Source organism: Streptosporangium sp. CA-115845 (assembly GCF_050943795.1).
Classification (GTDB): domain Bacteria; phylum Actinomycetota; class Actinomycetes; order Streptosporangiales; family Streptosporangiaceae; genus Streptosporangium.
Genome location: NZ_CP191987.1, coordinates 57672 through 113756, shown reverse-complemented (window position 1 = coordinate 113756; position 56085 = coordinate 57672). Strand labels below are relative to the sequence as shown.

Genomic DNA, 56085 nt, shown 5'->3' with positions numbered 1-56085 from the left:
GACGCGTGATCTCCGCCTTGGCCGCGCAGGACGACGTGTGCCTGCGCACCGGACACCCGGTCGTGGAGACGTTGGCCCTGCTCGCGCTGAAGATCCGCGAAATCGAACGCCTCGCCGCCTACCCGACTACGCGCGAGGTGGTCATCGAAGACCGCGGCGTCGACACCGTCGCCGTCTACCAGGCCGCGATCCTCTGCGCGCACGTGCCAGAAGCCGATCCCGCGCACGTCGCCCGGCACGTGCTCTCCTCGGTGTCGCGGTGGCTACCCCCGCCCGACGCCACCATCTTGCTGACCGGCGACCGGGAGGTGTGCATGCGGCGCTTCGCCGACCGGATCGGACGGACGCTGGCGCCGCAGGACCTGCGTGTGATCGAGCAGGCCGACGCGCTCTACACCGGGCTGGCCGCCGCTGAGCCCCACCGCTACAGCGTGATCGACACCGCCGGGCGATCGGCTGAGGCCGTCGCCGACGCGGTGGGCGCGCTCGTGCAGGACCTCGTGAAGCAACGGGAGGCTGACCATGCCGCGTGATGCAACTCTGCTCTGGGGCCTGCGCTCGCCCTGCGGGTTCGCCTGCCCGCACTGCTACTTCGGCACGATCGAGGAGCACAAACAGGCTCCGCCCAACGAGGTCGGCGTCTTGTCGCACCTGTCTCGTACCGACCTGCCGCCCCGGGCGCTCAAAGCGTTCGCACAAACCCTGGCCGGCTCGCCGATCGAGCGGGTGGTCATCGCCGGCGGCGAACCGCTGGACTGGCCCCCCACGCTGGAGGTGATCGAACTCATCAAGGAGGCAGGCTGTCAGGTCGTGATCGCCACCAACGGGATCCCGCTCACCCGCCCGCCGGTGGCCGAACGGCTCATCGCGCTCGGCGTCGACGGCGTTTCGGTCTCCCTGGACAGTGCGGACGCGCAGACCAACGACCGGCTGCGGCCCTCGCGGTCGGGCCGCTTCGGCTACGACGATGTCCTGGCTGGTATCGGCGCCCTGCTGGCCGCCCGAGGCGACCGGCACGCGCCGCGGGTGGGGATCTACACCGTGGTGATACGGGAACGCCCGCAGGAGATCACCGACATGGCCCATCTGGCCGGCCGGCTGGGCGTGGACTACTACGTCCCCCAGCCAATCTCCCTGACGCCCGACCACAAGCTCTTCGAGGAGCTGACCCACCGCCGCGAAGACGTGCGGGCCGTGGCCGAGCAGCTCGATCGTCTCTACGACGAACCGGGCAGAGTGGCGCTGCCGGACCTCTCCTACGCACGGCGCTTTGTCACCGCGATCTCTACTCAGGAAGGCGGGCATGTGCCCGACTGCTTCGGCGGCGCCCGCCTGTTCTTCATCCAGCCCGACGGCTCGCTCTGGGACTGCCCGTCCGACCGCCGGATCGCCGCCACCCCGCCTGAGCAGCGACGCACCATCCGCGACGGCGACGCGCGCACGCTTTTCGCGACGAGGCCCGCGTGCACGAACTGCTCGCTGTTCAGCCGAGACTGCGTGAACATGTGGCCGCTCGTGCTGGACATGCCGCGGCTACTGAACGCCGAGGCCACCCAATGACACTGCCTGCGCTCCCCGGCGGTGCACAGCTGCTCGCAGATCAGCTCGCCGCCGCGCTCGAGCAGATGCCCGACCCGAGCGGCGGCCCGGCCGCCGGGCAACTGGAGCGCGACCTGGCCGAGGCGTTCGGTGTCCCGTACGCCGTCGCGGTCGCCTCCGGCACCGCGGCCCTGCACGCCGCGCTGTCGGCCTGCGGCATCGGCCCCGGCGACGAAGTTCTCGTGCCGGCGCTGAGCGTCGTCATGACCGTGGCGCCCCTGGGCGCCCTCGGAGCAACGCCGGTGTTCATCGACAGCGACCCGGCCACCTTGGACCTGGACTACGACGACGCGGCCCGCAAGGTCACCTCACAGACCCGGGCGATCATCCCGGTGCACCTGTGGGGCCGGATGGGAGATGCGGCGGCCCTGGCGGCGTTCGCATCCGAGCACGGGCTCGCCGTCGTCGAGGACGCCGCGCAGGCCGCCGGCACCGCGCGCGACGGGCAGCGAGCCGGCACGGTCGGCACCGTCGGCTGCATCAGCATGAAGGACGGCAAGATCCTGTGGAGCGGCGAGGGCGGCTTCCTGCTCACCGCCCGCCGCGAGATAGCAGAGCACGCGACCGCGTTTCGCAGCCACTGGCAGCCGGCTCCTTCGGGCGAGGCCCCGCTGAGCCGCCTGGCAACCAACTCCCGCCTCGCTGCCCCCCTCGCCGCGATCGCCCTGGCCAACCTCCGCCGCCTGGCAAGCCTGGTGGAACTGCGCCGCGCACAGACCTGCCACCTACTGCACGCCCTGGAGCAGACACCCGGCCTCCTCGCCCTCGCACCAGCTACGCGCGAGGAATGGAACGGCTTCGCCCCGCTCCTTCACATCGCCCTGCCGAACCCCCGGGCGTTCGCCGAACACCTCGCGCAGCAGGCAGTGCCGAACTCCACCGGCAGTTTCCGGCTCATCCCCTGCGACGCCCGGCCCATGTTCACCGGCCGCGACCGGCCATGCCGCGGCGCCGCCCAGATCCTCGACCACATGCTCGCCGTCATCCTCACCGAACGCGACACCGAGACCACACTCGACCGCTACGCCGCTGTCATCGCCACAGAGGCCACCGCATGGGCCACGTGAGCGACGCCCCGGAACCAGCACCGACGAACCCCGCCGAAACGACCTTTCCGGCGGGGCCCTGTCCTCGCCCCTGAACGGATCCTGCCGCATGACGATCACACCGGTACATTCCTGCACCCGCGGCCCGCTGATCTCCGTCGAAGGCATCACCGGAGTCGGCAAGACGTATCTGACCAACCGCGCCGTCGAAGCCCTCGACGACAAGCCGCTGAGGCTCGACGGGTTCTCCCAGCGAGCGAACGGGCGCCCGGGACTGGGCGAAGCCCTGCTCCGCTCCCTGCGCGAAGCCAGCGCAGGGGACCCGTTCCTGCGCGGGGGCACCCCCATGGCCGAGGCTTTGATCCTGCTGGCCATCAAGCGCTATGACCTGGACACCGTCATTGCCGAGCTGTCCAGCGGGCGTGCCGTCATCGAGGGCCGCAGCGTCGACACCACGGCGGTGTGCCAGGCTTTGTTGCTGCACCCCGACGACCCGGACGCTGCTCTTGAGACGGCAACCGCCCTGCGGGAATTCGCGTCCTCCTACCGGCCCCTTCCTGGCCTCACGATCCTCGTCACCGACGACGCCTGCGAGGCCGTCGTGCGCGCGCAGCGGCGCGACCGGTGCGTCTTCACAACCGAGCAGGCCACGTTCATGCGTGAGGCATGCACGCTCTACGAGCGGCTCGCCGCCACCGATCCGGCACGCTACCGGGTCGTGGACCGGCGCAGCGTCGGTGAGCACGAGGCGGCCGAGCTGATCCGGGCGTGGATCCGCGGTGCCGGGACCGGCCTGGGCTGCGTGCGCGAGCCGTGGCAGGGCCCGGGTGCCCGGTGCATGTGCTGCGGCCGCCGCGCGGAATCGGCGCCGGCATGAACGAGACGGCCCGTCCCTCGATCTGCCCGGGCCCGGCTTCAGCAAGGAACTGCGCGCCTACGGTCCCCGACGGCATCGAGGCTGTGGTCTTCGACTTCGACGCAACCCTCGCCGACACGACGCCCGGCCACGAGCAGGCGCTGCGAGCGGCGCTGCAGCCGCACGGCCTCGACCTGGACCACGACTGGTATCGCCGACACGTCGGCCTGTCCATCCACGACCTGCTGGCCGCGCTACCGCACGGCCGGCAGCTACCCCACGCCGAGATCATCCGACAGAGCCGAACCCACCTGCTGGCAGGCATGCACAACATCACCCCCATCGCGTGCGTCGTCTCGCTCTTGCACGCCGCACGCCGTGCTGGACTGCCCTGCGCCGTGGCATCAGGCGCCAGCCGACTTCTCGTCCATCCCGGCCTCGACGCTCTGGGCCTGAGGCGGGAGTTCGCAGCCGTCGTCACACGAGAAGACGTCACGCACGGCAAGCCGGCCCCGGACCTGTACCTCGCGGCTGCCCACTGCCTCGACCTCTCGCCAGAGGGCTGCCTGGCCGTCGACGACGCTCCCGACGGCGTCACCGCCGCCCGCGCAGCCGGCATGCACGTGATCACAGTGGTCGACGGCCACCTGGCCCCCACCGACGAAGACGCAGAGGGAGCCGCACGCCGCTTCGCTTCAGAGGTCAGGGCGCCGATGCCGCATCCGACACCGCGGCGGGCTCAGGCCAGCCGCCGCCCGCGAGACGGAGGCCGCACCGCATGACGCTGCGCCGGACGCCACGCCGCCACGATCAGTGAATCCCGCCGGATGACGGCGTGAGGCCGTCGCACTAGGAGAGCATGATGCCCATCCTCCACTCGACCAAGAACCTGCAGATCATCGAACCTCCCACGACTACGAGGGAGGGGGTCGGAACCTTCGAGTACACGGACAATTACACGGTGTTTCACTACGGCAGGATGCCGGACCTGATCCTCGGGAAAGGTGAGGCGATCTGCCGCATGGCCGTCTTCAACTTCACGATGTTGGAGGCGGCGGGCGTGCGGACCCATTTCCGCCGGTTCATCGCCCCGAATCGGATCGAGTTCGATCTCGCGCGTGTCCCAGACCCAGACGCCGAGCCGCTCACCCAGGACGCGGGAAACTACCTCATTCCCGTGCAGGTCCTCTTCCGCAACGAACTCCCTCAAGGAAGCTCCGTTCACCGCCGGCTCGCAGCCGGCACGCTGACACCGGCCGAGGTCGGGCTCCGAGCCATTCCCGCGGTCGGCGAGAAGCTGCCCCATCCGCTCATCGAGTACGCGACGATGCTGGAAGACGTCAACCGGTTCATCGGCGGGCCCGAGGCCCAGCGCCTCGCCAATCTGAGCGACGAGCAGTTCCAGGCGATGCGCGACATCACCGTCAAGGTCAACGAGGTGCTGACCGGGCACGCATGCAAGCTCGGGCTGAGCCACTGCGACGGCAAGGTCGAGTTCCTGGTGTCGAGCGACGCGGGCATCGTGCTCGCCGACAGTCCCGGTACACCTGACGAAAGCCGCCTGAGGTTCAACGCAGTGCACTGCGGCAAGCAGCTCCTTCGGAACTGGTACGTCGACAACGGGCTCGAGGTGCCGGTCAGCACGCTGATCGCCGATGGCGTGCCCAGGAGCCGGTGGCCGCAGCCGGCACCCCTGCCGCCCGAGTTCCTGCCGGTGATGTCGGACCTGTACCGGTCCCTGAGCCAGACCTGGACGGGAGAGCGCCTCTGGAACGCGCCGGACCTACAGGCCGCCACGCAGGCCGTTGCCCGCCTCATTAGTCAATGACGGCACACTGCGGCCAGCACTCAGGCATGCTCTCCTCGATGTGACGGGCGTGGGCCGGCAACACCACGAAACCTACGAGAACGGTGGATCATGGGCGGATTGACACAAGACCCCGCCTTCCTGGCGACGACGTTCGTGGTCATCGACTTCGAGGCGACGACCCCCAAGGGCTACCCGGCCCAGCCCATCGAGGTCGCCGCTCTCGCACTCCGCTACGAAAAAGGCGCATGGAGAGCAGCCGGCAGGAGCGCCTCTCTCATCCGGCCGCCCGCATTTGCTCCGGTGACGCCAGCCGTTACGGCCCAAAACGGCTTGACCCCCGAGCAGCTGAGCCAGGCCCCTGGTCCAGCCGAAGCGCTGGGCGCACTGGATCGGCGATTCACGGCCAACAAACCGTACCTGCTGGTTGCTCAACACGCCGCCACCGAGGCCAACATCATCCACAACCAGCGCGAGCACTGCCCAACGCTGGCCCGCATTGACCTTCTTGACACGATCCCGCTTGCCAAACACCTCGTCCCAGGTCTGCCGAACTACAAACTCGACACGCTGCTGGCGCATTTCGCCATCACGCAGCCGACGGACCGCCACAGGGCCTACGCCGACGTCGATGTCACCGCGCAGGTGTTCTTCCGGCTCGTCAGCGCCGCGGACGAGGATACTCAGCTCAGCGATCTCGCAGCCCTGGTGAAAATCGCGGGGCGCACGGCCAAGTGCAACATGCCCGACCAAGGCGGATTGTTCGACATCCAACCTCCCGGCGGGAGCAGGCACATGCAAACCGGTCTGAGATAGGACGGCGCTCATTTTGATGACCACGAAACAGCTGGACCGCGACGAGGTCCCGTTCTGGTTCGATCCGCTGTGCCCCTGGGCGTGGATCACCTCACGCTGGCTCCTGGAAGTCGAGCAGGTTCGGCCGGTGCGCGCCGATTGGCGAATCATGTCGCTGGCCTACCTAAACCTCCTCCAGCGCGAGGGCAAGGGACTCAGTCAGGACTACCGGGACCTGATGACGAAGGCATGGGGTCCGGTACGGGTCTGCGCGGCGGCCGCTGAGCACGCTGGCCGCGGCGTCCTCGGACCGCTGTACACCGCCATCGGCACCCGGCTTCACCCCCAAAGACGTCGCGACGATCCCACCGTTATCACCGAAGCTCTCGCGGAGGCGCACCTGCCCGCTTCGCTGACCGCAGCCGCCACAAGCACGGAGTTCGATCAGCTCATCAAAACCTCGCACGACGAGGCGTTCAACGAGGTCGGCCTTGATGTCGGGACGCCCGTTCTCCGCATCGGCGGCACGGCCCTGTTCGGCCCCGTGCTCAGGCGGGCCCCCTGCGGTGAAGCCGCCGGACGACTCTGGGACGGCCTGGTCATGGTCGCCGGGACGGATGGCTTCTTCGAGCTCAAGCGGAGCCGGGACCGGAGCGTCAAACCGTCCTTTGAGTGAGTGGACACCACAGCTCAGCTGACATCGGCTGAGGTTGCGACCGTCGAGGCCCTCGCGTTCGGTTCGACAAGGAGGCGAACACCGACTGCGGAGCCTCGACCGGTGCGCACCGTGATCCGGTGCCGCTGCCGACCGGAAGCGTTCGACGAGGTCCGGTCAACCGGCCCGGGCCGGTGCGCTGACCGCTCGCGCCATGCGGTGCCCGACAAGGCGCTCGGCCTCGGCGAGCAGGTACCAGGCGGCACCCCTCACCTCGGACTCTTGGATGCGCCCCACGTCCGCATCTGTCACGAAGGAGTATCCGATGTCGAGATGGTGGTGCTCCGGTTCGTCCTTCTCCGGTCGTGCCGGAACCCTGCCGTACTCGATGTAGACGGGGGTTTGCGACGCTGGGAAGATCTTTCCGGGATCAACACCGGTCTCCTCCGTCAGCTCCCGCACTGCCGCGTCGATCAGTGTGGCATCCGTCGGCTCAAGGTGACCTCCAGGCTGCAACGTGATCCCGTACGCGAGGTGCTCGACAAGCAGGATCTCATCACCGCGGACCAGCAGTGCGCCAACAGTCACATGCATCCGAAAATTCCGCCGCGAGGCGAAACCCCCTCCCCGAGACAGCAGTTGCACCGGCTCAGACAGCAGCGCGGCCTCGTCCGGGTAGCGCTCGATGTAGGCGGAAAGCACGCTCGAGATGTCTGAGTCACTGATCGCCACGGGGCACTCCTGCACCAGGCCGAGAGACCGCCGATTCCTTGATCATCACGTTTCCTCCCTGGCGGGGCACGCGACCACGCGCGGATGCGGGCGTGCACGCTCGCCGCCGGAAACCAGCAGCTTGACACAGTCATCACTCCCTCCGCTGGGTAACCAGAAAGCGCACGCGCCCCAACTCTGCCTCACCGAACAGGCGATCGGCCCGGTAGCCAGGTGCTGGGTCATGGGAAGGACTTGACCTGGTTGTGGACCGGGAAAAGCGGCTTTCCGCAGGGGCAGTGAATTTCCATTGCACAACCCGCGACATCGCATACTTCATGCCAAACACCCGAACCAACATCACGGCGAGGCCACACCGTCACCATGGCAGTGGCGCCGATCTGCGTGGCGGGCTTCACGATCTGGGTGCTCAAAGCTCGGGGAAATCGGGGAACAAGGCCTTCAGCACATCAGGGGCTGCCCGCAGGCCCTGGTACCAGGTATCTGCTTGGGTGCGGAACTCCTCGTGCGGCTGGGTGATGTCACTGGCCGCGTTCGAGCTGTCCAGGAGAAGCGACAGCGACCAGGCCGACAGGTACCGGCCCAGGTCGTCGAGTGCGGCGATGGCCTCGCTGGTGATGGGGCCGCCGTGGGCGATGGCGTTACGGGAGCGACGCAGCCGGGCTCGGGCGACCTCCCAGCGGCCTTCGATCTGCTCACACCAGGTGGCGAGTGCGGCGGGGGAGTCGAGCCGGGAGGCGAGCTGGCGGAGGTTGCGGCCTATTCGGGTGTGGAGAGGATGAATCTGGATAAGCCGAGGCAGTGCCTGGACGGCCGCCACCCCGTCGAAGTTGACGATGACGGCTGCCTTGGAGGTTTCGATTGTCCGCCGCAACGACCGCAGCTCGGCATGGTGGTCGGCCGCGGCGCCTTCAGCGTCCGCGAGCGCCTCGAGGACGACGCGAAACAGGCTGGCGTTGACGGTCGCTCGGATCCAGGCCGACTTCAGGTAGGTATCGAGGTAACCGGTCCAGGTGAGGGGGGACACGCGGGTAGCGGTGAGTTCCAGGACACGCACGTTGAGGATGAGCGCTGAGAGCGAGGGGTGTTCCTGGGCGTGTTCCCACCAGTGGATAGCGCCGACTGTCTCCTTGAGTTCCTTGTCGGCGTGGGCCAGTTTCTCCCACAGCTTCGGCGTGAGGTCGACCAGTTCGCGTCCCACCGGATTGAACAGCAGGCGGCCGCGGTCGGCTTCTGGGGAACGGAACCGGCCGACAGAGCCGATCAGTCCGTTGATCGCGTGGAGGTATCCCTCCAGGGGCCGCCAGGTGGCGCTGCTGGTCCGGAAGCGGGCCAGGCCCACCAGGGCGTGGATGCGTTCTCGAGCGACATGGACGGCATCGGCGAAGACTTCCTCGCCGAGGTCGACGCGGACCAGTACCGTGTCGCCTCCTTCAGGCAGATCTTGGAAACGGAACTGACTGTGACCAGCGGTCAGCTCTGCCGGCAGACCGTGCAGGAGTTGAGGGAAGCCGTCCTTCAGCCGCGCTCGTAGCCATTCGCCTTCATACAGCGTGACCGGGCCTATGTCCTGCACGACCAATGGCGGGACGGCATTGGTGAAGGCCAGCCAGACCACGTGGCGGGCTTTTTCGGGGGGCTGGAGCAACAGCCGGCGACACAACTCGAGGATCTCCCCCTCCGACAGCTCCGAGACCTGTTCGCCCTCACCCCAATCGTCGTCTGCCGGCGCGGGGGCGATATCGCCGAGCGTCACCTTGGCGCAGGTGACGTCGAAGGCGGAACCGTCCAGCACCATGCACAGCTCGCTGCTCAGCTCGCGGGGGTGGCGGCCGGTGAACTGGGCCAGGCGCCAAAACAGGTCGCGGCGGCCGGCGATGAGGTCATAGGTGGCGTGCTCATCGCGGCAGGCGGCTAAGAGGTCTCGCCAGGCGGCCTCCAGCACGAGCGGATCGGCCCACCGCTGCTGCAGAGCGTGCAGGGCGGTGCGAGGTGGCTGGCGATCAGGAGCGTTGCTCGCACCGGGGAACCCGGCCAGGCAATCGTGCGCCGTTTGGAGCTCGGGCTGAAGTGCGGCCTGTAGGTCGGGGCCGAGCCTGGTCACCGCGTCGGTGAAGTCCTTGATCGCGCTCGTCCAGGCAGGCTTGTGGTGCTTCCTGTCATACGGCCGCCGGTCGGCGAGCCAACCAGCGACCTCCTCGGCTGCCACGACGGCGTCGACGACATCGCGCTCACTCCACCATCGTCGGCCTTCCCACCACCCCAAGGCTTCGCGGAACTCGTCGAAGGGCGTGTGGGAGTGGAACCGTGGCGAGAGGGGGTTACGCATCGACCTAGTGTGATGGTCTACCTCGCTAAAGAGCTGATATTTCGTGATTGTCCCTGGTGAGGTGGCGAGTTGCCCAGCGAGCGACGCGTGCGGCCCGGTGTACAGTCACCTGCTGCGGCTTAGCTGCTGGCCGACCTGCACGCGGCGGGCCTGGCCACGGTGGAGAAGATCCGCTACTACCAGGCGCCGCTGGTGCCGCACACCGAAGGAGAATTCTCGTGACGACCTCGGCCTCTGTCTCTCTTCCGCAGTGCACTCTTGGCTGCTGGGGCATCGGCGGACCGGCCGAAAACCTCGGCTTGCCGATGGGGACTGTTACCGATGACCGTCGGCAGAGCGTTCACCCGCAGAGCGTCTCGCGTGATCCGGCGTTCACCGACACGCATGGGGCTGCTGAGCGACCGGTCCTGCCTGAAGGTGCGCAAGCCTGGCAGCAGGGTCCGGGTTGGTCGACTGCGGCCGACCTGGATCGGGCTCTCCGTAGTCGTTCGATTCCCCGGAAACCGTCGCGCGCAAGCATTACAGTCGGCCGGTGACCACCGACACCCTGCCTTCCGCCACCCCTGATCTACTGCGCGCCGACATGGTCGCAACGCTCAAGGAACGGGGCTCGATCCGCTCCTCGCAGGTCGAAGCGGCCTTCGCCGTGGTTCCGCGTGAGAGGTTCGCGCCCGAGGCGCCGCTGGAGGCCGCCTACTCCGCTCAGGACGTGGTCGTCACCAAACGCGGCCCGGACGGCAGGGCGACGAGTTCGATCAGCGCGCCCTGGCTCCAAGCCGAGATGCTCGAAGCCGCACAGCTCACCCCTGGCGCGAAAGTGCTCGAGGTTGGCGGCGGCGGTTGCAACGCGGCGCTCATCGCCGAGATCGTGGGCCCGGACGGGCTGGTGGTCACCGTGGACATCGACCCGTTCGTCACCGGGCGAGCGGCCCGGTTCCTCGCCGCGACCGGCTACCCGCATGTGCAGGTCGTGCTGGGTGATGCCGAGCATGCCGCCGCCGAGCACGCGCCCGAGGGCGGTTTTGACGCCATCATCGTCACTGTCGGGGTCTGGGACATCCCGTGGGGGCCTCTGCTTGCCCCGGCCGGCCGGATGGTGGTGCCGCTGCGGTTCTCCACGGTCAGCCGGTCCTTCACCTTTGTCCGGGACGGTGACCACTTCGTCGGCTTGAACCCCACGGTGTGTGGATTCGTTCCGGCTCAGGGAGTCGGGGCGCTCCCGGATCAAGAGGTGGTCTTGGCCGACGGTGCGGTGAGGCTGACGCTCGAAGAGGGGCCCGCCCTTGACGTCGCCGCGCTCGACCAGGCCCTGACCGGCGCCCGTAGCGAGCTGTGGACCGGCGTCACGGTCGGCCGGGGTGAGTCGTTCGACTCGATGCACCTGTGGATCGCGACCACAGATGATCGGTTCGGCATGATCTGGCAGGACCCAGACCGCGACTGCGGCATGGTCAAGGTGGCGACGCGCTGGTATTGCCCCGTGCTCATCACTGCGGACAGTTTCGCCTACCTCACGATCCGCGAACTGCCCCGGGCAGAGGAGACGGCGGAGCCCCGGTGGGAGTTCGGCGTCTGCGGGTACGGGCCCGCCGGCGCCGACCTCGCCCACCACCTCCATGACCACATTCAGACGTGGGACCGCGACTGGCGAACCCACCCCGCCCCGACGTTCACCCTCTACCCCGCTGATGCTTTCCCGCCTGCCCCGGCGGTCGGCCAGATCTTCCGCAAGCGGCACACCCAACTGATCATGATCTGGAAGTAGCCCTGAGAGTAGCCGTCGAGCAGACACGATGCTGGACGAGCAGGTCGAGGTGCTCCGGGGCCGCATGGACGCCACCGTGCCCGGAGTCGCCGCGGCGCTGCCACCACAGGCCGCCGACCGGATCCGTCACGAGCACAGCCGGTGAGCGGCCACGACAGGCTGGACACCGATCAACGCGGCTGATCCGTATGGCACCTGACCAGGCGTGGGTCAGGCAGACTCAGAAATCGGCACCCAGTTGAACTCCGGGCAGTAGCGGGAGTACGTGGCCAGCTTCCAAGCTGCGTACTCTCGCGTCCGGTCGGTGGCGCGCAGCAGATGCTTGACCCAGGTATGGGCGATCCGCTCATCCCGGCTCATGCCAGTGTCGATCTCGTCGAGCATGCGGCATGCGACCACGAAGTCCTCCTCGGTCAGCGCTGACAGGTCGATCTCGACGCCGTCGACCTCGAAGGAGAACACCAGCCGGGTGGTGGTGAACCGGGTGAAGCGCTCGCCCTTGAACGCCGTGTGCGGGGTGAGTGCCGCTATCAGCTCCTCTCGGCCGGCGACCGGGTAGCCGATTCCCAGATCCAGATCGCTGGTCTCCAGGTTGAGCTGGATCCCGAAGGAGCCGACGTCGCGCGGCGTGTGTCCCGTCCAGGACTCGACAAGGTGAGCCGCCGTGGCGCGAACCTGCAGAAGCCGCGTATCTTCTGTTCGGCGTGCCTGCCAGAACGCCTCAGCTAGACGGAGCTCCTCAGCGGTGAAGGACTCCGGAACAGCCCACCCCGTCACCATGAGGGCATCCAGGTCGAGGCTCGTCGTCGGCTCACCCGCAAAGATCGCTTGATCGGTCATCGAGCCAGCGTAGTAACACCAGCATCGTGAACCTCGGAAGTTCCCGAATTTCCCAGAGCTCCATCTGCGAATATCCGGTACTCGACGGGGGCTTCCCCCACGCAGGCTGGTTGCTGGCTTGGCGCCTTTTTTGGGTCTATCGCGGAACCGCTGCACTCCGGAAGGCCGAGCCGCTACGCGGTCGCCTACGGCGAGCCTTCCTCCGTTCCGCGAACCCGCGATCGAGACGACCCAGGCGCCAAGACAGCAACCACCCACACGCTTGTGGCAACTTTCCTGCCACAGTATTGTGGCAGGAAAGTTGCCACAGATTGAGGAGTTGCAGGTGCGCGTCACCCACTACACCGTCACCCACAACAACGGCCGGCCGCTCGCTGACGCCAGCCGTGCTCTCGCTGCAGCGTCGCCAACGCTGCGGGCGAGCGCAGTCAGCATCGACGAGGCTGACCACAGCGTCGTCATCGACGACGACATGGCTGTGGCGCTCGCCGCAAGCCTGGCCGCCTACACCCTCATCGGGCAGCACACCCCGGACCCCGCCGAGCGCAGGGCAACGCTCTACACGGGTGATGAGGCCGTTGCCAGCGCGACCGCGCTGGAGCACCCTCCCACCGCCGTGAATTACCTGAAACGGCTCAGTGGGCAGATCCAAGCACTGGAACGGCTACGCCACGCTGTCCTGCAGATCACCGACCCGCCGATCAGTCGCGTGCCCAGCATGCGCACTAGAGCCTGTCTGACAAATAATCAGAGCCGGTGCGGTTAGATGATCGTTCATGGTGAGACGTGGTGAACTGACCGATAAGGCCTGGCAGCGGATCGAGCCGTTGCTGCCCGCCACGGACGGACGAGGCCGCCCGTGGCGGGGCCACCGGCAGGTCATCAACGGGATCTTGTGGCGGCTTCGGACCGGGGCACCCTGGCGCGACATCCCCGAACGGTACGGGCCCTGGCAGACCTGCTACGAGCGGTTCAAACGCTGGGACGAGGACGGCACCTGGGTGCGCCTGCTGGAGGAGATGCAGGTCAAAGACGACTCCATTGGCAACGTCGAATGGACCTTCAGTATCGACTCCACGATCTCCAGAGCCCATCAGCACGCGGCGGGTGCCCGAAAAAGGGGGACGGAGCAGGGACGATCGATACGAAGGAATCACAAAAGCGGCAGGCCCTCGGCAGGTCCCGGGGAGGATTCACCACCAAGCTCCACCTGATCACCGAAGGCCGGGGCCTGCCGATGATCCCGCATCTGACCGGCGGGAACGTGGCCGACTGCACCGCCTTCGAAGCGGTCATGGCCAAGCTGAGAGTGCGTCGCGTCGCTGGTGGCCGTCCCCGCACCCGCCCGGACGCGCTCTTGGGCGACAAGGGCTACTCCTCCAAGAAGATCCGCGCCTACCTGCGTAGGCGCGGCATCAAGGCGGTCATTCCCGAGCGTAAGGACCAGATCGCCAACCGTAAGCGCAAGGGCGGCAGGGGAGGCCGCCCCCACGCTTTCGACCGGCAGACCTACAAGCAGCGCAACCTGGTGGAACGCTGCTTCGGCAAGCTCAAGCAGTGGCGGGCCATCGCCACCCGCTTCGACAAGCTCGCCAGCCGATACCTCACAGGCGTCACCATCGGATGCCTCATGCTCTGGATCCGCCACGCCGAATTGTCAGACAGGCTCTAAGGGCGTGTCGGACCGGGCCGCAGCAGTCGCGACCGGCTACAGCCACACCCAGATCGCCGAGCATCGAAACCTGCCGCTGGCGCCGGAGGCCGCGCGCTGGCGCGCCCTGCACCTGCTCACCGAAGTGGGCATCCCGCTCGGTGCGGCGACGCTCTCAACGCGCGCCGCCTTGAACATCTCCCTATGGGAGAGGGAAACCCGGGCACCTCGCGCATACCTGACTACGGCGCAGCACGATGGCCTGGCCGGAGCACAAGAGGCGGCAGAGCTGATCACCAGGGCGGTCACGGTGCTGGAGGAGGCGGGCCTCACCACAAGCCTGCGCCGCACCAACCCCGTCACCTACTCCGGCACCGGCGGTGGCACAGTGGACCTGCCGGAGTACTGGATCGACTGATTCGCCGCAGCTGCACAAAACCCTAGGTCAGGGGGGATGAAGTAGTTTCGTCCATCTGTGTAGTAGGAGAGAACGGAAATTCTTATTGCCCCTCCGAGGGGTCCACGGCCTGCCCCGCTCCGGGACAGGCTGACCGACGACCCCCAGAAGGGGAACACTCATGAGCAACCCTCAAAAGGATCGCACTCCGCTGGACATGCTCCTCGACGGAGAGGAGCCCACGGCCGCCGACCGTGCCCGCTGGGCGCAGCAGGCCGAGGAACTTCAGCGCTACGAGGCCAACCGTGGCCCCGCCGCCCTGGCGGCCCTGGCGCAGGTCACCGACGGTGGCACCATCGCCCTCGACGACGTCTGGCTGATGCTGCCCCAGGCGAAGGGGATGGCCGCAGTCGAGGAACTGGCCCAGCTGTCGGGCAGCCAGGCTGCGCACCGCCTGCGTGCGGGCTGCGCCGACCTGCACCAGCGCAGTGACCACGCCATCTCGGTGTGGACTCAGCGCGAGGGCGAGGATGCGGTGTACCTCAACGCCTGGTCCTGGCGCGAACCGGAGGCCGGCGGGGTGCGCTGGTGGCTGGATGCCCACCTGCACCTTCGCACCACCCGCAACGGCTATCTTGTCATCACCGCCACCCAGCCGGTCCGTCTCGCCGTGCGCGACGCAGACGAGGTGGTGACCATCTACACCGGTACCGGCCCTCTGCAGGAGGTGGTCACCTCGTGGTGGAATCACCGCGAGGGCCGCTCCAGCCAGCGACACCGCGCCGGGCAAGCCCCGCTGGGGCACACCGACCACGCCCTGTCCCTGGAGGAATGGCTGATCGTCCTCACAAAGGACGAGCGCCTGGCTCCTCACCCTGATGACATGGACGACGTCATGGCAGGCGTCATCTACTACGTCGGGACCGGCGAGTTTGGCCCTTATGACGGGCCTGCCAGCCCGGCAGGCGACAGCGCCCCGCCGGGAAATCGCCGCATCGCCGCGATGGTGCCGCTCAGCCTGCACGGACACGCCGCTCCGGCGTTCACCGCGGTCGTACCTCTTGAGGTTGCCGAGCGGCTGACCACTCACAGGCTTCCGCACTGGCTCAGCCTCAAGGGCATCACCCACCTGGGCAACGGCGTCTTGATGGTGACCGCCTCGCGGGTCAACTATCTGATGGACGACCACGGCGAACCCTCCGAGGGCAGTGTGGTCTTCGTCGACGGGCAACTGTCCCTGCTCGGAAAGAATGGCGCCCGCTACCCTCTGAGCCCGATCGAGTTGTGAAACCCCCATAGATCCCGCCTGCGAAAACGCCCGTTTTCCCGTCGCCTCACCGATCACGGGAGAGAGCCGCGTTCGCTCAGTGTCTGCTACCCCCGATGATGTGAAAATCTCATCGCCCCTCCGAGGGGTCTCACCGGCCGCTCACCCCCGGGCGGCCGTCCACCACCACCTCCGATGAGAGAACATGACCGCCCAGTGATCGAACATATGTGCGGTAGGGCAGTAGAGTCGGCGAGTGCATGTCTCCGCCTCGCTGCCCGTACCGCCCCTGATGCTTCACGGTGTCCGGCCGGTGTTCGTCTGCGGGCGCTGGCACGATGAAGGACGGCTCTGGGGGCACATCTGCTGGATCGTCCCGGGCGAGCCGGTGACAGATCCTCCATCCACCCCTGAGCGGCGCCTGCCGTACGCCGACCTCGGCGAGCTGGACGGCCAGTCTTACGACCGTCTCCCCAACCGTCCGGACAGGCTGTTGGCGCTGCCGCCGCTGATCGCCTACGGCGGGCAGGTGGCCTTGCTGCGCCGATGGCGATACGGGGGGAACTCCTGGTGGGCGCATCTGGCCCGACTGAGCATGGGCGAGAGCGCCGGTGCGCGCCGTGCGTTCCTCATCGATCAGCAGGTCGCCGCCGCCGATGTCATCCCACTGCCCGGTCAGGACTACCGGCATGTACCTCGAGATCGTCTTGGGCGCCCGTAACGCACGCTGCTGCCTGCGGGGTGCTGCCTCGGTCGCTATGGTCGCTGTTCGTCGGCGGCCGCGGTCAGTGCCGCCAGGCCTGCGCTGACCCGGGCGACAGCCGCGTCGACCTGCTCGATGTCGCCGGCATCGAGGCGTAATTCCCGCAGCTGCCCGGCCAGGATGTCGAGGTGGACGGTGAAGCGCTCGCAGGCGTCGACGGTGGCGGCCACCGCGGCAGGGGCGGCGTCGGGCAGGCCGGGGAACGGATCGTGCTGAGTCACGGCGGTCACGCTACGCCGAACCGCGCGCCTCGGCGTGCCGCCCGGTCGGCCTGGCCGGTCATGGCCACCACTGTCACCATCGTCAGGTGCCAGGCCCGTGACCTGCACCCATCTTCATCCGGTCTCGGCTGGCGCGTACGGGATGACCCGCACGCCCTCGTGTTGGTGAGCGTGCTGCTCGGTGTCGGTCCTGGCGGTGTCCTGCGTGGTGTGGTAGCCGTCGGCCGCCGGGCAGCACCCGCACTCCCACGCGTAGTGCGGGCTCTCCTTGACCTGCTCGATCATGAGCTCAACCACCGCGTTCGCCGTCACCTCCTTCCTGCTGTACCTCCAACGGGTGCCGGTCCTGCGATTGATGCCCAGCTCGCGACACGCGGCTGAGTTGTTCATTCCCTGCGCCATGAGGCGAAGGTATTGATCACGTTTGTCCGTCTGCGGCGCGGGTCCACGCTTCTTAGGCCGGCGAAACGGCTTGGTCATGGCAACACCCCTTGGGGTCAGGTGTTGCGACCACCTTTAGAATCCAAGCCGTCAACTGGGGCCAGATGAAGCCGCCCTAGCCAAGCGCGCCCGCCTCGAGCGCGCCCATGCTGACAGATGAGGGGCATAGCATGATGGCTGTAGCTCCCGCCCTCGCGCGGGCCAGCGGCTCTTCGGGCCGAGGATCCCAACAACAGATGCCCCTCGCGGTCGCGCCGCCCTGGTGCGACCGGCCCTGTGATCCCAAGGAGCGACATGGAAAATCCCCGCTACGACCTCGTGGAGCTGGTGCTCACCAACCGGCCTTACACCGGCGGTGAGCAGAACGCGATCGGGGCCTTCGTCACCCGGCAGCTCGCCGAGGCCGAAGCCGTCCGCGAATACGTCAGGCGTAACCCGGTCCCCTTCGAGCTGGTGGAGCTACGGCAGCGCCAGTACCGCCCCGGCTGCTCTCCTGCTCCGGAGGTCATGGTGTATCAGGTGGTGCCCCTGCCTCTCGGGGGTCGGGCCGGTCAGGTACAGCAAGACGAGAACGGCAAATGGCTGGGCTACCACTTCAACGACGCGCCAGGGGAATTCAGCTTCGGCCGCGGTAATGGCCAGCGTCAGCGCAGGGAGACTCAGGAGGAGGCGGTGGTCGATGTCATCGCCAGGCACCTTGTCTATTCCGGTGCGGTGCGCTTCGTCGAGGACACCGGCGAGTAAGGAACATTGCGAATCCACAGAGTAAAGGAGCGTGCACCGCACACCCCGAAGGAAGTAAGAGTCGGGTCGCCCGAGGCTGAGATGCCCCGGGCGACCCGACAGTTAATTCGGTGAGCAAAGGTGCCCAGGCAGGGGCGGCGCCTGCCGTCCCGCTCAGCCAGCCCGACCTGGCCGCCTGGATCATGGCAAGCCCGGCGTCGGTGACGCGGGCCCTCAAGACTTGGCGGCAGGACGGGGTATGCGTCACTGTCCATCCCCGACTTGAAGCGTCTCAGGGGCGAGGCCACGACCGCGGCGACCCCATTGTGAAAGCCACCCCTGTGGGGCTAGGGGAAGAAGGCGGCACAATCGGCCGAACAGCGCCGGCCTCGGCGCTACCGCCCGAGGCGGCCGTCGTCGGCGACGCCGCCGATCAGCCCAGCAAGGCCAGGAGCCGATCGGCCTGAAGCTGCACGGTGGCGGCCGGATTGCGGGCATGAGCAGCGCCGCCGTTGGGCAGTAGCGCCAGCAGCCACCAAATGGCCAGCAAACGGCGAAACTCGCACAACAGGACTGCTTCGCCGCCGGTCAGGTCGAAATGCTCCAGCAGCGCGCGGGGATCGACGGCGCCGCCAGACCACATCGAGATGTGCTCGGCGATCTCCGCGAGCTCAAACGCGCGGGGGGCCAGGCCGCTGTATTCGAAATCCACCAGCTGGACCCGGCCCCGACCGGCATCCCACAGAAAGTTGCCCAGGTTGCCGTCCCCTGAGGCCAGAACCATCGTTGCCGGGGCGCTCGCCGCCGCATCACGGCCGGGGTCGAACAACCAGTCGGCGCCGGCGTCGAACGCTCTGGTCACCAGCGGGTCAACCCCTTGCAGGCAAGCGGCGGTATGCCGGGTCCGGACCGCGGTGAGCATCTCGGCGGGATGTCCCAGCCGCGGTGGCAACTCGGTCAGTGCCGAGGCCGGGATGGCACTCTGCAGGGTGGTGATGGCCGAGGCCATCGCGGCAAGCTGCGCGGTTGTCACCGGTGCCGCCCCCAGCGGTGCACCGGGCAGGCGGGACATCACCACCATCGGCGCCGGGTCCAAAACCGCGTGCACGGGGACGGGCGCCAGATCGGGGGCGTGGACGGCGAGTAGCCGCAGAGCCCGCCACTCACGTTCGGGCTGACCGTCGTCCCACCGCCGGTAGTGCTTGGTCACCGTGTCGGCTCCCATGGTGAGCGTGTGCGTCGTTGACGGGCTGGCCATTGTGTTTTCCTTCCCGCCTCCCCGCGTCGCGTTGATCTGGGAGGGGCTCGGGTGAGCGTTGATGCTACAGCGGCCTTGCCCCCGTTGAGATGAAGGCGCCACCGGGCTGTGTTCAGACCAGGAACGCGCGGACGGCGGTGCCGCGACGATCAACCTGTGCTCGGGCGATCGAATGGAGCCCAGGGACGCCGAGGCGTTCGCGGTGACCACAGGCGTGCCGGCCGGTGGCTGGGCCTTTCGTCGTATCGGCGGACAGTACTGGCCCTGGTCGCGAAGGGCGGCGCGGGTTAGAGCCTGTCTGACAATTCGGCGTGGCGGATCCAGAGCATGAGGCATCCGATGGTGACGCCTGTGAGGTATCGGCTGGCGAGCTTGTCGAAGCGGGTGGCGATGGCCCGCCACTGCTTGAGCTTGCCGAAGCAGCGTTCCACCAGGTTGCGCTGCTTGTAGGTCTGCCGGTCGAAAGCGTGGGGGCGGCCTCCCCTGCCGCCCTTGCGCTTACGGTTGGCGATCTGGTCCTTACGCTCGGGAATGACCGCCTTGATGCCGCGCCTACGCAGGTAGGCGCGGATCTTCTTGGAGGAGTAGCCCTTGTCGCCCAAGAGCGCGTCCGGGCGGGTGCGGGGACGGCCACCAGCGACGCGACGCACTCTCAGCTTGGCCATGACCGCTTCGAAGGCGGTGCAGTCGGCCACGTTCCCGCCGGTCAGATGCGGGATCATCGGCAGGCCCCGGCCTTCGGTGATCAGGTGGAGCTTGGTGGTGAATCCTCCCCGGGACCTGCCGAGGGCCTGCCGCTTTTGTGATTCCTTCGTATCGATCGTCCCTGCTCCGTCCCCCTTTTTCGGGCACCCGCCGCGTGCTGATGGGCTCTGGAGATCGTGGAGTCGATACTGAAGGTCCATTCGACGTTGCCAATGGAGTCGTCTTTGACCTGCATCTCCTCCAGCAGGCGCACCCAGGTGCTGTCCTCGTCCCAGCGTTTGAACCGCTCGTAGCAGGTCTGCCAGGGCCCGTACCGTTCGGGGATGTCGCGCCAGGGTGCCCCGGTCCGAAGCCGCCACAAGATCCCGTTGATGACCTGCCGGTGGCCCCGCCACGGGCGGCCTCGTCCGTCCGTGGCGGGCAGCAACGGCTCGATCCGCTGCCAGGCCTTATCGGTCAGTTCACCACGTCTCACCATGAACGATCATCTAACCGCACCGGCTCTGATTATTTGTCAGACAGGCTCTAGGGCCGGCCGAAGAACCGTGGCGAAGGGCGGCGATCGGGGTCCGTTCATCGGCCTGGCCGGAGGCGAACGCGGCAGCTCGCAGCGAGCACGAGGCGCCGGTCGGCACCTCCTCCGTCAGGGGCACGCAGTGGGGCGTGCGGGCGTCTTGTCGTGGCGAGGCTGTGGAGCGGATGCTTCGGGATCTGCGATCACAATGCGTCCAGCAGCGCGTTCAGGCGCGCTTCGCGCTGCTGGTCGGCTTCGATGGGTGGGTGCCGGTGGCAGCCCAGGCGCACGCGGGCGGGGTCGGCCGGATCAGCGTGCAGCCACCAGTTGGCCACATATCCGCTGTCGAGGATGATTTCCAGCTGCGGGCCGGGCGTCAGGACGTGCTCGGTGATCGCGGTGGTCACCAGGTCGGCGGTGGCCGGCTCGCGCAGGTCGGGAAACTCCTTGGCCAGGGCTGCGACGACCGCCGCGGCGTAGGCGGTGGCCCGCTTGGCGCGGCCGATCAGGGGGCGGGGCATTCCAGGCTCCAGGTGCGGGCGAGGTGGGCGTTGATGTCGGCGATCAGAACATCGGCGCGCGGGCCACAGCCCGGGGACAAGCGGCCGCCGGTGCCGGGCCGGGCGTGCACGCCCGCGTCCCGCGGGTCGGCACGGGTCAGCAGGATCCGCCCGGCGCGCCCATCCAGGACATCGTCGGGGGTGACCTGGGTGATGCGGCGCCGGGCGGTGTCCAGCAGCAGCGCGGCCACGTGGTGGCGCAGACGGGGCGGGGAACGCATCGCGAGCGGACGGTACGGGTCCGCAGCGGGACGTCAAGGAAATCTACCCGCGGCATCAGCGCGCAGGCCAGCCCGGGCGCCGCAACGGGAAGACCTCTGCTGGGACGGTCAGGCCCCCGTGCGGGTTGCCGCCGGGGCGTCTGCCAGCATCTGCGTGTAGGCCACGTCCGCGGTGAGCAGCGTGACGCGGTTGCCGTCGTCGTCCTTGGCGAGCAGCACACCCCAGCCGTCGCCGTGGGCGTCGAATTCATCCACGCCACCTCGGCGCCGCTGCCGTTCAAGGTCAATCAGGCGTTGCTGGAGCAGGTGGTCACCATCACCGACGCCGAGATTGTCGAGGCGATGGCGGCCTGCTACACCCACCTGAAGGCCATCGTCGAGCCGAGCGGCGCGTGTGCGCCGGCGGCGGCGATGTGCGGGCGGATCGAGATCTTTTCCGGCACAATCGGCGTGATCCTGTCCGGGGGGAACATCACCTGGACCACGTTCCGGTCGCCGGTCGGCCGCGCCGAGACTGCTGGGGGAGATCGTGCGGTGCCTGGCCTGCACACCGGGGGCGTGCAGCAGCGAGCAGGCACTGCATGACGGCGTCGCCCTGTTCACCCAGTACATGAGCCCAGAGCAGATTGCGGCCATCGCCTACCACGGCGCCGACGCGGCCGATGATCCGCTCTGGCACCTCTCCGGAGCCGCCAGCCAGGCCGAGTACGGCCGCTGGTGCCGGCACTGCTGCGGCATGGCCTGCCTGCAGATGGTCCTCGACCACCGAGACGGGCACACCCCGCCGTTGCTGGAACTCCTGCGCGGCTGCCGCGCCTACGGCGGCTACGTCGAAGACGACGCGGGTCAGATCAAGGGCCTGTAATACGCGCCGTTCGCCGACTACGTGCGCGCCGAGCACGGCCTGCACGCCGATGTGCACCCGCACCTGACCGCCGCCGACCTGCCCGGCCTGCTCGCCGACGGGAACTTGGTGATCGCCTCGGTCCACAAGGAGATTCGTCGCCCCGCCCTGCCCGCGCCTGGCCGGGGCGGGCACCTGGTCCTGCTCACCGGCCACGACCACGGCCTGATCCACCTGCACAACCCCTCCGGCCACACCTGTGACGCCCGCCGGGCCAGCCTGCCCATCGACGTGTTCGAGATGTTCTTCGGCGGCCGCGGCATCGCCCTGCGCACGTGCTAGAACAAGCCATGGGAATCAAGGTATTGATCTCGGTGGACATGGAGGGGATTGCCGGCATCGTTCATCCGGCGGAGACCACCCCGGAGCGGCACGACTACGAGCGCGGCCGCAGGTTGATGACGGCGGAGGCCAACGCAGTGGTGGAAGGCGTGATCGATGCCGAGCCGGCGGCGGAGGTGCTGGTGGCCGATGCCCACGGCTCGTACCGCAATATCCTGCCCGAAGAACTCGACCGACGCGTCCGGCTGATCCGTGGCAAACCCCGCGAACTGGGCATGCTGGCGGGCCTGCAGGCGGGTGCCCAGGTAGCGATGTTCGTGGGGTACCACGCCCGCGCGGGCACCGGCGGCGCCGTGCTCGCCCACACCATCGCCGACGCCATCCTCGACGTCCGTATCAACGGCGCCTCACATGGCGAGATCGGAATCAACACCCTGCTGGCCGGCGGAGACGCCGCGGCCTGCGAGGAGTTCAGCGCGCTGGTGCCCCGTGGCGTCACCGTGCCGGTCAAACGAGGCCTTGGCCAAGACGCTATCGAAAAGGGGCAGCGGCGCATGATCTACGCTTAATCGTTTACGTGCCGCCTTACAGCGCGACGTCGAGAGCCTCGGGTGTGCCATCCGGCAGCGGGATCTGGCTCACATCTACCCATCGGTGCCGGCCGCTGGGCTCGGCCAGTACGAACCGCACTTCTCCTTGAGGGGTGACTGTGTTCGGCAGGTTACGCGCCGCGGTGACGAGGGCGGCCGCCCGCGGCAGCGGCATGTCCGCGTCGGCTTCCGGCGGCAGATTGCGGGCGAGCAGATGCACGGCTGCGGTGGCGATGTTGAGGCCTCGCCGGCGGTAATCGGCGGCCTGACCGCGGACGATGGGATGGTCGAGCAGAATGCTGGTGATCTTCGCATCAGCCAGTGCGTACTCCACGCTCAGCGGACGGAGGTCGACGGAGATCCGTTGCAGCACAGCGTGCTCGGCGTTCTGCGACGGGGACTCGCTGACGACGATGACCGGGCCGTTCTCCGCCGCAGCGATGAGGGGGAACTGCTCAGCGGTTACGTCGATGAGGTGTCCATGGGCAGGAAGCCAGACGACAGCGTGCCCATGAACTCTGTCGTCTTCCCATTCTGGTAGGAGCGCACCGTATGTGCCGGCTGCGCCGGTGCGCACGTTCAAAACAGCCACCGCGGCAGAGCGTACATGCGCGGGTACGCCCAGCTGGGCGTAGGCATGGACGAGCGCGGCGCAGTCATCGATGCAGCTTTCGACGGGCGCTCCGAAGACCGCGGCGATCGCGGACAGGAACAGTGCGGGCGTACCGGTCACCAGTAGCGGGTCAGAGGCCGGTACGCGCGTAAGGTGCTCCCCTAGGCGTGCGCGCGCCCGCTGCTCGACGTGCTCAGGGCCACTCATCGCCCGGCGGGCAGGATTACCCGATACCCCGGACCGTTCCCTCGTGCGACGAGCGGCACGACGTTGCGATTTCGGCACACGCCTACGTTACGCCGCCGCGCCAACACGGACTGGAGAATCGGCGAGCTCTGCGACGGCGCCGAGCAGCGCGAAGCCCTCACCCAGCAGGCGATCAATCGCCTCTTCACGCGACAACCGGTTTGGAGAACGCAGAAGGCGCCCGTCGTGGCGGGCGCCCTGGATAAGCGTGAAGAAAATCATCATTCGATCTTGGATGTGGTGCGGGGGCCTGGCGGCCAGGCGCGCATCCGGCAGCCGCCGACCGGGCACAGCAAAGCAGGGTCGGCCTGGTCGACGGGCACGGCGCGGGCGGGGTCAAGGCGTCCGCTGTGGCGGGCGGTCGTCAGGCAGCAGGCCGCTTCCGGGGCCGCGGGATCGCCCCGGGTGACCGCGCGATGCAGCCGGTCCAACCGCGTCATCGGACCGGCTGCGCCGGCCAGCGCAGGAGCCACTACCGGCCCCCCGACATCGGGGAGCCGATAGGGGGTCATTGAGCCGCGTTTCAGGTCGCTCATCGGGCGTGGCTACCGATGCTGCGCAGTACCTGGTAGGCGGCCTGGGCGTCGGCCAGCGCGCGGTGACAACCGCCCAGGGGAGACCAGCGATTGACGCGGGCCCAGGTGGAGCGCGCCTTCATCAAGCACTCCCACCGGCTGCTGGCGGGCAGAACGGCGGGATCCAGCCCGGTGTGGGCGTGGGTGGCCTTGACCGCCGCCTCGTCGAAGGATGAGTTGTAGGCCAAAAGCCTGCGATTGCCGATGGCGGCCAGGACGGCGGGGAGCACCTGCTCCCATGAAGGCGCGCTGGCCAGCTCCGCGTCGGTGATGCCGTGCACCGCGCGTGCCCCGGCCTCGACGGGTACCCCGCCCGGGTCGACCAAGGTGTCCACCAAGACCCTGCCGTCGAACGCATCCAAAATCGCGATTTCGACGATGACGCCGCTCAAGCCGGTGGTCTCGGTGTCGATGATCACCGCCTCGCCGCGCTGCTGGCAGGTCCACGCCCAGCGAACCACTTCCCCCACCGCGGTGGACAAGGTGATCTCCTCTGCGTACGGGCTGGCGCCGCGGTGCTTGGCGAGCGCCGTGGCGACCTCTTTCTCGGTAGGGCGACCGTCCGCGCGCTGCTCCCAATCGATGGTCCACCGTTGACGCAGTCGCTGCCAGGACGGCCACACCTCCACCGTGTACGTGTGGCCGAGGTCGCCGCAGAAGGCGCGGATCGCCGCCGCACGGGTGGCCGGCAGCCGGGTGTGCTCACGCAGCGGAGAAGGCTCCCCGGGCCGGGCCGCGCGCACGGCCTCCCAGTCCACGCCGGGCACTTCGGCCAGGACGTCCTCCAGGTCGCCCACGGCATACAGCGGGACTTCCACCGTGCTGCGCCTGCCCACCTCGCGGGTGACGTACCTGGTGGGCTCCACCCACCCGGCGGCGACGACATGATCGAAGTCGACCCGTCTCATCTCCAGGTGGACGGCCGACTCGTTGGGGCCGAGCAGGCGCTCGCGGCGGACCTGCTCGACGAACTCCTCATCCCCCGACAGGATCGCGATGTCGGACCTGCTGTAGCGGTCGAACCGGCCCAGCGCGATGCCGCGCTCACGCGCCACCCGGGCCAGGTCCTCTTCTCGCCAGCGCAGCCAGGCGGCGGCGTCCGCGGGGAGGATGGAGTCGGCCAGCCACGCGGTGCGGGCGCTGATCACCTCGGTGAGCACGGCCAGCCGCTCGGGCTCGGTCGCGACCTTCCGCAACTCGGCCACGTCGTACAGGTCCCACCCCTTGTACTCGTCGACCGCCGTGGCCAAGCCGCGCTTGACCAGGTCGGTGATGTCGTCGTAGGTGACCTCCAGGCCGGTCAGCTCGCCCAGCAGCTCGGCGCAGCGGCGAGCGCCCATCGGTGGCGGCGGGATCGCCTGGCGGATCTCTTGGGCCCGGCCGGCCACCTCCTCGGCCAGGGCGCGCGTCCAGTACGGGGTGCGGTCGGGGTCGGGGATGAGCCCGGCCTCGCGGCCGCGACGCCAGTCCCCGTAGGCGACCCCGAGCAACGCCATGAACTCCGAGTCGGACAGATCGTCGGGGATCTGGGCCAAGAGCTCGGCGCGGCGGGCCACGAGGTCGTCGACGACCGGGCCAGACCATCTCGGTGTCTTCATGTCAGGTGCGGGCACGAGGGCTGCGGCGCGGGCCCGGTTCAGCTGGTCCTCGGTCCATCCCAGCGCGAGGACCAGCTGAGTGGCGCTGTGGGCGGTGGTACGGCGGCGGGCCACAGCGGGCTTCGGATTGGTGGTCACCGAATATCTCCAGCGTGGAGGCCTTGTCCTTCAGGATGGGGAGGAAACGCGGAACGGTCGGGCACAGTGATCTCCGGGTTTTGTCGGTGGTTTTCGGTAGATTGACCGACATGTCCCGGTACCGGCTTCAGCCTTCGCGCGCCCAGGAGGCGGCGTTGCTGGAGCATTGCAGGCACGCCCGTTTCGTATGGAATTTGGCTGTTGAGCAGCACTCCCACTGGCGACCGGGCACAAAGTCGGCGCCGGGGTTCGCGGAGCAGTGCCGCCAACTCACCGAAGCGCGGGCAGAGTTCGAGTGGCTGCGCGCCGGGTCGATCATCGTTCAGCAGCAGGCGCTCAAAGACTTCGCCCAAGCCATGGCGAACTTTTTCGGGACAACGCACCGCAAGCCGACCTGGCGTAAGCGCGAGCAGAGCGAAGGGTTTCGCGTTGTTGGGGTGAAGTCTGGCGATGTGCGCCGCGTCTCCCGCAACGTCGGCGAGGCCAAGATTCCCAAGGTGGGTTGGGTCCGGTTCCGCTGGTCGCGCACCGTCGCGGAAGCGAAGTCCTACCGGGTGACCCGCGACCGTGCGGGCCGTTGGCATGTCGCATTCGCCGCGATCCCTGAGCCGATTCCCATGCCGGGTACGGGTGAGGTTGTTGGTGTGGACCGGGGCGTTACCGTGTCGGCCGCGCTGTCCACGGGTGAACTGCTGACCGCACCTACCCTGCGTGAGACAGAGCGGAAGCGGCTGCTGAGGTTGCAGCGGAAGCTCGCCAAGGCCAAGCGGGGTTCGAATCGGCGTAGCAAGGTCAAGTCCGCTATCGCCCACCTCAAGGCCCGTGAGACCGATCGGCGTAAGGACTGGATCGAGAAGACCTCGACTGATCTCGCACGCCGTTTCGACGTTATCGCCGTTGAAGACCTCAAGATCGGCACCATGACCCGTTCGGCGAAGGGCACTCTCGCCGAGCCTGGCCGGAACGTCCGCCAGAAGGCGGGTCTCAATCGGGGTATTCTCGCCAACGGGTGGGGCCAGCTCGTCACCCGGTTGGAGCAAAAAGCTCCGGGCCGGGTTCAGAGGATCAGTCCGCGTTTCACGTCGCAGATCTGCAACGCCTGCGGACACCGCGCAGCTGAGTCGAGAGAGAGTCAATCTCGATTCGTCTGTGTTGCTTGCGGGCACCGGGCCAACGCCGATGTGAACGCCGCAAAGAACATTCGTGACACCGTCCCAGGGCATGGGATGGCTGCGCGGGGAGGCCAGCCATTGGGCGAGCCTGTGAACCGTGAACTTCAACGCGACCTCCTCCTCGTGGGGTAGTTGCTGTTGGAATCCCCCGCCTTCAGGCGGGCGGAGGAAGTCAACAGAAACTCACCCGGGCGAGCACAGCCATCACGGGGCCGGCGGCCACGGCCGCCGTCAGCGCTTCAGCCGGAGAGGCATGCCCGTCCGCGGAGACCGGGCCGCACAGCAGCACATGCTGGACGCGGTCGACGAGGTTCCACCAGTCCTCAGACATCGGCACCAGGTCGAGCGCCTGCCCCACGATGATGTCGTCCCGCCCCTCGTCGTCGACATGGGCGATCTGTTCGACAGCCCGGTGGGCGATGCTCATCCGGACCCGCCATTGGGGGTCGGGGTCGGGCAAGGCGGGGTCTGCGCCAGGAAGGGGGGGAACGTCCCAGCGCGGCCAGCCGCAGCGGGTGAGCAGGTCATCGGCGCCGGCGGGGCCGGTCTCTGGTTCCAGGTACAGCAGCGGCAGCGGGGTGCGCGGGGTCTTTGCCATGCCGGGGATGAGCGCGTACACCGGCCCCTGCTCATCCTCGTCGGGGTCGTCCAACTCCAGGTCGAGCATGATCGGCTTGATGTCGGCGCCGCCGGCGGCCCAGTGGGCGAGGGCGTCGTCCAGGAGTTGTGCGAGCTCGTCGGCGCTCATCGCCTCGAGCGCCGTGAACGCTTGGGCGCCGTCGCCGGACTCATGCGCTTGCCGCACGAGCGGATGCCACGCCCGGGTCGGCGAGGAGGCGAACGGGCCCGCGGTGGGCCACAGCCCGTAGACGGCGCCCGCGAGCACCGCGACGGTGGCCCGATCAGCCAGCAGCGCCGGGATCAGCGTCTCCTGGCACGGCCGACATCCGGCGCGGCATGCCCCCACCACGGCGACGGCCAGCGGCGCATCCACCGGGCGGCCGTCCGCGTACGGCAGGTCGGCCAGGATCGACAGGTCCGGGGCGGGGTGGCGGTGGGCGGGGTCATCCCCGGCCAGCAGGCGCCGTCGCGCTTCGCGATAGGAGACGTCGTCACGGTCGACGCGGCGACGGGCGGCCTTCTTGCGAGCCCGGTTGGCAGTCATGATGATCCTTGTCAGCGGCGGCCCTACGCGCCTCCGCAGCAAGATGATCGCAACCATGCGGGGGCTCACCGCGATTCTGGGGACCGGGCCGGTCCTGAACCTTGTCCTCGTCGCTGCGGTGCGCGGCGTAGGCGCGCGGTACAGCTCGGGCAGGGCAGGCGTGACTGCCACCGCTGACACTACCCGGCGGCGCCGACGTTTTCACCCCCGCCACAGCAGCCGATCCAACTCGCGCAGGCCCACGCGGTGCGCCCAGGACGCGCCGCGGTGACGAAACGCTCGATCGGCCGCCGGATCACCGCTGAGGCGAGCACCACCTACCCGGCGGCGAAGGCCGATCTTCTTCGGCGAGCTGCCCGGGCGAGGCACCCCTTTCTGTGGAAAGTCCCTGCGTCCGGGCCCTCGTCAACGCTCTTGGCGCCGGCCACCATGTCATGCCCGATCCTGAGGCGGGTGCTCGTCGCGGCGAGCGTGAGCCGATGCGCGGGGCACCACGATCTGCAGGTCACGCGGCCTGTGCGCGACGCGAACGGCGCCCAGATCGCGCCCGACGTGGCAGGTCGGTGGGATGTGCCGGACATCGCACCAGCACCGTGCAGGCAGTCGCTGCCTGCACGGTGAACGTGTAGCGCGAGCGTGGAACGCCTCCCAGGAGCATGGCCGCCATGGGCCAGCCTCACGGCAGGGGTTGACCGGCATCCAGTGGGGGCGGATCCTCGCGGCTGAACCCGTACGATTCGCCCGCGCTCGAAGGAAGGCAGCGAGTGTGACTGCGCTCCAGCTCGACGCTCACCCTGGCGGCTCAGCTCCGCTCCGGTTCCTTTGGCTGGAGGTGTCCGGTAAGTGCCAATTGACTTGTTTGCACTGTTATGCGAACGCGTCGCCGCAGGGCACAGACGGGGTCATGACCCCGCAGGACTGGACGCGCGTCATCGACGAGGCTGCGGCCTTGGGAGTGCGGCTCGTGCAGTTCATCGGAGGCGAGCCCACGCTGTACAGGCCGCTGCCCGACCTGATCGGTCACGCCCTCGCCGCGGGGGTCCAGGTCGAGGTGTACTCGAACCTGGGTGCGCCACGAGGCGCTCCGTCGTATCCCCGGCTCAGCCGGGAGGAACTGAAGGGAGGTTCCTGGGCCTGATGGCTTACCTGGATCCGAAAGGTGAAGGGGACAATAGCATGCCAGAAAAACAGCGGTCGTGTTCAGGTGTAGAAGCGATGCGCTGAGGGGCCCGCGCGATATGGCGAAAGCTACACTGCCTGAATCCCAATCTCCAGACGATGCAAGGAATCATCCACCGGAAATATACGCCTGAGACCGGTGTCGCACCCTGTGGCGGAGTAACTAGATATCCACCGCAACCTTCGGGTCGCGAAACGATTCCCAATGAGGGAATTCAAGGAGATGAATGGGACGCCTAAGTCGCGCTAGATACGTACGACGGAGACGAACGTGGGATCGCCTAAGGGGCGCGAGCCCTATGGCGACGGAGGCCTCGTAGTAGTCGCAGGAGTAACGACCTGCCAGGGAGGGCGGGAAAGCCGCCCACAGGGCGAAGGGGGCCAGGTGATCGGATGTCCGAAGCTGGGAGGTATGCGTAATGCAGAGCGCCGAAACAGTGCTGGATGTCCTGCGTGAAAGAGGCAGACGTGACTTGCCGTGCGAGGAGCTGTATCGACAACTGTTCAACCCACATCTGTATCTTCTGGCCTACCAGCGGATCTACTCCAACCAGGGAGCGATGACGCCGGGGGTCTGCGGAGAGACCGCTGACGGCATGTCCGAGAGCAAGATCGAGCGCATCATCGATGCGTTGCGCCACGAGCGCTACCGATTCATGCCCGCGCGTAGGGTCTACATCCCGAAAGCAAACGGGAAGAAACGCCCACTCGGATTGCCCTCCTGGTCGGACAAGCTCGTAGGCGAAGTGATTCGACTCCTCCTGGAAGCGTATTACGAGCCGCGATTCTCCGACCGGTCGCATGGTTTCCGTCCCCGCCGAGGATGCCACACGGCTCTGACCGAGGTGACAAACGTATGGGCGGGAACGACCTGGTTCATCGAAGGAGACATTTCCGATTGCTTTGGATCACTCGACCACCAGGTCATGATCAGAACGCTTTCGGAAAGAATCCATGATAACAGGTTCCTTTGTTTGATAAAACAGATGTTGCGGGCGGGATATCTAGAAGAATGGGTATGGAACGCCACGCTCTCCGGAGCCCCGCAAGGGGGTGTTGTGTCCCCTATCCTCTCCAACATCTACCTGGATCGGTTGGACAAATACATCGAGACAGTGCTCATTCCGGAATACACCCGAGGAAAGGTCAGAAAAAGAAATCCGGCCTACTACGAGGTCGAGAAGGCCTTGAAGCGGGCTCGTGCCAGGCTCAGACGACGAAAGGAGGATGTAGAGAAGGACCCCGAGGTCCGAGAGCTGCGCGAGCAACTACGCCGCCTGCCGTCCGGGGACCCCAAGGACCCCGGCTACCGGCGGCTGCGATATATCCGCTACGCCGACGATCATCTACTCGGGTTCATCGGACCAAAAGCCGAAGCGGAAGAGATCAAACAGCGTCTCGCCACGTTCCTGCGTGATGACCTCATGCTAGAACTCAACGAGGACAAGACGCTCATCACTCACGCCCGAACGGGCGCGGCCCGCTTCCTTGGCTACGAAATCACCATTCAGCACCGCAACGACAAAATCTCCCGAGGCGGGAGAGTCCGACGAGGTGCGCGCGACACCAACGGCAAGGTTGCCCTACGGGTGCCGCGATCGGTGATCAAAGCCAAGTGTGCCCCCTACCTCAAGCGTGGCGACCCCACGCATCTGCCTCACTTAACAACCCTGACCGACCACAACATCATCAGGCTCTATGGGATGCAGTATCAGGGGATCGTTCAGTACTACCTGCCTGCCGGTGATGTCTGGAGACTTGACCGGCTCAAAGGGGTCATGCTGACCTCAATGCTCAAGACGCTGGCGGCCAAGCACCGCTCGTCGGTGACGAAGATGGCCAAGAAGTATAAGGCTGTCATCAACACACCGCACGGGCGCAGACGGTGCTTTGAAGCCCGTGTCGAAAGGCCAGGCAGAAAACCACTGATCGCAAGGTTCGGTGGAATCCCACTCAAGCGGCACCGGAAAGCGGTTATCCACGACCGTATTCCCGACACATCCGCCCGAACACGGGGCAGTGAGCTGATCACTCGGCTCAAACGGAGGAGATGCGAACTCTGCGAGAACACGGCCGATGTACATGTGCATCAGGTCAAATCCCTCGCCGATCTGATGAGTACGAACTCCCCCCGACCCGCGTGGGTCGAACTCATGACCAGGATGCGACGCAAGACATTGATGGTCTGCCCGCCCTGCCATGAGTCCATCCATGAGGGAATGACCCCAGTTCTCACGCAGCAGTCACTGGAGAGCCCGCGGCAATGAAAGTTGCACACCGGGTTCGGGCCGGGGGCCACGGGAAAAGGACCTGCACCAGCAGGCACCTCGCCAGTGGCCTACCGGTACTGCACGTCACTGCCGCCATGTGGGAGGTGTTCTCCCAGCCGGGCGTCCGACTGGCCACCAGCTTCTACTCCGACGACCCGGTCGAGCACATGCGGATCACCGGACGCAACACGTTGCCCCGCACCCAGGCCAACATCGCCGAGGCCCTGAGCCGGGGCATCCGGTTGCGAGCCGGCTTGGTCCACATCAACACCGGCCAGCGGATCGCCCCGGCGAAGGAACTGCTGGCTGGGCTTGGCGTGAGCGAGATCGGCACGGACCGGCTGCGGGTGCTGGGCCGGCCGCAGCGAGGCGCCCCCGACATCACCGAGTTGTGCGGCAACTGCGGCCGCGGGTCAGCGGCCGTCCTGCCGGACGGATCGCTCACCCCGTGTCCGATGTCGCGGTGGATGCTCTGCGGTGATGTCCGCGCCGTAGGGCTGGCGCGAGCGCTGGAGACGATGCGTGACCACGCCGAGCTGATCGCGGCCACCGTGCAGCCGCACGCGCTGTGCGGGCCCGACAACGACGGCCAGTGCGCCCCGTGCGAGCCGTCCTGCAACCCGGGGTGTGACCCGGGTGTCGACACCAGCGACGATTAGAAGGAGCCAGCATGCCCGCGTGGGAGTCGGCGTGGTTTCGAGAGCGCGCCGCGGTCTTGGCCGCTCATCTGGCCGAGCACGGTGTCTTAGACGTCCGCGACTACACCAGCCGCCTGTGGGCCAGCATGGTGCAGGAGGTCCCCCGCCACCTGTTCGTTCCCTCCCGGGCCTATGCCGCCGCTTACCATCCCAGGACAGCGTCGCGAGTCATCGACCGCAAGGACGCCTCCACCGACTGGTGGAACGCCATCTACACCGACTGCTCCATCATCACCCAGCGCGATGAGGGCGCCACCGACGTAACGGATCTTTCCGGAACCCCGACGTGCTCGCTGTCGGCTCCCTCGATCTCTCTGGCGTTTTTGAACCTGCTGGACCTGGCCGACCACCACCGGGTCCTGGAGATCGGCACCGGCACCGGGTGGACGGCCGCCGCGCTGGCCTGGCGCCTGGGCGATGGCCAGGTCACCTCGATCGAGGTCGACGAGATGCTCGCCGAGAGCGCCGCGCGCAACCTCCGCAAAGCCGGGTTCGCGCCCCGTCTCCTCACCGGCGACGGCGCCGCCGCCCCTGCGGCCGGGGGCTCCTATGACCGGGTGCACGTCACCTGCGGGGTGCGTGACATCCCCTACACGTGGGTGGAGCAGACCCGGCCGGGCGGGGTGATCGTCGCCCCGTTCATGCCGGCCCCCACCGCCGACCAAGGCGGGCAGCAGCTCGTCTTGGACGTCGCAGCAGACGGGAGCGCGATCGGCCGCTTCACCGGCCCGGCCGGGTTCATGATGCTGCGCTCCCAGCGCCGCCCGGCCACGACGCACCCCAGGGAGGACACCGCGCACTCCACGACACGATTCGATCCGCGGACCCTCGCCGACTTACGCGGGGAGCGCGGCGGCGGCCTCATGCTGATGCTCGCCGCCTTACTGGCCGACGTCGTCGTCGACAGCCGGCGGACGCGATGTGGCGACGGCTGGGGGCACACGACCGTGCTGGAGACCTTGGACGGGCTGTCGTGGGCGGCGTGTGAGGTGGCTGCTGGAGCTGATGCCTTCGAAGTCACCCAGAGCGGGCCGCGCCGCCTGTGGGACGAGCTCTACGGCGCCTACACCGAATGGCTCTACGCCGGGAAACCACAGCGCAGCCGGTTCGGCATCACGGTCTTTCCCGGCGGCCAGAACCTATGGCTCGACCACCCCGACCACACCATCACCTGGGGCGGGCCACGCGAGAGCAACCCCCGAAAAAGGCACGCTCCACCGGCAAACGCCTAAGGCGTAGAGCCGCCGCACCCGATGTGGCGGGCGCTTCGGGCCGCGCCGCCGATCCGACGCGACCACGCGCGGAGCGCCGCAGGGCCGCTGCGGAACCTGGGCCCGTTGCCGCTCACCGGCCCAGATCGAAACGGCCCGCACCGCCTGAGCGGCCACGCCCGGCGACGGCCGCCACGCTGACCGCGTTCGAGCGCTCACCGGCAGCGGATGCAGCCTCCCTTGGGCCGTCGTATCGTCTCAGAGCGTGACAATGATCCGCGTAGCGCGGCCGGGCGACGGGCTTGGCGCTGAAGCTCTCGCCAAGATCGCGCTCGGCATGAACAACGACACGCTGACCGAGCCGGGGCCGTTCGCCGCAGGGATCGACGAGCACGGCGGCCTCGTACCGCTGCCCTACGGCTCAGGGTGTGCGCTGGTGGCCTGCGACGGCGATGACGCACTGATCGGGCTGGCCTACACCTGCCCGCCGGTGCTGCTCATCGAGGCGTACGCCGAGCTGGGCCCCGCCGGGCAGCGGCATCTGACTCACGCGCTCGCCGAACTTGAGATGCTCGCGGTGGCTGAGCACGCCCGCGGGGCCGGCGTCGGCTCCGCGCTGCTCGCCGCCACCGAAGAGCGGCTCCGCGCAGGCGGCGCCCGGCTCCTGTTCGCCAAGGTGGCTCGCGACGACCGGAAGGTATTGCGCTGGTACAGACGGCGTTACTACACGCTCGCCACCCCACGCGAGCCCGTCGTCATCACCATCGCCGGACACGAGATCGTCTTCGACGACGGTGGCGACGGCTACCTGCTCGCGGTCAAGGCGCTGGATCCGGCCGAGCAGGTCGGCCGGGTCACCGCGCGGACCGGCAGCTACCTCACCGTCCAGCCGGCCCACCCGCCCACACCGCCACGGTCATCTCCTTCGGGGCGGGCGCCGTTGGGTGCTGCCCGGAAGGCCTCGCTGCCCGACCACGGCTGAGGTGAAGGCCATCTCCACCGTGCGCCCCGGGCGTCGATAGCAGCGCGAAAGGGGCCGATCCAGCCGAGTCGGCAGCGGCGCCTGGCGATTTTCGCCAGGTGAAGTCAGGCCGGGAAACGAAGGCAGACACTACCCCTGCCCGCCTGGCATCGTCCGCCGCGAAGCGGACAACAGGCGATCCACCAGCGAGGGAAGACCTAAGCGAGCGTCTGTGCTACCTATCCGCCTCACCTATGACATGGAGGGGCACATGAGTGCTTATGGGACCGGCGGCGGCATCAGCATCAAGATCGTCCTTGAGGCGACCGCCAGCAACACCGGGTGGGACATCGACCTGGAGCAGGCCAAGGACCACCTCGGCCATCTGACGGCGCGCCTGCGCCGCTCCGCCGACTGGGTGGCCCTGGCCGGGTATGACACTCCCTTCGTCACCGAGACGTTCGGGCGGCCGGAATGTGATCCCGGCGCTCACATCTGCGTGACGCTGGCTCACGAGGACGGCACCGAGGTACGGGCGCTGTGGCAGATCGAGATCGACACCGCCCGCGCCTATCTGCGGATGTTGTCCCTGTTGCACGGCGACCTGCCGCACTGGTCGACCTTCGACCTCAACGGCCGCCAGATCGCCAAGTTCAAGATCGATGACGGCAAAGAGCCGCTCGACATCGGCTGACAACCCCCTCATGCACCGCCTGTCCGCCGCCGGTTGACGGTGGCCTACAGGCGGTACCTCATCTCATGAGGGGGAGCGGAATGTTCCTGCGATGCCCCCGCGCTCCGCGGTTCAGCTGCGTGCTCGCCGAGGTGCGCGGGATCCACACCCGAAGTGGGAGCGTCCTCCTCCTGCGATCTCGGCGTCACCTGTTCGGCTGGCGGCGAGGAGAGCCGATCGCCGTCTCCTTCACGGTGCCGCGCTGCGGCGGCAGCTCCCACCTCGACGCCCACAGAGTGATCACCGATCCGGCCGGGGACTCGGCCGCCGACCGGCCGGGAGTCCTCACCGGCGCTCACCTCCGATGCGCCGCTGTCAGCCGGGAGTGCGGCTGCCGGTTCCTCATCCGCCGCGGGCGCGTCATGTTCACCGTCCTGGCGCACTCCCGGACGCAGCACAGCAGGCAGGTCGAACACCGAGTCAACCGTTCACCGAGGTATCAATGATCCTCAGTGATTCGCCCGTTACCGGGCGAAAGTCCCCGTCTGACCCGGGCGGGGACCGCCCGGTGCGGGGTAGACGTTTCACAGCCACCTGCCGGGCCACGCCCGGTCTTACGGTCGGCTCCACGTCCGTTTCACGTCTCCGGGCCACTCCCGGCGACGTGCCGCTTCACCAAAGCGGCGAGGTTGAGCGCTGCGTTGACGTCCCGGTCGATGACCAGGCCGCACGGTTCACACATGTAGGTACGTACTCGAAGCGGCAGTTTGGGTTTCACCGCACCGCATCCGGAACACGTTTTGGAGGAGGGGAACCAGCGGTCGGCGACTTCGAGCCGCCCACCGTTCCAGGCGGTTTTGTAGGCGAGTTGCCGCCGGATTTCGCCGAATCCGGCGTCGGCGATGACGCGGGCGAGTTTGCGATTCTTGAGCATGCCCGACACGTTGAGGTCTTCGACCACGACGGTGCCGTACTCGCGGGCGAGGCTCGTGGTGAGCTTGTGGATCGCGTCCCCGCGCAGGCGGGCGGTGCGGTGGTGGGTCCGGTTGCGGGCGGCGTTGGCGCGCTGCCACCGTTTCGACGGCTGCCCTCCGGTGCGCCGGTCCGGCCCTTGCCTGCGCGACACCGTACGAGACAACCGCCGCAGCTTGCGGCGGCTGGTGTCGTAGTGCTTGGGGTTGTCAACCGGCGGGCGTCCATCGGAGAACACCGCCAGGGTTTTGACGCCGAGGTCAACGCCGATCACCGCGTCCGGTCGGGCCGGGGTCGACTCGGTGCGCCGCACTTCGACGGTGAACGACACGAACCAGCGTCCGGCCTCGCGGCGTACGGTCGCGGACTTCACCACGGCGGTGCCGCCGGTGAGGCGGCGGTGTAGCTTGCGGGTGGACTCATGCGTCTTGATCGTGCCCAGAACGGGCAGCGTGACATGGTGACGGTCGGCCTCCACCCGGATGGTTCCGGTGGTGAACCGGCACGACGGGTTCGTCTTCCGCTTCGGCTTGAAACGGGGAAAGCCCATACGCGGGCCTTTGCGCTTGCCGTTGCGGGAGTCGGACCAGTTGCCCAGCGCTCGGGCGAGTTGGTCCAGGCCGGTCGCGTACGCCTCTTTGGAACATTCGGCCCACCAAGGCGCAACCTGGTTCTTGGCCTGGTTCCACGCCTTGCGCATCGAGTACATCGACCAGCCGAACGACGGCGTCAGCTCATCCTCGGCGACGCCGTAGGAGCGTTCCGCCTCCCGCTGGCCGAGGTTCGCCTTCACCTGAGCCAGGCCCCAGTTGAACGCCGTCCGGGCGGCGCCGCAGTGCCGCAGCAGCGCGCCCACCTGGCGCGGGGTCGGGTCGAGAGCGAAGCGGTAGGCGCAGGTGAGTGTCAGGCTCACTCGGCTGCCTCGCCGGTAGCGGCGGCGATGGCGCGCGCCGCCCGGTTCTTCGCGGCGCGCCGCCCATACAGTCGGGCGCACATCGACGTCAGAACCTCGGTGATGTCGCGTACCAGATCGTTGGTGGTCTCCTCGGGGTTGAGGATGACCAGGCGCCTGCCGGATGCGGAAAGCGCGGCTTCCAGATGCTCGACGCCGAAGCGGGCGAGCCGGTCGCGGTGCTTCACCACCACGACTGTCGCCTTTGGATCGGCCAGTACGCGGTGCAGTTTGCGGCGGCGGCCGTTCAACCCGGAGCCGATCTCGGTCACCACCTCGGTGACCGGCATGCCGAGCGCGGTCGCGCCCTGCACGACGCGGGCGACCTGTCGGTCAAGGTCGTTCTTCTGGTCGGCCGAGGAGACGCGGCAGTACACCACCACCCGGCCCGAGGTTTCCGGTGCGGGCTCCGCGATGAGCCACGTACCAGACGGCGTCTGGACGACCGGGACCGGCATGCGGCCCTCTTTCGCCCATGTCCACGCGGTCTGGTAGTGAACGCCATTGCGTGCCGCCCACTCGGAAAGCTTCACACGATCACTATAGAACTATAGGAGAGCTGATATTCACTGACAGAACTCGCAACAGCTATCCACCCCCGCGATCATCGCGATCACGGTCGGTCGCGAGGCCAGGAAGGTGAATCTGGTCAACCAGGTGTCACACAGTCGATCCATGCACACCGTCGGCGCCGCAGACCAGAGAGTGCTTCGCGCCCACAGCGCCGCGATCTCCTCCGAGGCGCCGAGCGGGCCTGAGGAGCCGTCGCTGTCTTACCGGCCCAGGGCTGAAGCAGCAAGCCGTCCTGCCCGGCCGGGCGCTCGATCTGCGGGTACAGCGTCTCCTCTCAGGAGGGAGTGGTTTCGGTGCCTTTTCTGGATCTACCCCGGAACCTCGGAACGCTGGAAGGCCATGCCGCTACGCGGTCGGCCTACGGCCGAGCCTTCCAGCGTTCCGAGAACCCGGGCTGCCAACGATCCAGGCACCGCAACCACTCCGGAGCCACCGAGGATCGAGACGCTGATGGATCCAGAAGAGGATCGAGACCAGGAATCCGAGGACCACGCGGCAAACGCGGATCCCAACCTTGAACATGGCGACTGCGACCCCTTGGGTCTCTGGGACCCCTGGGGCGTCGAAGAGGAAGACGAGGAAGAGTGTGCAGAAGCAGACGCATACTGCTGGGTCTGCGGCGTCGAGGGGCACCGGGCCGGGGAGGGGTGCGCGAGGAAGGCGAGAATGTGGTGAGCGACGGCTTCACCAAGACGCCAGACAACTCGGTCCGCCTGATCAGCCATGCAGCGTAGGGGATGGGGCAGGCTCGAGATTGCGGCAAGGACGCTTAAGGAGCGCTTCCAATCACGAAGGAGCAGGTGCACCAGTGTGCGCAGGAGTGGCCCGGTGACGGGCGAAGCTACGGGCGCGCCGGGCATGAGCGTTTACGGCCTGCCGGCCCCGAGGATAGAAGACGTTATCCAGCAGGCGCTGGACACCCTTGGCGACGATCTTGAATACGCCGATGCCCGAACCGAACTGCACGCCGCCACCGGGGCGTTAGCTGCTGGAACAACCGCCGATGCGCGAGCACATATTGATCGGGCCTTGGCTCTCATCGACCGGGCATGCCCTATCTGACCTGTGTGAAGGTCACCGCTCGTATCGCTCGCCGATCTCGTTCGGGCGCGGTGTCCCGGGCGGGCGCTCCACCTTGAGCCTTCCCCGTGCGGCCACCCGAGACGGGTCGGCCGACACCCTCTCGGCCCAACCGCTCGGGGGTTCGTCGGTGGTCGGTTTCGCTGCCTTCATCTTCTCCAAACCTCTGTGGCAACTTTCCTGCCATAGTATTGTGGCAGGAAAGTTGCCACAGATTGGGAGGTTGTTAGGTGCGCGTCACCCACTACACCGTCACCCACAACAACGGCCGGCCGCTCGCTGACGCCAACCGTGCTCTCGCCGCGGCGTCACCGACGCTCCAGGCGAACGCGGTCAGTATCAGCGACGACGACCACAGCGTCGTCATCGACGACGGCATGGCCGTGGCGCTCGCCGCAGGCGTGGCCGCCTACACCCTCATCGGGCAGCGCGCCGAGGACCCCGGGGAGCGCAGAGCGACGCTCTACACAGGTGAGGAGGTCATCGCCAGCGCGACCGCGCTGGAGCAGCCCACCACCGCCCTGGATCACCTGCGATGGCTCACCGAACAGATACAGGCACTGGAGCGGCGGCGCCTGGCCGTGCTGCAGGCCACCGACCCGCCGATCAGCCGTGTGCGTGGCACGCGCACCAACGGGGTGTCGGACCGGGCCGCGGCGGCCGCGACCGGCTACAGCCACACCCAGATCGCCGAGAAGCGGGGACTGCCGCTGGCGCCCGAGGCCGCGCGCTGGCGCGCCCTGCACCTGCTCACCGAAGCGGGAATCCCACTCGGGACGGCGACGCCTTCGGCCGACAGCGCACTGGACGTCACCTTGTGGCATGAGACGCCTCGCGCCTACCTGACCGCCGCCCAGTACTCCGGCCTGGCCGGAGCGCGACAGGCGGCAGAGCTGATCACCAGAGCCGTCGTGGTGCTGGAGGAGGCGGGCCTTACCGTGAGCCTGCGCCGCACCGACGCCTATACCCTCGCCGGCACCAACGGCGGCACCGTGGACCTTCCGCAGTACTGGATCGACTGATTCGCCGTAGCTACACAAACCCCAGGTCAGGGACCTGAAGTAGTTTCGTCCATCTGTCATTAGCAGAGGACGGAAATTCTTATCGCCCCTTTGAGGGGTCCACGACCCGTCCCGCCCGGGACAGGCCGACCGACACCTCCAGGAGGGAAGCACCGATGAGAAACCCCCACGATGACCGCGCTCTGTTGGACATGATCCTCGACGGTGAGGAGCCGACAGCCGCTGACCGTGCCCGCTGGGCGCAGCGGGCCGAGGAACTTCAGCGCTACGAGGCCAGCCGTGGCCCCGCCGCCCTGGCGGCCCTGGCTCACGTCGTCGACGGCGACACCGTCGCTCTCGACGACGTCTGGCTGATGCTGCCCGAGTCAACGGGTATGGCCGCGGTCGAGGAGTTGGCCCGGTTGTCGGACAGCCAGGCCGCGCGCCGCCTGCGGGAGGGCTGCGCCGATCTGCACCGGCGCAGCGACCACGCCGTGTCAGTGTGGACTCAGCGTGAGGACAAGGACACAGTGCACCTCAACGCCTGGTGCGACCCGGAGGCCGGCGGGGTGCGGTGGTGGCTGGATGCTCACCTGCACCTGCGCACCACCGGCAACGGCTACCTGGTCGTCACCGCCACCCGGCCGATCCGCATGGCCGTGCGGGACGCGGATGAGGTGGTGACCGTCTACACCGGCACCGGCCCTTTGGTGGAGGTGGTCACCTCGTGGTGGAACCACCGGGAGGGCCGCTCCAGCCAGCGATACCGTGCCGGGCAGGCCCCGCTGGAGTACCCCGACCATGCCTTGTCCCTGGAGGACTGGCTGATCGTCCTGACCGAGGACGAGCGTCTGACCCCTTCCGACGACGTGGCAGGCGTCATGGCAAGCGTCATTTACTACGTCACCACTCATGAGCTCGGCCCCTATGACGGGCCTGCCAGCCCGGCAGGCGACAGCGCCCCGCCGGGAAACCGCCGCCTTGCTGCGATGGTGCCACTCAGCCTGCACGGACACGCCGCTGCGGCGTTCACCACCGTGGTGCCGCTTGACGTCGCCGAACGCCTGACCAGCCACAAGCTGCCCTCTTGGTACAGCCTCAAAGGCATCACCCACCTGGGCAACGGCGTGCTGATGCTGACCGCCTCGCGGGTCAACTATCTGATGGACGACCACGGCGAACCCTCCGAGGGCAGCGTGGTCTTCGTCGACGGGCAGCTGTCCCTGCTCGGCGACGACGGCGCCCGCTACCCTCTGAACCCGGTCGAGCTGTGACGTCCTTCCGTCGGCGATGAGCACCAGGCGCCCGCCCTTGACCGGGGCGGGCCAGTCGGGGCGCTGGATCGCTCGCGGTCTGGCCGGGGACGGATCACGGTGCGCCGTCTTGAATCAGCGCGGTCAGCTCACGCTCGTGTTCGAGATCGGCATCGGTGGCCGGGCGGCGGCACGCCACCCGCAGGCCACCGGCCTCGCCAGGCTTGAGTGACCAGTTGGCCACATACCCGCTGTCGAGAATGACCTCCCAGCCCGAGGCAGGGGCGCGCAGCTGACGCTCCACCGAAGTGATGACGACCTCGGCGGTGTGCGGGGTACGTAACTCCTCGAAGTACTCGCTCAGCACGTCGACAACGTGCTGAGCGTAGGCGGCCCAGGCGGCGCGCTCACTGAGGTCCTTTCCCCGGGGATGGGCGGCGGTGAGAGCGGTGGCCTGCACAGGGTCGGTGAGCTCCATCAACCGCTGGACCTGCTGGCGCAGGCGGCCGGGCCTTCTGCTGGAGTTCTTCACGCACAGAACTGTCACGGACCGCTGCAGGTCCCCTGCCTCTCGCGCGATCAAGCGCGGTCATAGCGTGGGGACCGTACGCCCCCTTAGTCGATGGAGGCTTTCTCATACGGAATACGTTCCTCAATGGGTGACAACAGGTCTCGCAGCCCTTGATTGTCCGCAGGGTTGACCCACAACGTTGTCCTCACGACCGTGCCGGCGATGTCGAACTCACCCAGGCGCCACCAAGCGAGCGCGAGGCCATGACGGGCGCGCAAGAAGGGGCGGTTCTGAATCGATGACCAGGCCATGACGCCGGTGAAGCGAGAGGGAAGGCTCAACTCACCAACGGCGACCCCGGTTTGGTAGTACCCCAGTGCTTCGATGATCGCGGCGCAACGCCGACGGTTGGCCGTCGTGGAGCGGCTGGCCACGGCGTCCGCTCGTGCGAGCGCCTCGTGGCCCGAGTGCGCCCAGGCGTCGATGTCGCGGTAGTTCGCGTTGCGGATCTGCTTCAATGCCCTCCGGTATGCGGCCTCGTCGCCGGTACGCCTGCGCTCGTCCAGGGCCCGATCCAATGGGACGTCGCTGTCTGCGCCGACGTACGGATCTGGCATCCGCCACATCTCACGCACGCCGGCTGCCTTCACCCACTGCCACCAGGTCCACTGCTGAGCGTCCCGGACGAGTTCGTCGTCATAGTCTTCCGGGTCCAGGTCCCAGCCGTCGGTCAGCGGATCGTAGCCCTCGCCTGGTGATCGCCGGGCCGGCGTCCGACCGGCGCTGTCGATGCGGATAAGAACCATGCGGGTCTCCGCCGAGACGTAATGGGCTGTTATCTCCTGCAGCCACACATACTGCGATGCCGGATCGGCCTCGGCGGGAAGCCCGATGGGGACCACCCGGGTCATGTTCTCGATGATCTCGCGCACGGTGTCTTCGACCTCGTCGTCGGACAGGGGATAGGAGAACGCCCCCTGAACGCGGGCCACCGCCACATGCCCGAACAGCGCCTCGCGGGTCAGCCCGGTCCGGTCGGCCAGCACGCCGATCAGTTGGTCATCCGCTGTGATCATGACGGGGCTCTTCTTTCCGGCGCGGCCGCTGTTCGTGGCGAGCTTACGTGCCCGGAGGGCCGGGCTGGTATCGAACGCACGATGAGGTCGTCTGCTCTCGTCAAGTTTTCCAACCGCCCAGCTTGAGCTGAACCCTAAGATGAGCGCAGGGCAAGCCGCGTGCGCCCCGGGCTGTTGATGAGGTCCCGCTCGTGACCGCGATCTGTGACCAGCGTTGCCGTTGACGGCTGGGTCAGCGGCTGAGGCCTCGGACCAGCGTGGATAGGAATCGAATCGAGTCCTCGACACGGTGCTTGATCGTGCGAAGGGTGGGGATGTCGAAGCGTCCTGCCGTGCCGTGTGTGCCCTTGTTGAACTGGGAGAACAGGTTCATCACGTCGTTGACGTTGGTCTCTATGAAGTCGCCCAGGGCCTCGTAGCTGGCGCCGTTCAGATCGAGCAGGTAACCGATCTTCTCTCGCCGCGCGACCGCCTTGCCGTCCGGTCCTCGCTCGCAGTTCGGCTTGGCTTGCAGCACCGCGGCGTCGGGAGCCTTCATGTTGATCAGTTCCACGATGACCTCGCGGGCGCTGGTGCAGAAATGTCGCGCAGCGTCGGGGTTTCGCGGATTGATCGCGAAGCGGGCGCCCTCCCAGCGGTTGTGCAGGTCTAGTGATAGGGCGGACAGTTCGTCGGTGAGCGACGTTTCCTCGGTCTCCTCCGCGTCGGCGGCTGTCTCGCCCAGGAGGGTGTTGGCGACGTGCGCGCTGTTGGCCGTCTCGGCTTCCGCCAAGTCGGCCAGCTCTTGTCCGCGCTCGTTCCACAGTGCGGACTGCTCGTCGACGTGGGAGTACGCGGTGTGCAGCGCGATGGTCGAGGTCTGCACCGTGACGTAGCGGGTCGTCGAGCGCTGGCGGTTGAGTCGCGCGATCTCGGCGTTGAGCCGCTGTCGATTGGAACGCACGCGCGCGTTGTACGCGCGCACGTCGCGGTTGTAGTCGTCGATGGCGCGCTTCACCTTGCGGTTGTGCGCCGTAACTTCGCGGTTGCGCTTGTCGACGGCCTGCTTCAGCTTACGGTTGTAGTCGTCGACCATGCGGTTGTACTGGGCCGGGGTGACCTTTCGTGGCATTTCAACCTCCGCGCGCAACGGTAACGCCAGACGTACGACAGAAACGGCGGGCAGCGCCGGGGTCCTTCCTGTTTGCTGTGTCGCTCAGGATAACTCTCCGGGCCGACAGCCCGCCTCTGACTATCGAGCGTGAGCGAACCGATCAGGACCACCTGCGATTTCGTGTGCGACACGCACCTGACCGTTGACAGTGTGGTGAAGAAGCCGAGGAGTCGTGTGCCAGCCCCTGTCGAGGATGACTCGATCCGGTGATGGGTTACCCGCAAGTTCCCCAGAGCTGTTGGCGGATGTCGCGCCGACCTGTACAGCTCATCGACATGAGAGGGTGAACTCGGCTCGAGGTGCGGGGCGCGCCGGTGTGCCTCACTCGTCGAGGAACACGTGGCCGTCGGTGTCGAGGCGCTGCTGCGCCGCCGAGATGACGGTGCGGGCGTGAGTGAGATCGGCGAGGGAAGGCACCCGGTTGATCGCGGTGATGTTGGCGTGGATCTGGGTGGGGTTGGTGAAGCCGGTCAGGACGACGGCGTTGCGGGTGCGGTTGAGGCAGGACCACAAGGCGAGGGCGAGCAGGTCATGCTGCTCGGGCGCGATGGTGCTCTGGATCTCGGCCAGGGCCTCATCCAGGACGGCCAGGGCGGGCGCGGTGAACCAGCGTTTGCGGGCCCGGTGGTCGCCGTCGGCGAAGCGGGGCGGCTGCTCGGGCCGATGGGAACGGGTCAAGAGCCCCTGGCCGAGCGGCTTGTTGATCAGGACCCCGCAGCCGTGCTGGTCAGCGAAGGCGAAGACGCCCGCGGAGCTGGCCTCTGGGGTCAGCAGGTTGTCGCGCGTGGCCAGGACATCGGGCTGGACCTGGTCGAACAGTGCCCGGAAACGGGCGATCTTGTCGCCGCGCAGCGCGGGCGGGGTGGACAGCCGGTCGGGGGCGAAGCGGTGCGGGCCGCGCAGGCTGATCGCGTGGATGAGGCCTTCGGCTTTGAAGGCGTGCATGGCCTCGATCGCGGGCTGCAGCCACCGGTCGTCTTCGCCGAAGTCGTGGTGGTGCAGCCCGTAGATGTCGAGGTGGTCGGTGCCGAGGTTGTCGAGGCTCTGCCCGAGTTGGCGGCGCATGTGGGCGGGGTCGAAGCCGTGGGCGGCGGTGCCGGCGAAGTAGCCGACCTTGGAGGACACGACGATCTGCTCGCGGGGGACCTGGGCGATCAGCTGTCCGAGCCGTCGTTCGGACAGGCCGTGGCCGTAGACATCGGCGGTGTCGAACAGCCGGGCGCCCAGCTCCCACGCGGTCTCCAAGCCGGCGATGGCGGCCGCCTGGTCGGCGCCGGTGGCCCAGCCCATCGGCATGCCGAGGTTGTGGTCGGGGCCGCCGATCGCCCAGCAGCCGACGCCGAGAGCGGGGACGGTGATGCCGGTACGGCCGAGGGTGCGGGTCGGCAGCGGGTGCGAGGTCATCGGCAGGGCCTCTCGAGCGACAGCGGGGCAGAAGATCTCATCATGCGCGCGCCGGGTGGCGGTGCGGGGGTGCTTCCTCCAATCCGGCCTGTGGGTTCAGGCGGGGCGGCTGTCGCGGAGGATGGCCTGCCACTCCTCGGTGATGAAGTCATACAGGTCGCCGGGGCGCGCACACACGAAGACGGGGACGCTGGCGGCCCGGGTACGGGCGTGGCTGTAGAAGCCGAGCACGGCGGTGTCGTCGAGCCGGTAGAAGGAGAACATACGATCGCCAGCCCGGTAGTAGATCTCGATGGTGGCGCCGGGCTCGGTGCGCAGCGCGGCGTAGTCGGCCTCGGTGGCGATGATGCGCCGCCGCAGTTCCTCGGTGGTCAGGTCGAATCGGTCGGCCAGGACGGCGACGGTGAGCGGGTCGTCGGGGTCGGCCAGCACCACGCGGATGCGGGCACCTGGCCGGGCAGCCAGGCGAGCTAGGTCGCGGGCGTGCATCCGGGCCCAGGTCTGCCCGTAGGCCATGTAGACGTCCAGCTCGCGCACATCGGCGAACAGCGCGCTCCACTGCATGTCGGTGAGATAGGTCGTGCCGATGCGGGTCAGGCCGGCGGCCCGGACATCGGCCACGATGTCCGCGCTCAGCGGCCGGTGCTCCGGGGTCTCGGCGGCGAGCGCGGCCAGCCGGTTCCACGCCACCAGCCAGCGCGGATCCTTTGCGGGGTTGACCCCGCACGCCTGCAAAAAGGTGATCATCAGTAGCTTGCGCGGCAGGCGCCGGCCGCTGAGCATGTCGCCGGTGGTGCTGCGGGGAAGGCTGCGCCCCTGCCGGCGCGCGCGCTGCTCCAGCTCCCGCAGCGAGGGGTTACCCGCCAGCAGCTGCACGCGACGCAGGCACGCCGCGAGGTCGGCCGCGGTGTGCGCCTGGGTGGGGTCGAGATCGTCTGGAGGTGACACGAGCTTCCTCATCGAGGGCGTGCAACTGTCCGAAACTGTCCGAGCAGTGTAGCGAGGTGATCACCTGGCAGCGGGCCCATCCCAGCCAGGCGCATGCGGGCCTGCGGCGGATGAGTCCGGGTCCGTCCGCGCCTCTTGGCGCCCCCCGTGCGATCGCGTGTGCTGGCTTGGAGGAGTCCGATTGGGGACAGGAGCGAGCCGATGACCACGACCATCGCCCACCAGCGCACGGCCATCGTCGACGAGGCCTGGGGCGGACGGCTGCTCACCGCGGTCGAGCACGCCACCGGCGAGCGGCTGGGCCAAGACCGGCGCGACGAGCTGCTGCGCATCCCCGCCGCCTGGCCGAACGAGCTGCGCGCCGCCCTCACCGACATCCTGCCGGGGAAGGTCAGCCTGACCGGCACCCTCGACCAGCGGCTGCTGATCGCCGAACGCGCGCCGGCCCTGGGCGGATGGACGTTCGCCGACCTTGAGGGCCGCCCGCACGCCGAGCGGGACTGGCCCGCCTGGACGGCCGGACGGCTCAGGATCGACCAGCCGGGGACGTGGGTGTCCGGCGGACACCTCAGCGCGGACGGCGCCGAGCGGCTGCAGCGGCCCCGCGTGCTGCTGGCCTCGCTGTATCACCCGGAGTGGTTCCCGCTGCCGCGCTTCCCACTGGCGATCTCCGACCTGGCCCGCGCCGCCCGCCGCACGCTGCTCGGCCAGATCACCCTGGTCGACATGCAGCTGAAGGTGAGCTTCACCGACCTGCTCGCGACGATCGCCGCGACCGACCCCGACATCGTCGGGGTGTCGGCGACGTTCGGCCAGCACGACCTGATGATCGCCCTGCTCGATCACCTGTACGCCTTACCGCAGCCGCCGCTGGTCCTGGCCGGGGGCAGCCTCACCGTCCGCAACCAGGCGCTCCTGCTCGACGCCTACCCCCGGCTGCTGATCGCCCGCGGCGCCGGTGAGACCACGATCGCCGACACGCTCGGCCACTACCACGGGGACCTGCCGCTGGAGGAGATCCCGGGCCTGGGCTACGCCGGCGCCGCGCGCGGCGGCGCCCTGGCCGTGCGGTCGCGGCAGCGCACCGCGAAGGTGCCCAACGCCCGCCTGGTGGACTTCCTGCCCGAACTCGACCTGCTGGAGCGCACCCTGGACTGCCACGGGGTCGCGCAGGCGGAGGCCTCGCGCGGCTGCACCTCGGCGTGCAGCTTCTGCCCGCGCAGCCACAAGGGACTGTGGGCGGCGGGCTCGGTCCAGCAGCTCGCCGTCATACTGCCCGAACTCACCCGCACCTTCGACCGGCACCCGGACACCTCCAAGACCCTCTACCTGGTCGATGAGGAGTTCTTCGGCCGCGACCAGGACGCCGTCGCCCGCGGGCTGGAGTTGGCGGGCCTGCTGCACAGCGAGGGCTTCGCCTGGGAGTCCTCTTGCCGCATCGATCAGGTCGTCCGGCCGGAGGAAGACCGCGCCTGGCATGTGGAGCGAGCCCGGATGTGGCGGCGCCTGGGCGGTCTTGGGCTGCGCCGGATGCTGTTCGGTGTGGAATCGGGCGTCGACTCCATCTTGGCCCGGTTCAACAAGGACACCACCGGCGAACAGAACGCCCTGGCGATCCGCACCCTGAGCGCGCTCGGCGTTCCCACCCGCTTCACCTACATCACCTTCGACCACCTGATGAACCTCAAGGAGCTGCGCGCCACCCACGCCTTCCAAAGGCGGACCGATCTGCTGCTGACCCCGCAGCCGCACCTGAGCGCAGAGGAGATCGTCGACGGTGTCCGCGACCCCGGCTGGGTCGCCGCGCACGCGACCGGCCGGCCCTTCCACACCGGCATCTCCTACATGCTGGTCTCGATGGAGTGCCTGATCGGCGCCGCCTATACCCGCGCGGCGACCGCACACGGGCTGACCGGAGCGATCGACCCCAGCATGGGCCGCGTCGAGGCGCGCTTCGCCGACCAGCGCATCGGCATCTGCTCCGTGCACGCCCAGATGTGGGTGGATCGGACCTTCGCCCTCGACTACACCCTCAAAAGCCTGGAGAAGATCGTGGACGGGCCGCAACGGGCGGCCCTGCACACCGCCCGGGTCACCATCCGCGCCGCCGCCTACACGCTGCTCACCGCCATGCTCGACCTCATCGATCACACCGGCCCTGGCGCGGAGCTGGGCGAGCAGGCACTGCGCGCGCTGATGGACGAGCAGCTGAGCCGCCTCCAAAGCGCCCTCGCCGCCCCCGTCGGCCAGGCACTGCCGCTGCTGTCCCCTGGCAACGCCGAACTCCTGCGCACCGAGCACCGGCGCTGGCTCGCCGGGGCCGGCTGGAGGCTCATCAACGCCGCCGACGCCTGCGGCACCTGACCGGTCTGGGTCGCAACGCGGGAAAGCCAGGGCGAATCGGGTGGCACCGGGTGAAGATCGAGCCAGCACCACCCACATCAGCGGAAGGGGAGAAGAGCACCGTGGCGGAACGGCAGAAGCGCAAGCAGGCGCGGCGGGGACGGCTGATCGTTTTAGAGGGCCCCGACGGGATCGGCAAGACGACCTTGGCCCAAGGCCTGGCCGACACCACCTACGAGGACACCGTCGACCAGGACACCGTCGACCAGGACATCGCCGGCCAGGCCACCGGCACCGCGCCTGCGGCTGCGGCCGGGCCGCGGCTGGTGTTCGTGCCACGCCGGCAGATCAGCCGGACCTCCCCCTACGCCCGCACCCTCATGACCCAGCTGGCCACCATGCTGTGGCACTCCGGCGACGCCCCCGACCTGCCCGACGGCTTCTGGGTCACCTTGCAGGCCTCCTGGTACAGCGCGCTGCGCACCACCGTGGTGGACCCCGTCCTCGACGCCGGCCACGACGTGATCATGGACGGCTGGTGGTTCAAGTTCTTCTCCAAGCTCCTGCTGCAGGGCTGGGCACAATCGGACCTCGATGTGATCTTCGGCCGGGTGACGGGCCCGGACGCGGTGATCGTGCTCACCGCCGACCTCGGCACCCTCTACGACCGGCGCGAGGACTTCCAGCCCCGTGAGATGGGCATGCACGCCGGCGTGAGCGACTACGGCCGCCAGGCGTTCATCACCTACCAGCACGACGGGCTCAAGAACCTGCTCGCCTACGCCGACCATCACGGCTGGCCCGTCCTGGACCTGGACGCGGCCGCACCCGTCGCCGACACCCTCGACCAGGTGCGGCCCCTGATCGCCCCACTGCGACGAGTAAAAGGAGAGTCCCTGTGACGAGGAACGCGCTGGCCGCCCACGGCGGCCCCATGACCCTGCAAGCGCCCAAGCCGCACTACCAGTGGCCCATCATCGACGCCTCCCTGGAGAAGGCGATCCTCGACCAAGCCCACCGCTCCCTGTCCGACCGCGATGCCAACGGCATCACCGGCGAGTACGAGCAAGCCTTCGCCGCCCTCCTCGGCCTCCAGCCCGGTCAGGTCGTGTCGATGGCCTCTGGGACCGCCGCTATCCACGCCATGAGCCGCATCCTCGGCCTGCGCCCCGGCGACGCGATCCTCGCCCCCGCCTACACCTTCCTGGCCACCGCCTCCCCGTTCGCCTTCGACGGCATCGAGGTCGTCTTCTGCGACGCCGACCCCGCCACCGGGACCGTGACCGCGGAAAACCTGGCCGATCGCATGCAGCCGAACGTGAAAGCGGTGATCGTCACCCACATGTGGGGCATCCCGTGCCCGATGGACGAGATCGCCGCCTTCTGCGCCGAACACGACCTGGCCCTGCTGGAGGACTGCTCCCACGCCCACTTCGCCCGCTGGGACGACCGGCCCGTGGGCACCTGGGGCGATCTGGCCGTCTTCTCCACCAACCAGAAGGCCATCACCACCGGTGAAGGCGGCCTCCTTGTGGCGCGCGACCCGCGCCTGCGCGAGCTCGCCGTCTTGTACGCCCACTACAACAAACGCTCCCGCGCCGAGATCGACCCCGGCGCCAAGCACTACCCGTTCGCCTTCACCGGCATGGGCCTCAAAGAGCGGATGACCACGCTCGGCGCCGCCATCGGCGTCCACCAGCTCGCCCGCGCCACCCGTATCGAAACCCACCGCCGCCACAACCTCGACACCTTCACCAAGGCCCTGGCCGCCAACCCCCTCATCTCCCCCGTCGTCGCGCCCGAGCGTGGCGCCCACGGCCTGTACGTCCTCGGCTTGCGCTTTCACCCCGGCCAGGCCAGCGTGACCCGCGACGAGTTCGTCCAGCTGTGCGTCGCCGAAGGCGCGCTCGAGGTCGACGCGCCCGGCTCCACCCGCGACATCTCCACCGAACCGCTGTTCGCCCGCCGCGACCCGTTCGCCCCCTGGACACCCGCCCCGACCCACCCGGCCGACCTGCCCGGCGTCACAGCCTTCCAGGACGCTTTCATCAAGATCCCCGCCTGGGGATACCCCGGGGACGAGGAATTACTGGATGGCTACCTCGCCGCGCTGGCCAAAGTCAGCGAGCACGTGGCCCGATGACCACCCGCCCCGACACCAGCGCCGGCCACCACAACGACGCCGACGCGCAGAACCGGCCGCCGGTGGCCGAGGTGATCGACGCCGACTTCACCCCCGCACACATCCTCGCCGCACCCCCCCGCACCGGCCGCCCGGCGGCGCCGGGCCCGAACGCGGGGGTGGCCGAAGCCGCACTGACCGGCCGTTGGTGGCAACCTGACCTCACCGCACCGGCCAGGTCGTACGACGCCGTGCCCAGCACGGCGTACGGCGCCGCGCGCGGGGCACCGCCCGGCCCTGTGGCCTACCTTGTGGCCGAGCCGGCGGGCGAAACGGCGCCCCTGGAGGCTGCGTTCGCGGAGCCGACGGCGTCTGTCCGCAGATGCGACGCCGAACTGCTGCACCGCTTCGAGACCTCCCGGCTGTGGCGGCCGCCGGTGGAAGCGCACACTCGTGCCCTCACCCCCGCCGCGGCGAAGGCGTGGCTGCTGCTTGCCCGCCACTGGCTCGGGGTCAGCGCCGCCAGCGGCGACCTGCGTTTCCTTAACGCCGCCTGCAAGCTCCTGGGCACCGTCTGGATGCGTCAGCACGCCGACCGGTGGAGCACACCGGATCTCCTGCCGGACATCCAGGCCACCGCCGTCTTGGTGGATGCGGCTTGCGCCGAGCTGGCCGAGTGTCTCTCTCGCCGCGCGCTGCCTCCCATGTCCTCACCAGTCGTGCCCGAGCCGGCCGGTGAGCCCTTCGTTGTTGCGGCCGCCGGGCAGCTGAAGACCGTGATCCTGGCCGGAGCCGGATCCAGCAGCCCAGCGGCCATCCTCCCGCACGCGCGCGGCCTCGGCGTCGAGGTCTCCGCGGTGTGCTGGTACGGCTCACCGCCCGAGCAGGAGGTGACCTCTGCCTACGACAGCGCCTGGTACCCGCCTGCTCCGCGACGCGCGCCCCGCCCGGCGCCGGATCTGCCGGCCGCCCAGTCGCACGTCACCGGCTGGCAAGACGTCGCAGCCGTCCTGGCCCGGTGGCAGCCGGACCTGCTCATCCTGCTCGGCATGCCCATCGTCCCCGCCGACATCCTGGCCCTGCCGGCGGTGGGCACCCTCAACGCGCATAACGGGGCGCTGCCCACCTACCGCGGCATGGACGCCGTCGCCTGGGCACTGCTCAACAACGACCCGATCATCTGCACCGTCCACCAGGTGACCGCCGGCGTCGATGCCGGCCCCGTCCTGCTCACCCAGCCCGTCCCGTTCCACCCCGCGCCGTCCTTGCGCCGACGCGTGAAGTCCACCCAGCTCACCCTCCTGGCGGCCGTCACCGCCCACATTGTCACCGTCGGCCGCCTGCCCGACGGCCACCGCCAGCCCGCGCACCTGGCCAGGCAGTTCTATCGCCTGCACCCCCACCTCAAGCGCATCATGAACGCATCCCCCTACGGAACGGGAAACCAGCGATGATCACCACCGAGCACGCCGCCTTCCGCGGCCTGGCCGACCTCGACTGGAACGACACCGGCGCCATCCTCGACGGCTGCCAGCCCGTCTACGACGCCATCACCACCGAACCCGGCCTGCTGTCGGCCCTCCTGGACGCGATCCCCGGCGACCCCGCCCTGGCGGGCATGTGCGAACGCTACGACTTCCTCGACAAACTCGTCCTGCATGCCGACGGCGACATCCGGATCCGGCTGCACCTGTACCGGTCCGGCTACTACGACCGGCCCCACCACCACCGCTGGTCGTTCTTCTCCGGCATCTACCGCGGCCAGTACCTGCACCGCATCTTCGGCGCCGACACCGACTTCGGCGAGCACACCGACCCCCGCGCCCTCGCCCCGATCCTGGTGCGCCGCGAACACCCCGGATCCAGCTACGCCCTTGAGCACACCACCGTCCACACCGTCCAAGCCGATGCCGACACCATCTCCATCCTCGTGCGCGGCCCCGCCACCCGCGACCGCTTCCTCATCCTCGACACCGAGAACGGCACCTGTTTCTGGGTGTACGGCGCGGCCAGCGAAACCCCTGAACAGCGAGCGGCCAAGCAGATGAAACCGGGCCAGCTCGCCGACACCATCCGCCGCGTCAAGCACCTGACCGGCCTCACCGACCTCCAGGAGCAGTAAATGCCCGACGACGTCATCCAAGGAGCGCTGTTCGGCAGCCTCGATGCCGAGCCCGCCGTCCCCGCCCCAGCGCCGGGCGAACTACGCGTGTGCGCCCTCAACATCAACAACCCCAGCGTGCAGCACGCCCAGCAGACCCTCGCCTGGTTGCTGGCCGGCCGCAGCGATGTGCTGGTCCTGACCGAACTCAAAGCCTCCGACGGCGCCAAGCTGATCATCAGCGGGCTGGCCGCCGAAGGCTTCGAGGTCTGCCTCCCACCGGGCTGGGCCGACGGTTCCTACTTCACCGTGGTCGCCACCCGCGGCCTGCCCCAGACATCCGTGGACGGCCCGGGCGACCCCCGCGTCGTCGCGGTCGACGTCGAGCACGCCAGCCGGCAGATCCGCATCATCGGCTTGTATGGGCCGACCAACGGCATGACCACCGACAGCAGCGACCGGCGCCGCGCTTTCCAGAAGACGTTCCTCGAATACCTCCACACCGCTCTGCGCCCGCGGCTTTTGCTGGCCGGTGACCTCAACGTCGTCGAACCCGGCCACCAGCCGCCCCTGGCCTCCTTCGAAGAACACGACTACGCCTTCTACACCGGTCTGCAACGCCTCGGCCTGGCCGACGCCTTCCGCCAAGCCCACCCCGCCGCCCGCGACCACAGCTGGATCAGCGACCGCTACGGCGCCCAGCGCCTGGACCACCTGTTCGCCACCCCGGCCACCGGCACTCTCGTGAACTGCGGCTACGACCACACCCCCCGCACCAGCCACATCACCGACCACGCCGCCCTGCTCGCCACCTTCGCCCTGGGCACCTCCGCGTGAGCTCCACCGCGGTGCATTGCTTCAGCTACCTGGCCGCCACCCACACCCTGCATGTCGACGCCTACCCAAAGCTCAACTACGGGGTCGAGGTGCAGGCCAGCGACCGGTTCGTGGCCGGCGACGGGCCGCTGATCGCGGGGATGCTCACCGCGCTCGGCCACCCTGCCGCGCTGTTCAGCAACCCGGTCGCCGACGACCCCGACGGCCACACCATCACCGCGCGGCTCCAGGACTGGGAGGTGGGCCACCGCCCCGCCCCCGGCATCGCCGCGCACACCAGGGTCAACACGGTCATCGCCGACCAGGCCGGGAACCGGACCTGGTTTTCCGGACTCAAAGGCATCACCGCCGAACTCGACGGCATCGACCCGCACGCCTTCGCCGCCGCACCGACCGTCTACCTCGACTGCTACGAGGTCCTGGGCGACACGCCCCGCCTCCTGCTGGATGCCGCCCTGCTCACCCGACGCCGTGTTGTGATCAACCTCGGCGGATCACCCACCCCACCCTGGCTCCGAGCGGCCGTCCAGCCACACGGCCGCGTCGGCGTCCTGCAGACGAACGCCGACGAACACCACCTGGCCGCTGCCGAGCAGACGCTGCGCGAGCTGACCGACCTCGGCGTCGCCGACCTCGTCGTCGTCACCCTCGGTCGCAACGGCGCCATCGGCCGCACCCACACCGGCGAGGTCTTCGCGGTCCCGGCCCTCACGGTGACCGTCCATCAGGTCCAGGGCGCTGGATCGGCCTTCAGTACCGCACTGATCCACGCGCTGAGCCAAGGAGCAGCCGCCGAACAAGCCGCCGCGATCGCCTGCCGGGCGGGCAGCTTGTGGTGCAGCCGAACCCCGCACGGCCCGCTGCCGACGCTCTGCGACCTCCAGCCGCACCAGCCCGGCTAGCGGACGGGAGCCAGTTCCAGCGCGCAGGTGAGTTTGGCCATGAACCGGTGCATCTGCGGGTCGAAATCCCCGACCCATGCCTCAGCATCGTCCAAGGCGAACCATCGCCACGCCGAGAACTCCGCCGGATCGGGAACAATCTTCACCGTCTGGCTGGCCGAGAAGACGAACCACAGCGTCACATCGGTGTGCGGGTGCGGCGGACGCGTCTCGGTCACCGTCAGGAAGAACGGGTCCGCGCCGAACCTCGGGTGGAACGGCGGGGCGATCTTCAACTCCTCATCCAGCTCCCGAACGACCGTGACCTGCGGATTCTCATCGGGGTCCACGTGCCCGCCGGGCATGAGCCATGCCTTGGCCTTGGCGTGATCCACAAGCAGAAGCGTTCTGGCCGCCTCATCCAACAGCGCGGCATAGACCGCTAGATGCCGGTGCGGAGTCGCCGGCTTGGCCGTACGAAACAGCGGATGACCGGCATCGATCCAATCGAGCATCCACCGCTGGTCGGCGGACTCGCGTTCGTCATATGGCGCGACGGCCTGAACGAGATCTCGAACAACTAGCCGCGGGTCAAGCTGCCTGCCAGGCATCGGACACCTTCCGCTGATGGACGATCTGGTGAACCTCCAGCCCCTCCACGCTCACCAGTGCAGGCACCCTACCGACCACAGGCCACCGCACGCCCGGCCATCAGCAGGACTCCTCCACCGGCGAGTCGGCGACGCGCGACACTTCTCCCGTGCGGGCTTCCCCGCTCGTCTGGTACGTCTGTCCCGCAGTTCGTCGGCCTTCTCGATCGGATCGGTGATCTTGCCTTCTCCGGCCGTGAAGTCCAGCACCCTACCGGCTACTCGGCCGGCGCGGTCGACGTCTCCTCGCCAAAGAACCGGGCCTCTTCGCAGACCGAGCGCGGTCTACGGCAAACCTCGGGCATATGACCCGGCCTCGGCGTACCGTCACGGTCGTGGCCCTTCGCTTCGGTTCGGAACCCGGCCGACACGCGGGAAGCGGTCAAGTCGCCGGTCGCCACGATGCTCGCGACCGTCAGTCCGCCATGGAGGGGGATTTCACGATGAGCGAATCGTCGCCGATCGAGTCGCAGTGGCTCCGGCGAGTGCGGCTGACCGCGCAAGGTGCGGTCATCGTGCTGGGAGCGGTGCTGATGGTGTGGCTCTCGCTCACCGACCTGCTGGCATGGGCAACGTCGCCGCAAGGGCTCGGCCAGGCGGCGTTCTGGGCGTGGCTGGTGGCGCTCTGGCTGACCCTCTCCCCCGTCGTGCTGGCGCTGCAAGCTGGAGTGGACTGGAAACGCGGCTACAGCGCGCGCCGAATACTCATCGCCGCATGGGCTTTGGTCGTTCTTTCCACCGTCATCCAATGGGATGCCGACAGCTCCTGGTTCGAGATCATCTCCAGGCCCATCGTGCTGGCCATCAT

At 68.2% G+C, this 56085-nt stretch carries 59 protein-coding genes and 2 pseudogenes (2 of these 61 running past the window's edge); 38 read left to right on the top strand and 23 right to left on the bottom strand.

Going from position 1 to position 56085, the window contains the following annotated elements; genetic code table 11:
- The 8 genes from ACQP0P_RS00540 to ACQP0P_RS00505 all read left to right on the top strand — a co-directional run.
- A protein-coding gene (locus ACQP0P_RS00540) for a thymidylate kinase (protein ID WP_433358837.1) crosses the window boundary here: on the top strand, positions 1-533 show its 3' portion. The gene continues 184 nt to the left of window position 1, outside the view; only the last 533 of its 717 coding nucleotides appear in the window; its start codon lies beyond the left edge, outside the window; the stop codon is at positions 531-533.
- On the top strand, positions 523-1560 hold the full coding sequence (locus ACQP0P_RS00535) for a radical SAM protein (protein ID WP_433358836.1): 1038 nt from the start codon (positions 523-525) through the stop codon (positions 1558-1560). Before ACQP0P_RS00540 ends, ACQP0P_RS00535 begins: the two co-directional genes overlap by 11 nt.
- Positions 1557-2666 (top strand): aminotransferase class I/II-fold pyridoxal phosphate-dependent enzyme, encoded by a 1110-nt coding sequence (locus ACQP0P_RS00530; RefSeq protein ID WP_433358835.1) that lies wholly within the window; start codon positions 1557-1559, stop codon positions 2664-2666. The genes ACQP0P_RS00535 and ACQP0P_RS00530 overlap by 4 nt, the downstream gene beginning before the upstream one ends.
- A gap of 88 nt (positions 2667-2754) precedes the next feature.
- Entirely contained in the window at positions 2755-3522 is a 768-nt protein-coding gene (locus tag ACQP0P_RS00525) for a thymidylate kinase (RefSeq protein ID WP_433358834.1), read from the top strand.
- On the top strand, positions 3519-4283 hold the full coding sequence (locus ACQP0P_RS00520) for an HAD family hydrolase (RefSeq protein ID WP_433358833.1): 765 nt from the start codon (positions 3519-3521) through the stop codon (positions 4281-4283). The genes ACQP0P_RS00525 and ACQP0P_RS00520 overlap by 4 nt, the downstream gene beginning before the upstream one ends.
- Before the next feature lie 197 nt (positions 4284-4480).
- On the top strand, positions 4481-5329 hold the full coding sequence (locus ACQP0P_RS00515; protein ID WP_433358832.1) for a phosphoribosylaminoimidazolesuccinocarboxamide synthase: 849 nt from the start codon (positions 4481-4483) through the stop codon (positions 5327-5329).
- A gap of 90 nt (positions 5330-5419) precedes the next feature.
- Positions 5420-6124: a 3'-5' exonuclease gene (locus tag ACQP0P_RS00510; protein WP_433358831.1), complete on the top strand. Its 705-nt coding sequence runs from the start codon at positions 5420-5422 to the stop codon at positions 6122-6124.
- Between the two features lie 16 nt (positions 6125-6140).
- On the top strand, positions 6141-6779 hold the full coding sequence (locus ACQP0P_RS00505) for a mycothiol-dependent nitroreductase Rv2466c family protein (protein WP_433358830.1): 639 nt from the start codon (positions 6141-6143) through the stop codon (positions 6777-6779).
- 156 nt (positions 6780-6935) lie between these two features.
- Here the strand turns inward: ACQP0P_RS00505 and ACQP0P_RS00500 are convergent, their stop codons facing one another.
- Together ACQP0P_RS00500 and ACQP0P_RS00495 are read right to left on the bottom strand one after the other, a co-directional pair.
- A complete protein-coding gene (locus ACQP0P_RS00500; RefSeq protein WP_433358829.1) occupies positions 6936-7490 on the bottom strand; it encodes an NUDIX hydrolase in 555 nt (184 codons plus the stop codon).
- A gap of 409 nt (positions 7491-7899) precedes the next feature.
- Positions 7900-9819 carry a hypothetical protein gene (locus ACQP0P_RS00495; protein WP_433358828.1) on the bottom strand — a complete coding sequence of 640 codons (1920 nt, stop codon included), beginning with the start codon at positions 9817-9819 and terminating at the stop codon, positions 7900-7902.
- A gap of 532 nt (positions 9820-10351) precedes the next feature.
- On the opposite strand from ACQP0P_RS00495, the gene fxlM reads away from it, so the two are divergent.
- Entirely contained in the window at positions 10352-11584 is a 1233-nt protein-coding gene (gene fxlM, locus ACQP0P_RS00490) for a methyltransferase, FxLD system (RefSeq protein ID WP_433358827.1), read from the top strand.
- A gap of 210 nt (positions 11585-11794) precedes the next feature.
- On the opposite strand, the gene ACQP0P_RS00485 is transcribed toward fxlM, so the two are convergent.
- A complete protein-coding gene (locus ACQP0P_RS00485) occupies positions 11795-12424 on the bottom strand; it encodes a hypothetical protein (RefSeq protein ID WP_433358826.1) in 630 nt (209 codons plus the stop codon).
- A 325-nt stretch (positions 12425-12749) separates the two neighbouring features.
- Here ACQP0P_RS00485 and ACQP0P_RS00480 point away from each other — a divergent pair, with 325 nt between their 5' ends.
- The 5 genes from ACQP0P_RS00480 to ACQP0P_RS00460 all read left to right on the top strand — a co-directional run bounded on the left by ACQP0P_RS00480 (position 12750) and on the right by ACQP0P_RS00460 (position 16460).
- Positions 12750-13190 (top strand): hypothetical protein, encoded by a 441-nt coding sequence (locus ACQP0P_RS00480; protein WP_433358825.1) that lies wholly within the window; start codon positions 12750-12752, stop codon positions 13188-13190.
- A 10-nt stretch (positions 13191-13200) separates the two neighbouring features.
- Positions 13201-14096, top strand: a protein-coding gene (locus ACQP0P_RS00475; protein ID WP_433358758.1) for an IS5 family transposase whose coding sequence is annotated in 2 segments (ribosomal slippage) — positions 13201-13588 and positions 13588-14096 — 897 coding nt in all. Because the reading frame shifts where the segments join, the coding sequence is not laid out codon by codon here.
- Positions 14097-14100: 4 nt separating this feature from the next.
- A complete protein-coding gene (locus ACQP0P_RS00470; RefSeq protein WP_433358824.1) occupies positions 14101-14493 on the top strand; it encodes a hypothetical protein in 393 nt (130 codons plus the stop codon).
- A 160-nt stretch (positions 14494-14653) separates the two neighbouring features.
- On the top strand, positions 14654-15760 hold the full coding sequence (locus ACQP0P_RS00465; protein WP_433358823.1) for a hypothetical protein: 1107 nt from the start codon (positions 14654-14656) through the stop codon (positions 15758-15760).
- Between the two features lie 235 nt (positions 15761-15995).
- The gene (locus ACQP0P_RS00460) at positions 15996-16460 is read left to right on the top strand and encodes a hypothetical protein (protein WP_433358822.1); all 465 of its coding nucleotides are present in this window, start codon (positions 15996-15998) and stop codon (positions 16458-16460) included.
- Between the two features lie 35 nt (positions 16461-16495).
- Here ACQP0P_RS00460 and ACQP0P_RS00455 read toward each other — a convergent pair whose 3' ends face one another.
- Positions 16496-16723 (bottom strand): hypothetical protein, encoded by a 228-nt coding sequence (locus ACQP0P_RS00455; RefSeq protein WP_433358821.1) that lies wholly within the window; start codon positions 16721-16723, stop codon positions 16496-16498.
- Between the two features lie 309 nt (positions 16724-17032).
- Positions 17033-17203: pseudogene (locus ACQP0P_RS00450) on the bottom strand (helix-turn-helix domain-containing protein); the annotation flags it as partial.
- Between the two features lie 255 nt (positions 17204-17458).
- Between ACQP0P_RS00450 and ACQP0P_RS00445 the strand changes: the two are divergent.
- On the top strand, positions 17459-17908 hold the full coding sequence (locus ACQP0P_RS00445) for a hypothetical protein (protein WP_433358820.1): 450 nt from the start codon (positions 17459-17461) through the stop codon (positions 17906-17908).
- Between the two features lie 412 nt (positions 17909-18320).
- On the opposite strand, the gene ACQP0P_RS00440 is transcribed toward ACQP0P_RS00445, so the two are convergent.
- The 5 genes from ACQP0P_RS00440 to ACQP0P_RS00420 form a co-directional block, all read right to left on the bottom strand.
- Positions 18321-19097 (bottom strand): phosphotransferase family protein, encoded by a 777-nt coding sequence (locus tag ACQP0P_RS00440; RefSeq protein WP_433358819.1) that lies wholly within the window; start codon positions 19095-19097, stop codon positions 18321-18323.
- Positions 19098-19432: 335 nt separating this feature from the next.
- Positions 19433-20328, bottom strand: a protein-coding gene (locus ACQP0P_RS00435; RefSeq protein ID WP_433358818.1) for an IS5 family transposase whose coding sequence is annotated in 2 segments (ribosomal slippage) — positions 19433-19941 and positions 19941-20328 — 897 coding nt in all. Because the reading frame shifts where the segments join, the coding sequence is not laid out codon by codon here.
- A gap of 239 nt (positions 20329-20567) precedes the next feature.
- Positions 20568-20885 (bottom strand): hypothetical protein, encoded by a 318-nt coding sequence (locus tag ACQP0P_RS00430; RefSeq protein WP_433358817.1) that lies wholly within the window; start codon positions 20883-20885, stop codon positions 20568-20570.
- Positions 20870-21145 carry a hypothetical protein gene (locus ACQP0P_RS00425; RefSeq protein ID WP_433358816.1) on the bottom strand — a complete coding sequence of 92 codons (276 nt, stop codon included), beginning with the start codon at positions 21143-21145 and terminating at the stop codon, positions 20870-20872. Before ACQP0P_RS00425 ends, ACQP0P_RS00430 begins: the two co-directional genes overlap by 16 nt.
- Positions 21146-21253: 108 nt before the next feature.
- Positions 21254-21400, bottom strand: coding sequence for a hypothetical protein (locus tag ACQP0P_RS00420; protein ID WP_433358815.1), 147 nt, complete (start codon positions 21398-21400; stop codon positions 21254-21256).
- Between ACQP0P_RS00420 and ACQP0P_RS00415 the strand changes: the two genes are divergently transcribed.
- The 4 genes and pseudogenes from ACQP0P_RS00415 to ACQP0P_RS00400 form a co-directional block, all read left to right on the top strand.
- Positions 21380-21730 (top strand): hypothetical protein, encoded by a 351-nt coding sequence (locus tag ACQP0P_RS00415; RefSeq protein WP_433358814.1) that lies wholly within the window; start codon positions 21380-21382, stop codon positions 21728-21730. The genes ACQP0P_RS00420 and ACQP0P_RS00415 overlap by 21 nt on opposite strands.
- The gene (locus ACQP0P_RS00410) at positions 21675-22010 is read left to right on the top strand and encodes a hypothetical protein (RefSeq protein ID WP_433358813.1); all 336 of its coding nucleotides are present in this window, start codon (positions 21675-21677) and stop codon (positions 22008-22010) included. Before ACQP0P_RS00415 ends, ACQP0P_RS00410 begins: the two co-directional genes overlap by 56 nt.
- A 21-nt stretch (positions 22011-22031) precedes the next feature.
- Positions 22032-22331 carry a hypothetical protein gene (locus ACQP0P_RS00405; protein ID WP_433358812.1) on the top strand — a complete coding sequence of 100 codons (300 nt, stop codon included), beginning with the start codon at positions 22032-22034 and terminating at the stop codon, positions 22329-22331.
- Between the two features lie 8 nt (positions 22332-22339).
- A pseudogene (locus ACQP0P_RS00400) lies at positions 22340-22864 on the top strand (M55 family metallopeptidase); the annotation flags it as partial.
- Positions 22865-22916: 52 nt separating this feature from the next.
- Here the strand turns inward: ACQP0P_RS00400 and ACQP0P_RS00395 are convergent.
- The 4 genes from ACQP0P_RS00395 to ACQP0P_RS00380 form a co-directional block, all read right to left on the bottom strand.
- On the bottom strand, positions 22917-23654 hold the full coding sequence (locus tag ACQP0P_RS00395; protein ID WP_433358811.1) for a hypothetical protein: 738 nt from the start codon (positions 23652-23654) through the stop codon (positions 22917-22919).
- A gap of 174 nt (positions 23655-23828) precedes the next feature.
- Positions 23829-24005 carry a hypothetical protein gene (locus ACQP0P_RS00390; protein ID WP_433358810.1) on the bottom strand — a complete coding sequence of 59 codons (177 nt, stop codon included), beginning with the start codon at positions 24003-24005 and terminating at the stop codon, positions 23829-23831.
- Positions 24002-24211, bottom strand: coding sequence for a hypothetical protein (locus tag ACQP0P_RS00385; RefSeq protein ID WP_433358809.1), 210 nt, complete (start codon positions 24209-24211; stop codon positions 24002-24004). Before ACQP0P_RS00385 ends, ACQP0P_RS00390 begins: the two co-directional genes overlap by 4 nt.
- Positions 24212-24312: 101 nt before the next feature.
- The gene (locus ACQP0P_RS00380; RefSeq protein WP_433358808.1) at positions 24313-26091 is read right to left on the bottom strand and encodes a 3'-5' exonuclease; all 1779 of its coding nucleotides are present in this window, start codon (positions 26089-26091) and stop codon (positions 24313-24315) included.
- A 110-nt stretch (positions 26092-26201) separates the two neighbouring features.
- Here ACQP0P_RS00380 and ACQP0P_RS00375 point away from each other — a divergent pair, with 110 nt between their 5' ends.
- A complete protein-coding gene (locus tag ACQP0P_RS00375) occupies positions 26202-27395 on the top strand; it encodes an RNA-guided endonuclease InsQ/TnpB family protein (RefSeq protein ID WP_433358807.1) in 1194 nt (397 codons plus the stop codon).
- A gap of 40 nt (positions 27396-27435) precedes the next feature.
- Here ACQP0P_RS00375 and ACQP0P_RS00370 read toward each other — a convergent pair whose 3' ends face one another.
- A complete protein-coding gene (locus tag ACQP0P_RS00370) occupies positions 27436-28428 on the bottom strand; it encodes a hypothetical protein (protein ID WP_433358806.1) in 993 nt (330 codons plus the stop codon).
- Positions 28429-28996: 568 nt separating this feature from the next.
- Between ACQP0P_RS00370 and ACQP0P_RS00365 the strand changes: the two genes are divergently transcribed.
- The 7 genes from ACQP0P_RS00365 (at position 28997) to ACQP0P_RS00335 (ending at position 35926) form a co-directional block, all read left to right on the top strand.
- Complete coding sequence (locus ACQP0P_RS00365; protein ID WP_433358805.1) at positions 28997-29566, top strand: radical SAM protein; 570 nt, start codon at positions 28997-28999, stop codon at positions 29564-29566.
- Positions 29567-30026: 460 nt separating this feature from the next.
- Positions 30027-31874, top strand: coding sequence for a reverse transcriptase domain-containing protein (locus tag ACQP0P_RS00360; protein WP_433358804.1), 1848 nt, complete (start codon positions 30027-30029; stop codon positions 31872-31874).
- A complete protein-coding gene (locus ACQP0P_RS00355) occupies positions 31871-32536 on the top strand; it encodes a radical SAM protein (protein ID WP_433358803.1) in 666 nt (221 codons plus the stop codon). Before ACQP0P_RS00360 ends, ACQP0P_RS00355 begins: the two co-directional genes overlap by 4 nt.
- A gap of 11 nt (positions 32537-32547) precedes the next feature.
- Positions 32548-33807, top strand: coding sequence for a methyltransferase domain-containing protein (locus ACQP0P_RS00350; RefSeq protein ID WP_433358802.1), 1260 nt, complete (start codon positions 32548-32550; stop codon positions 33805-33807).
- 250 nt (positions 33808-34057) lie between these two features.
- The gene (locus ACQP0P_RS00345; protein WP_433358910.1) at positions 34058-34768 is read left to right on the top strand and encodes a GNAT family N-acetyltransferase; all 711 of its coding nucleotides are present in this window, start codon (positions 34058-34060) and stop codon (positions 34766-34768) included.
- Between the two features lie 250 nt (positions 34769-35018).
- Complete coding sequence (locus ACQP0P_RS00340) at positions 35019-35441, top strand: hypothetical protein (protein ID WP_433358801.1); 423 nt, start codon at positions 35019-35021, stop codon at positions 35439-35441.
- 80 nt (positions 35442-35521) lie between these two features.
- Complete coding sequence (locus ACQP0P_RS00335; RefSeq protein ID WP_433358800.1) at positions 35522-35926, top strand: hypothetical protein; 405 nt, start codon at positions 35522-35524, stop codon at positions 35924-35926.
- A 131-nt stretch (positions 35927-36057) separates the two neighbouring features.
- Here ACQP0P_RS00335 and tnpB read toward each other — a convergent pair whose 3' ends face one another.
- Positions 36058-37305, bottom strand: a complete 1248-nt coding sequence (gene tnpB, locus ACQP0P_RS00330) for an IS607 family element RNA-guided endonuclease TnpB (protein ID WP_433358799.1) — start codon at positions 37303-37305, stop codon at positions 36058-36060.
- Positions 37302-37877: an IS607 family transposase gene (locus ACQP0P_RS00325; protein WP_433358798.1), complete on the bottom strand. Its 576-nt coding sequence runs from the start codon at positions 37875-37877 to the stop codon at positions 37302-37304. Before ACQP0P_RS00325 ends, tnpB begins: the two co-directional genes overlap by 4 nt.
- A gap of 868 nt (positions 37878-38745) precedes the next feature.
- On the opposite strand from ACQP0P_RS00325, the gene ACQP0P_RS00320 reads away from it, so the two are divergent.
- The 3 genes from ACQP0P_RS00320 to ACQP0P_RS00310 all read left to right on the top strand — a co-directional run bounded on the left by ACQP0P_RS00320 (position 38746) and on the right by ACQP0P_RS00310 (position 41272).
- Entirely contained in the window at positions 38746-38979 is a 234-nt protein-coding gene (locus tag ACQP0P_RS00320; protein WP_433358797.1) for a hypothetical protein, read from the top strand.
- Positions 38980-39227: 248 nt separating this feature from the next.
- Positions 39228-40019: a hypothetical protein gene (locus ACQP0P_RS00315; protein ID WP_433358796.1), complete on the top strand. Its 792-nt coding sequence runs from the start codon at positions 39228-39230 to the stop codon at positions 40017-40019.
- A gap of 155 nt (positions 40020-40174) precedes the next feature.
- Complete coding sequence (locus tag ACQP0P_RS00310) at positions 40175-41272, top strand: hypothetical protein (protein WP_433358795.1); 1098 nt, start codon at positions 40175-40177, stop codon at positions 41270-41272.
- Between the two features lie 94 nt (positions 41273-41366).
- Here the strand turns inward: ACQP0P_RS00310 and ACQP0P_RS00305 are convergent, their stop codons facing one another.
- The 5 genes from ACQP0P_RS00305 to ACQP0P_RS00285 all read right to left on the bottom strand — a co-directional run bounded on the left by ACQP0P_RS00305 (position 41367) and on the right by ACQP0P_RS00285 (position 46343).
- On the bottom strand, positions 41367-41783 hold the full coding sequence (locus tag ACQP0P_RS00305) for a hypothetical protein (RefSeq protein ID WP_433358794.1): 417 nt from the start codon (positions 41781-41783) through the stop codon (positions 41367-41369).
- Between the two features lie 83 nt (positions 41784-41866).
- The gene (locus tag ACQP0P_RS00300) at positions 41867-42838 is read right to left on the bottom strand and encodes a hypothetical protein (protein WP_433358793.1); all 972 of its coding nucleotides are present in this window, start codon (positions 42836-42838) and stop codon (positions 41867-41869) included.
- 232 nt (positions 42839-43070) lie between these two features.
- On the bottom strand, positions 43071-43949 hold the full coding sequence (locus tag ACQP0P_RS00295; RefSeq protein WP_433358792.1) for a hypothetical protein: 879 nt from the start codon (positions 43947-43949) through the stop codon (positions 43071-43073).
- A gap of 363 nt (positions 43950-44312) precedes the next feature.
- A complete protein-coding gene (locus tag ACQP0P_RS00290) occupies positions 44313-45395 on the bottom strand; it encodes an aldo/keto reductase (RefSeq protein WP_433358791.1) in 1083 nt (360 codons plus the stop codon).
- A gap of 96 nt (positions 45396-45491) precedes the next feature.
- On the bottom strand, positions 45492-46343 hold the full coding sequence (locus tag ACQP0P_RS00285) for a hypothetical protein (RefSeq protein ID WP_433358790.1): 852 nt from the start codon (positions 46341-46343) through the stop codon (positions 45492-45494).
- A 201-nt stretch (positions 46344-46544) separates the two neighbouring features.
- Here ACQP0P_RS00285 and ACQP0P_RS00280 point away from each other — a divergent pair, with 201 nt between their 5' ends.
- The 7 genes from ACQP0P_RS00280 (at position 46545) to ACQP0P_RS00250 (ending at position 54648) form a co-directional block, all read left to right on the top strand.
- Positions 46545-48707: a hypothetical protein gene (locus ACQP0P_RS00280; RefSeq protein ID WP_433358789.1), complete on the top strand. Its 2163-nt coding sequence runs from the start codon at positions 46545-46547 to the stop codon at positions 48705-48707.
- Positions 48708-48808: 101 nt separating this feature from the next.
- A complete protein-coding gene (locus tag ACQP0P_RS00275) occupies positions 48809-49588 on the top strand; it encodes a hypothetical protein (protein WP_433358788.1) in 780 nt (259 codons plus the stop codon).
- Positions 49585-50829 (top strand): DegT/DnrJ/EryC1/StrS family aminotransferase, encoded by a 1245-nt coding sequence (locus ACQP0P_RS00270; protein WP_433358787.1) that lies wholly within the window; start codon positions 49585-49587, stop codon positions 50827-50829. Before ACQP0P_RS00275 ends, ACQP0P_RS00270 begins: the two co-directional genes overlap by 4 nt.
- On the top strand, positions 50826-52262 hold the full coding sequence (locus tag ACQP0P_RS00265) for a formyltransferase family protein (RefSeq protein ID WP_433358786.1): 1437 nt from the start codon (positions 50826-50828) through the stop codon (positions 52260-52262). The genes ACQP0P_RS00270 and ACQP0P_RS00265 overlap by 4 nt, the downstream gene beginning before the upstream one ends.
- The gene (locus tag ACQP0P_RS00260; RefSeq protein ID WP_433358785.1) at positions 52259-52930 is read left to right on the top strand and encodes a hypothetical protein; all 672 of its coding nucleotides are present in this window, start codon (positions 52259-52261) and stop codon (positions 52928-52930) included. Before ACQP0P_RS00265 ends, ACQP0P_RS00260 begins: the two co-directional genes overlap by 4 nt.
- On the top strand, positions 52931-53746 hold the full coding sequence (locus tag ACQP0P_RS00255) for an endonuclease/exonuclease/phosphatase family protein (protein WP_433358784.1): 816 nt from the start codon (positions 52931-52933) through the stop codon (positions 53744-53746).
- On the top strand, positions 53743-54648 hold the full coding sequence (locus ACQP0P_RS00250; RefSeq protein ID WP_433358783.1) for a carbohydrate kinase family protein: 906 nt from the start codon (positions 53743-53745) through the stop codon (positions 54646-54648). The genes ACQP0P_RS00255 and ACQP0P_RS00250 overlap by 4 nt, the downstream gene beginning before the upstream one ends.
- Here ACQP0P_RS00250 and ACQP0P_RS00245 read toward each other — a convergent pair.
- Positions 54645-55238, bottom strand: coding sequence for an NUDIX domain-containing protein (locus tag ACQP0P_RS00245; RefSeq protein ID WP_433358782.1), 594 nt, complete (start codon positions 55236-55238; stop codon positions 54645-54647). The genes ACQP0P_RS00250 and ACQP0P_RS00245 overlap by 4 nt on opposite strands.
- 374 nt (positions 55239-55612) lie before the next feature.
- Here ACQP0P_RS00245 and ACQP0P_RS00240 point away from each other — a divergent pair, with 374 nt between their 5' ends.
- Positions 55613-56085, top strand: partial view of a hypothetical protein gene (locus ACQP0P_RS00240; RefSeq protein WP_433358781.1) — the 5' portion only. The gene runs 67 nt beyond the window's last position; only the first 473 of its 540 coding nucleotides appear in the window; the start codon lies at positions 55613-55615; its stop codon lies beyond the right edge, outside the window.

Coding starts and splice junctions, on each gene's coding strand:
- ACQP0P_RS00535 (WP_433358836.1), top strand. CDS start 523: ATGCCGCGTGATGCAACTCTGCTCTGGGGCCTGCGCTCGCCCTGCGGG.
- ACQP0P_RS00530 (WP_433358835.1), top strand. CDS start 1,557: ATGACACTGCCTGCGCTCCCCGGCGGTGCACAGCTGCTCGCAGATCAG.
- ACQP0P_RS00525 (WP_433358834.1), top strand. CDS start 2,755: ATGACGATCACACCGGTACATTCCTGCACCCGCGGCCCGCTGATCTCC.
- ACQP0P_RS00520 (WP_433358833.1), top strand. CDS start 3,519: ATGAACGAGACGGCCCGTCCCTCGATCTGCCCGGGCCCGGCTTCAGCA.
- ACQP0P_RS00515 (WP_433358832.1), top strand. CDS start 4,481: ATGCCGGACCTGATCCTCGGGAAAGGTGAGGCGATCTGCCGCATGGCC.
- ACQP0P_RS00510 (WP_433358831.1), top strand. CDS start 5,420: ATGGGCGGATTGACACAAGACCCCGCCTTCCTGGCGACGACGTTCGTG.
- ACQP0P_RS00505 (WP_433358830.1), top strand. CDS start 6,141: ATGACCACGAAACAGCTGGACCGCGACGAGGTCCCGTTCTGGTTCGAT.
- ACQP0P_RS00495 (WP_433358828.1), bottom strand. CDS start 9,819: ATGCGTAACCCCCTCTCGCCACGGTTCCACTCCCACACGCCCTTCGAC.
- ACQP0P_RS00485 (WP_433358826.1), bottom strand. CDS start 12,424: ATGACCGATCAAGCGATCTTTGCGGGTGAGCCGACGACGAGCCTCGAC.
- ACQP0P_RS00465 (WP_433358823.1), top strand. CDS start 14,654: ATGAGCAACCCTCAAAAGGATCGCACTCCGCTGGACATGCTCCTCGAC.
- ACQP0P_RS00445 (WP_433358820.1), top strand. CDS start 17,459: ATGGAAAATCCCCGCTACGACCTCGTGGAGCTGGTGCTCACCAACCGG.
- ACQP0P_RS00430 (WP_433358817.1), bottom strand. CDS start 20,885: ATGCCCCGCCCCCTGATCGGCCGCGCCAAGCGGGCCACCGCCTACGCC.
- ACQP0P_RS00425 (WP_433358816.1), bottom strand. CDS start 21,145: ATGCGTTCCCCGCCCCGTCTGCGCCACCACGTGGCCGCGCTGCTGCTG.
- ACQP0P_RS00390 (WP_433358810.1), bottom strand. CDS start 24,005: ATGATGATTTTCTTCACGCTTATCCAGGGCGCCCGCCACGACGGGCGC.
- ACQP0P_RS00375 (WP_433358807.1), top strand. CDS start 26,202: ATGTCCCGGTACCGGCTTCAGCCTTCGCGCGCCCAGGAGGCGGCGTTG.
- ACQP0P_RS00370 (WP_433358806.1), bottom strand. CDS start 28,428: ATGACTGCCAACCGGGCTCGCAAGAAGGCCGCCCGTCGCCGCGTCGAC.
- ACQP0P_RS00365 (WP_433358805.1), top strand. CDS start 28,997: ATGTGCCGGACATCGCACCAGCACCGTGCAGGCAGTCGCTGCCTGCAC.
- ACQP0P_RS00360 (WP_433358804.1), top strand. CDS start 30,027: ATGCAGAGCGCCGAAACAGTGCTGGATGTCCTGCGTGAAAGAGGCAGA.
- ACQP0P_RS00355 (WP_433358803.1), top strand. CDS start 31,871: ATGAAAGTTGCACACCGGGTTCGGGCCGGGGGCCACGGGAAAAGGACC.
- ACQP0P_RS00350 (WP_433358802.1), top strand. CDS start 32,548: ATGCCCGCGTGGGAGTCGGCGTGGTTTCGAGAGCGCGCCGCGGTCTTG.
- ACQP0P_RS00345 (WP_433358910.1), top strand. CDS start 34,058: ATGATCCGCGTAGCGCGGCCGGGCGACGGGCTTGGCGCTGAAGCTCTC.
- ACQP0P_RS00340 (WP_433358801.1), top strand. CDS start 35,019: ATGAGTGCTTATGGGACCGGCGGCGGCATCAGCATCAAGATCGTCCTT.
- ACQP0P_RS00335 (WP_433358800.1), top strand. CDS start 35,522: ATGTTCCTGCGATGCCCCCGCGCTCCGCGGTTCAGCTGCGTGCTCGCC.
- ACQP0P_RS00310 (WP_433358795.1), top strand. CDS start 40,175: ATGAGAAACCCCCACGATGACCGCGCTCTGTTGGACATGATCCTCGAC.
- ACQP0P_RS00300 (WP_433358793.1), bottom strand. CDS start 42,838: ATGATCACAGCGGATGACCAACTGATCGGCGTGCTGGCCGACCGGACC.
- ACQP0P_RS00295 (WP_433358792.1), bottom strand. CDS start 43,949: ATGCCACGAAAGGTCACCCCGGCCCAGTACAACCGCATGGTCGACGAC.
- ACQP0P_RS00290 (WP_433358791.1), bottom strand. CDS start 45,395: ATGACCTCGCACCCGCTGCCGACCCGCACCCTCGGCCGTACCGGCATC.
- ACQP0P_RS00280 (WP_433358789.1), top strand. CDS start 46,545: ATGACCACGACCATCGCCCACCAGCGCACGGCCATCGTCGACGAGGCC.
- ACQP0P_RS00265 (WP_433358786.1), top strand. CDS start 50,826: ATGACCACCCGCCCCGACACCAGCGCCGGCCACCACAACGACGCCGAC.
- ACQP0P_RS00260 (WP_433358785.1), top strand. CDS start 52,259: ATGATCACCACCGAGCACGCCGCCTTCCGCGGCCTGGCCGACCTCGAC.
- ACQP0P_RS00255 (WP_433358784.1), top strand. CDS start 52,931: ATGCCCGACGACGTCATCCAAGGAGCGCTGTTCGGCAGCCTCGATGCC.
- ACQP0P_RS00245 (WP_433358782.1), bottom strand. CDS start 55,238: ATGCCTGGCAGGCAGCTTGACCCGCGGCTAGTTGTTCGAGATCTCGTT.